Genomic DNA, 56322 nt, shown 5'->3' with positions numbered 1-56322 from the left:
CGTGCCCGCAGACTCATTGCGTAACTCCTCGTTCCGACTTGCCGGTTGAGCCGTTGGTGAGGCAGTGGCGCGAGCGCCGTGGGGTCAGGTGCGGGGCATCGTGGAGCTGCGTTCGGCCGTACCCCAGAGATTGACGCCCGGCAGGATGTCGGGCACCTTGACGCGGGCGGTGCAGGTGACCGCGTCGAGGGAGGAGGACCCGTCGGTGAAGCGGGCCCGTTCGGCCGTCCAGTCACTCATCGCGGCCCTGCCCGCCTGCCCGTCGCAGCCGCCCGACGACATGCTGCCCGAGCGCGCCGCCGCGCGGGCGCCGGTCCCCGCCTGGTTGGCGGCGTACGCGGCGAGGCCCGCCTGGATCGCGAGGAGACCGACCAGGAGCAGCAGGGGGATGAAGCCCAGGTACTCGATGGCGACCTGGCCCCGGTCACGGCGCGGGGTGGCGCTCGTGCCGGCCGCCGGGCCGGGTGTGTGCGTGCGCTTGCTCATCGCTCAGCCCTCCACCGGGAACGCGGCGTTGCCTTCGACGCGGAACGGCCAGTCGAGTACGCCGGGCACCAGGACCGGCACCTGCAGCTGGACCTCGGCCGAGTACATGCCCGACCTGGTGCGGCACTTCGTCTGCTTCATCGAGTCCCGCCAGGCCTTCGGCAGGTGCTCCTTGGCCGCGGCCCGGCATTCCTGTGCCCGCGGGCCCTCCGTTATGGCCCCCTGGTGCGCCGCCTTGTCCGCCGAGTTCCCCGCCAGGGAGAACGTGTAGCCGATCAGCGCGCACTGCCAGAGCGCGATCATCAGCAGGATGATCAGCGGTGTGACGCCCAGGAACTCGATCGCGGTCTGGCCGCGGTCGCGCCCACGGCCGAACAGCCGGCCGTGCATCCGGCCCCGCGTCCGCCCACGCGTCGGGCCCCGGCGCGCGGAAGGCTCACCGTGGCGCCTTCCCCGTATCTCCACGTCTGTCGTCTCGGTAACTGCCATTGGTCAACTTGCCCCCTTGGTCGTCGCCCGGTTCCGGCCGTCGCCGTCGCGTCCGCCCAGGCGCGGGCGTCCGATCGAGCCCCGGTCGTTCTTGGACTTTCCGCCGTTCTTCGCGGTGCTCCTGGCGCCGTTCTTCTCGGCCTTGTCCGGAACCTTCACGATGCCGAGCTCACCCGCAAGGGCCCAGAGGGCCTGTTTGACGGTGCTCTTGGGGTCCAGTTCGTGCAGCCGGCCCGCGTCGACGACGCTCTGGAGCTCCTTGAAGTTCGCGGGAACGGCCGTGTTCGCCGTCCGGGTCCCGGTGATCTTCTCGATCAGCTGCGGCTGGATCTCGGTGCTGCGGACGAACCGGTTGACCACGGTGATCGTCTCCTCCGGCTTGCGGATCTGGAGCCGGTCCCACATGCGTACGAGGCGCTTGGCGCCGCGCACCGCGATCACGTCCGGGGTGGTGACCAGCAGCGCCGCGTCGGCCATCTCGATGGCCGCGGCACCGGCGCCGTGGAGCTGACTGCCGCAGTCGATGACGACGATCTCGTAGCGCGAGCGCAGCGCGCTGACGATCTGGCGGGCGGACCGGTCGCTGACGTCCTCGCCGCGCTCGCCGTCGCCCGGTGCCAGCACGACGGCGAGGCCGGAGTCATGGCTGTACACGACGTCGGACAGGACGCGCGGTGTGATGTCGGTGATGGCCGACAGGTCGACGATGGAACGCCGGAACTGCACATCGAGGTACGAGCCGATGTCACCGGCCTGGAGGTCCATGTCGACCAGGGCGACGGTGAGTCCGGACGCCTGGGCCGCCAGGGCGAGTTGTACGGCGGTGACGGTGGTGCCGACCCCGCCCTTCGCGCCGCTGACCGTGACGACCGTACCGCCGGGGCCGGTGAGGACGTCCGCTCCGGTGCTCAGGTGACGGCGGACACCGACGGACCACTGGGCGGCGGACTGGACCCGGTTGACCAGTTCCTCGTAGCTCAGGGGAAGGGTGACGACGCCTCGGGCGCCCGACTCCATCGCGGACGCGAACAGGCCCGGTGTGACGTCGGCGGTGATGAGCACGACCCCGATGGCGGGGAAGCGCAGGGAGACCTCGCGGATCAGTTCCAGTGCCGGCACCGGGCCGATCCGCTCATGGACCAGTACGACCTCGGGCAGTTCGTCGAGGGACTCGCCCGCGAGACGGGCGAGCATGTCGATGAGCTGCGTCGAGTCTCCGACCGGAGCCGCCGGCTCCGCGTCGGGGAGCTGGCTGAGCAGGGTGGTGACCGATCTGGCCGCGTCGGCGTCACCTACGGCCGGGAGGATCCTGGTGGTCATCCGCTCCTCACTTGTCCTTGTCGAGCGTGTAGGTCCGGTCACCGGGACGGATCGTGCCGTCGCTGCCGGGGGCGACGAGCGCGAGGCGTACGTGCTCCGCGAACGACTCGGCGTAGGCGATGCGCTGGGTGTCGAGCGTGTTGAGCGCGAAGGTGATCGGGACGGCTTCGGTGCCCAGGTTCGTCTTGGCGTCGCGGCCCGGCTCCAGCGCGGTGAGCTTGCCGACGTCCAGCACCTTGGCGTTGGAGACGATGACCTTCGACTGGGAGGGGTCGCCGTCGCGCTCACCGGCGAAGGTGGCGTAGATGTTGACCGTCGCACCCGAGGTGATCTTGCCCGCGACGCCCGTCGCGGCGTCGATCATGATGGCGATCTCCTGCTCCCCGGGCCGCAGTGCGGGGCGCTTCTGCATCATGTCGGACTGCAGCAGCGAGCCCTTGCGCAGCTCCGTGACCGCGATCTTGCCGTTGACCTCGGACACATCGGTCACGGCGTTGGACGAGAGCCAGCGTTTGGGCATCTTGACCTTCTCGAACTGTGCGCCGGACAGCGCGGTGTAGGGCGCCACGTCTGTCTTGACCTGGTACGCCGTGACCTCCGGCCCGACCTTCGAGTTGACGTCACTGATCACCGAGAGCACACCGGCGAAGGCACCGAAGGCACACAGGACCGACAGGAGCAGGAGTATCACGCCGCGGCGCTGGCGGGAGTTCATTGGCCGGACAACCTCGTTCGATTCGGATGCGTGGGGCAGCGGACAGAGAGAGATGCGCGGGGTCCGTGGGGGGACGTGCGGCTACCGGGCGCCCGGTGGTGCGGGCGTCCCCTGGTTCAGGACACCCGTGGGGTGCGTTCGGTTCTCGGCGGAGTGGAGCGGCGAGGAGCAGAAGCCGCAGCGGTCCCCGATGAGCTCCATTCCGCACCAGTGGCAGCTCTCCCGCCTTACGGAGGAGACCAGCTGGTAGATAACCGAGATGTCCGGGAGGTAGGAGACGAATTCCACCATCTTTCCGGTACCCCACCAGCGCGGGGACCCGGAAGGCAGGGGGCATTCCTTGATGGCCTGGACCTTCCACGCGGGGGCCAGGGTTTCCCGTACCCAGTCGGAGGTCGACTGTCCCTTCGCGATCAGCAGATGTGTTTCGAACTCCGGCCCCGGCAGGTCGGTGGTGGGCCCGGCCTTGACGAGCCGCGGGTCGGGCCCCGCGAGTACGGCGAACTGCGAGCCGGGCACCCACGACTTGGCGTGCGTCCTGAGGCTGACGGGCACCCGGTCGAGCCTGGCCACCGAGTTCAGCAGGGCGCCCGCGTGGATGTAGTGGGCGAGCAGCCGGGCGGCCGACGCGACCACTCCGGGGCTGAAGTCGCAGATGGACAACTGGCGCAGCTGCCTGACCAGTACGGCCACGCCCAGCGGTGGCAGGTCCACCTTGAGGAGGGCGATGCGGTCGCTCTCCAGCACGGATCGGACGGCGTGCAGCCGGCGCTCGTGGGCCGTGCTGATCCCCGTCGGGTAGACCGCGATCACATAGCCGTGCTGCTCCAGGAGGAGGTGCATGTCGCCGATCGCGAGGTCCAGGGTCTGGGCCTCGGGAGCCTGCAGCAAGGCAGCGGTCGGTGTCTGCTGATCGGTCGGCGGTAGCACCAGATCAGCGCTGGTCACTGCTATTGCGGTCGGCACGCTCTTCCCCGTTCGGCTCCGGCCGTCGTCGTCGTGACTCCGGCCGCAATCGCTCCTGCCCCGTGCTGCTTTCCCCGCACTTTAGCCACTTCTCAGCAGGTAGAGAACAGATAGTGGGGTGCAGTACAGCAACAGTCGGCACACGTGTTCGCATCATCCCCTGCGCGAAAGGGGACGAATACAATACTGGTCAACTTCTGTACCACCCCCCAGGGTTACCGGCGCCGTCGAGGTTTGAACTCGGGAAAATATATCCACGCACGTCAGAAGGCATCTTGGACACCCTTCCGCGCAACTACCGGAAATCCACTCCGTAACGGTCCGACCGCCTCGGCCGAGTCACCCGCGCGAGTGCATCCGAGCTTCCCGAAGCGGCTTCGCCACCTCTGATCGGCCCCTGCCCGGCCTATCCGCGCGCATCCGTTCCGCCAGAGGTCTTGACAACCTGATTGGTCTGGACCAGTTTATCGGCCAACGGTGGCCACCGTTCCCCGCCAGCACCCCCAACTCCCCCACCGGAGGCAGCAAGTGGAACGCTCCGCAGCCAGCAGACACAGAAGACGTCGTCCCCGGTTCCTCCTCGGCGGAGCCGTCGCCGTGCTCGCCGCCGGGGCCCTGACCGCCACCGGACTCGTCGGCAACGCGTCGGCGGCCGATGTCAACGTCGCCAAGAACGCCGGTTTCGAGTCCGGTCTCGCCAACTGGACCTGTTCCGGCGGCAGCGGTGCCAATGTCTCCTCCCCCGTGCACGGCGGCACGTCCGCGCTCAAGGCCACCCCGGCCGGCCACGACAACGCCAGGTGCACGCAGACCGTGGCCGTGAAGCCCGGCTCCACCTACTCGCTCAGCTCCTGGGTGCAGGGCGGTTACGCCTACCTCGGAGCGAGCGGGACGGGCACGACGGACGTCTCCACCTGGACGCCGGGCTCGGGCAGCTGGACGCAGCTGCGGACCGGCTTCACCACGGGCCCGTCCACCACCTCCGTGACCGTCTACACCCACGGCTGGTACGGCCAGGCGCCCTACTTCGCGGACGACGTCCAGGTGACCGGCCCCGACGGCGGCGGCGGTACGGACCCCGAACCGACGGTCCCCGCCACCCCCGCCGGTCTGACCGTCGGCACGACGACGTCCTCCTCCGTGGCCCTGTCCTGGAACGCGGTCCCCGGCGCCACCGGTTACACCGTCTACCGGGGCGGCACGAAGGCGACCACCTCCACCGGCACCTCCGCCACGGTCACCGGGCTGGCCGCCGACACCGCGTACCAGTTCTCCGTGAGCGCCACCAACGCGGCCGGTGAGTCCGTCAGGTCCGCCACGGTCAACGGGCGTACGGCCAAGGCCGACGACCCGGGCCCCGGCCCGGTGACCTCGGTGCCCAAGCACGCGGTGACCGGCTACTGGCAGAACTTCAACAACGGCGCGGCCGTCCAGAAGCTCAGCGACGTACCGGCGAACTACGACATCATCGCCGTCTCCTTCGCGGACGCCACGGCCACGCCCGGTGCCGTCACCTTCAACCTGGACTCGGCGGGCCTGAACGGCTACACCGTGGCCCAGTTCAAGGCCGACATCAAGGCCAAGCAGACCGCCGGGAAGAACGTCATCATCTCCATCGGCGGTGAGAAGGGGACCGTCGTGGTGAACAGCGACGCCTCCGCCGCCGCGTTCGCCGACTCGGTGTACGCGCTCATCCGGGAGTACGGCTTCAACGGGGTGGACATCGACCTCGAGAACGGCCTCAACTCCACGTACATGACGAAGGCGCTGCGCTCCCTGTCGTCGAAGGCGGGCGGGCCCCGGTCTCGTCATCACGATGGCTCCGCAGACCATCGACATGCAGTCGACGTCGGGTGAGTACTTCAGGACGGCGCTCAACATCAAGGACATCCTGACCGTCGTCAACATGCAGTACTACAACAGCGGCTCGATGCTGGGCTGCGACGGCAAGGTCTACTCGCAGGGCTCGGTGGACTTCCTCACCGCGCTGGCCTGCATCCAGCTGGAGGGCGGCCTCGCCCCGTCCCAGGTCGGACTCGGTGTCCCCGCCTCCACCCGCGGTGCGGGCAGCGGCTACGTCGCCCCGTCCGTCGTGAACGCGGCCCTGGACTGCCTGGCCAGGGGCACCAACTGCGGCTCGTTCAAGCCCTCCAGGACCTACCCGGACCTGCGTGGTGCGATGACCTGGTCGACGAACTGGGACGCCACGGCCGGCAACGCCTGGTCGAACGCGGTCGGACCGCACGTCCACGGACTGCCGTAGCCCCAGACCCCGGCCCCGAGGCCCCGCAGCGCCGCCGCTCCCCCGGCGGCGCTGCGGGCGTCCGCGCACCGTGGAGCGGACCGCGGCAGGCACAGGGAGCCGGCGCCCCGACAACGCCCGGAACAGGCCCTGTCGGCGCCCGGACCGGGGCGCGTGAGGGGCCGGCGGGCTGGAAGAATCCCGGCATGACATCGATCCGTGCACTGCTGGTGGGGATCAACGACTACCTGCCCGGCGTGGCTCCCCCGCTGGGCGGCTGTGTCAACGACATCGGTGACGTACGCGCCCTGCTGGCGGGGTACACGACCGGGTCGACCCCGTCGGCCGTCCATGTGCTGCTGGACCGGGCGGCGACCGCCGCGGCGGTCGAGGACGGCATCCGGCACCGGCTGGGCGCGGCGGGTCCCGGTGACACCGCCCTGCTCTGGTTCTCCGGGCACGGCACCGAGACGCGGGCGCACGGCGCCGACCTGCTGATCGAGGCCACGGGCCGCAGTCAGGCCCTGCTCTGCGCGGACGGCCCGCTGACCGACAAGCGGCTGCGGGTCCTGCTCGACGAGGTGGCGGCCCGTGGCGCGCGGGTGGTGGCCGTCCTCGACTGCTGTTTCTCCGGTGGGGCGACACGCGATCCGGTGTTCACGGAGAGGTTCGCGCCCACGTCCGACGACCGGCCGCCGCTGCCGCCCGCCCCGCCCCGTGACGCCGCCCCGGTGGAGGCCGCCGGGACCCCGGCCACCGGGAGCGTCCTGCTGCTGGCCGCGTGCCGGCTGGACCAGCGGGCGTACGAGACGCACTTCGAGGGCCGCAGGCAGGGGGTGTTCACCCGTGCGGTGCTCGACGCGGTGCGGGCGGCCGGGCCGGGCATCACCTACCGGGAGGTGCTCGCCGCCGCCGACGCCCTGGTGCGGTGTTCGGGGGCCCATCAGCAGCCGGTCCTCCTCCCCGCCGCGCCCGGCGGTACGGCCGACTCGCCCTTCCTGTCGGGCGACACCGGCCGGCTCCCGGCCGGTGAACATCTGCTGCGGCAGGGGACGGAGGGCTGGGAGGTGGACTGCGGGGCGGGCCACGGGCTGCCCGAGGGCGACCGGCCCCCGGGCTTCCCGGCCACGGAGTTCACCGTGGTGGGCGAGGAGGAGGCCGACCGGAACGTCGCCGTCCGTACGGTGTTGCCGGACCGCTCCCTGGTCGATCCCCTGGACTGGGCTCCCGCACCGGGCCGCGTCTACCCCGTGGCACTCGGCGCGCTGAGCCTGCCCGCCGCCACGTTCGCCCTCCCGACCGCCGCCGGTGCGGAGGCCGGACCCGTGGAGGCCATCGCCCGGGCGCTCGCCACAGCCGGGCCGAACGGCGGCCCCTCCCCGCTCCTGCGCCGGGTTTCCGACGCCCGGCAGGCCGGTGATCTGCACTTCCGTGTGGAGGTACGCGGCGGCGCGGCCCACGTCCTGCGCCGTGACGGCAGCCCGTTCGTCACCCCGCTGCGGCTGGCGGGGTCCCAGGACGCGCGGCGGATCGCCGACTGCCTGACCCATCTGACGCGCTGGCACCGGCTGAGGGACCTGCCACCGCGCCCGTCGCCGCTCGACGGGCTGGTGCGGGTCGAGATCGCCCCGTGGGGCGCCTGGGACGGAACGCCGCTCACGCCGGACGGCAGCGGCGAGATCGTGTGCGCCTACGGCCCGGGGGCGGACGGCCCCCGCCCGCCGCTCCTGTCCGTGCGACTCCACAACCGTTCGGCGGACCGGCCGCTGTGGTGCGTGCTGCTGGACCTGACCGACGGTTACGCGGTCAACTCTGCGCTGTACCCCGGGCACTTCATCGGCCCCGGGCGCACCGGGCACGCGCTGGACGGGCAGCCGGTGCCGTTCTCCCTGCCCCGGGACCGCCCGCCGGTCCCGGGTGCGCAGGCTCGGGACTGGCTGAAGCTCGTCGTCGCCGAACGCGAGCTCAGCACCGTGCCGTTCCACCTCCCGGAGTGGCACCCGGCCCCGTCCGGGGCGCGGGCGGTCTCCACGCCCGACGACGGTGTCCTGCGCTTCTCGCCTCCACGGCGGTGGACGTCCACCCGGGATCTCGGCAGGCCCACCGAACGGGCGTACGGCCGGTGGACGACGCGTACGATCCCGCTGCGCACCGTCGTACCGAGGGCCTGACCGGCCGCTACCTGCCCAGGTGGAGGAATCCCGCCCACGCGCTCAGGTCGGCCGGATCCACCCGTGCGGCGAGCGCCGCCTGGGCGGGGGGAAATCCGTCGGGCAGGTCCTGGCCCCGTCCCAGCATCCACAGCTGCGCCCGCCGCAACGCCCCCGCGGGGGAATCCCGTTCGTGGCGCAGGTAGTGGTGGGCCAGGAGCATCAGCACGGAGGTCGCCCCGTCCGGCACCGGCCACAGCGAGCCGAACACGGAGCGGGCACCCGCCACCAGGAACGCCGTGGCCAGGGTGAACGCCTCGTTGTGCCCGTGTCCCGACACATGGCTGCGGCAGGCGGCCAGGACCACGAGGGCCGGGCCGCTGTGCTCCGCCTCGCCCAGGGCCTCGGACAGCTGCTCCGCGTACAGTCCGCCGCCGTGCAGGGCCAGCCCCGCCGTGTGCCGGGTCCGCTCCGCGACCGAGGCGTGGCAGGCCAGGTGCAGTACGCCGTCGGCGCTGCCGCCGCCCCGGAGCCAGGCCAGCACCTCCGCCGGGGTGCCGGCGCCGTCCGCCGCACCGCTCGCCCGCCGCCCCAGGAACCGCCCGTGCGGGTAGTACGTGCGGTGCACGACGTCCGCCTCCTCCCCCGCGTACCGCAGGTCACCCGTGGGGTCACCGACGACGAGGGCACCGGCGGTCCGCGGGGCGGCGGGCCGGGCGGCGACCTCGCAGAGCAGCCGTGCGGAGGCGGTGTACGAGAAGTCGACGTCCTGCAGGGCGTACCGGCGGCCCCGGGCACCCTCCCGGTAGGCGGCGTGCCAGGGGACGAGCCCGAGGCGGCCCATCGGTACGAGGACGAGCCGGGGGACGCGGCGCGAGCGGCCGGACGGGGCGAACTCCTCCAGCAGCGGGCGCACGGCCGCGGTCCACGCCCAGCCGCACAACCGGTCCAGCGCGGCGCGCAGGCCGGGTCCGGCCGCCGGTGCCCCGGTCTGCGGGGCCGGGCCCAGGTCCCGGCCGGCGCCGGGGGCCGGGTCGTAGTCCTTCAGCGGGCCCGCCTGCTCGCCGAGTGCCGGGAGCGGCAGGGCGCGCACCTCGCCCGCGGCGGTGACGACGACGGCCGCGCCGCCGCCGTCCTCGGACCGCGGCACGAGGTAGACCAGCGCGTCCCGGCCGAGGGCGCGGAGCGCGCCGGCGACGGCGGCGGTGTCCGGCGGGTCCAGGAGCTGGTCCTGGGGTGTGTCCGTCCGCGCGCGTAGCGCGGTGAGGACGCGGCGGCGCAGCGCGCTGGGGACGCCGCCCTCTCCGCCGCCCCCGCTGAACAGTCCGGCCGGTTCCGGGTCGGCGCGGGCCGCCCGCCACTCGTCGGCGAGGGCTCCGAGCCCGGCGCGGGCCAGCCGCTGGGGGACGGTGCCGGAGGTGACGGCGGCGTGCAGGGTGAGGCCGCGGCAGGCCTCCAGTGCCTGGACCGCGGAGGCCGGATCGCCGTCCCGCAGTGCCCAGGCGGCGACTTCGAGCGCCTCCTCGGTCGCCCGGCCCACGGCCAGCGCCGCATGTTCCGTACCCGACTGGAGGAGTGCGGACCACGCGTATCCGCGCAGGCCGTCCAGGCCGAGGCTCAGGGAGGTCCGCAGGTCGCGGGCTGCCCTCCCGGGCCTGCGGACCGCCCGCTCCCGGTAGGCGCGGGCGAGGGCCTGGGCGGCCGCCGCGTACAGGTGGTGTTCGGGGCCCCCGCAGGTTCGTACGGTCTGTTCCAGCAGGGTGATCGCCTGTGTCAGGTGCTCCTCGCGCGGGCCGGGGGCGGTGAGTGCGCAGGCCAGGGTCCAGTGGCCGGCGCCCAGCATCCCGGTGTACCTGAGGTGGTCCTCGCCGCCCGGTCCGCACAGCTCGGCGGCCTCCTCGATCAGTTCCATGGCGTCGGCCACCGCGGCGGTGTCCTCGTCCCGGCAGGCGGCTCCGAACCGGGCCGCGCCGTTGCTGCCCAGGACCCAGGCCCGGTGTCCGCGGTCGAACGGCAGGGCGGCGCGGCGCAGTTCCTCGGCGGTCGGGGCGCCGGACAGCACGAGCGGCGGTATTCCGAGAAGCTGGGCCAGCGCCTCCCGCCCCATGTGCATCGTGGCCAGACCCGTCCACAGCTCGGCCCTCGCCGGGTCGTCCGGTTCCAGCTCCGCGTGGATGGCCGCCACCCGGTACACGCACCGGTCCAGCACCGCGAGGTCCTGGCGCTGGGTGGCGGCCCGCGCCTCCATGTACAGCTGTTGCGCCTCGGCCAGCAGGAGCATGTAGGCGGGCACGGACGCGTCGTCGCGCAGCCTGTCGTGGATGACGCGCATGGCGTCGAGCTCGTCCGATCCGCCCTCCGTCTGCGCGCGGTACATCCGGGCGGCCAGTGCGGCCATGTCCAGGCCGTAGCCGTAGCCTTCCTCCCCGTCGGCGGGAACGCCGAGATCCAGGTGGGCCATCACCCGGTCCATGCCGGGCCCCTTGCCCCGGACCTCGCAGCGCAGCAGCGCCCAGCCCACCAGTGCGTTGGCCCGCCGCTGCCAGGCCGGATCGTCCTGATCCGTCCGCAGCATGGCCTCCATCAGGGCGTCCCGCTGCTCGTCGGTACCGGTGTCCGCCCCGGGGTCGACGACCAGTGCCATGGCCAGCAGGTTCGCCGCGTACTCCGCGCGCGCCCGGCTGCCCTCCTCCATCCGGGTCCATCGCGCGTACAGCAGGTCGAAGTCGGCGTCCCGGCGGTCCCTGGCGGTGGCGCCGGAGATGGTGCCGGGCAGGTCGGGGTCCGCGCATCCCGGGTCCGGGTGGAACCGGCCGTTCTCGATGTTCTCCACCAGTGCGGTCCACAGCGCGCCGACGGCCTCGCTGTCCAGGGGCGGGAGGGAGGGCTCGTCGTCCGGCTCCAGCAGCCCCCGCTCCTCCAGGACGGTCCTGGCCCATCCCCGCATCACCGTCGCCCCGTCGGCCAGTTCGGCCTGCTCGGGCTTCTCCGCCAGGGCAAGTCCGGCGAGCCGGCCGACCTCCCTGGCCCGCTGCGGGTCCTGGTCCGCGTAGTAACGGCTCTGCTGGTACGCGGCCATCAGCACGAGTGTGTTGACGACCGGGCCGTCGCGCTCCGGCTCCCACAGCCGCACGGCCCGGCGCAGCATGGCGATGGCCCGGTCCTGGCCCTCGCCGTCGGAGCGGCGGCCCGACCACTCGTAGACGACGCGGGCGAACGCGTTCAGGAAGACGGGGTCGAGCAGGTCCTCCGCACCGGGCTCGGCGAGCAGCCGGTCGACGGCCCGCGCGGCGGCCTCGCCACGGGCGTGGTCCATCCAGGTCGACCAGACGGCGGCGTGGACGTAGGCCAGCCGGATCTCCGCGTCCCTCGACCAGGGCTGTTCCCCGTGACCGCATGCCCGGATCTCGGCGAGGGCGCCCTCGAAGGCGTCTCCGGCCTCCTCCCACGGGGCGCGGTCCCCGGAGCCGTGGGCCCGCACGAGCAGCGCGAGGCCCATCGAGTACCGGGTGTAGGGGAGATCGCTGGTGGGCGGGGCCATGTCCAGCACCGCCCGGTAGTGGGTGGCGGCCAGCCGCGCCGACTCGGCGTCGCCGGTCAGCAGGCTGCGCTGGAAGTGCAGGTAGCCCTGGGCCTCGTGGAGTCCGGACAGGGTGCCCGGATCGCCGTCCGGGTGGGCGGCCAGGTCCGTCGCCAGGGCCGCCGCCCCGGTGTGCAGCCGCAGGGCCTCGTCCAGCAGCGGCAGCCGGTCGGCCGCGCTCCCGCCCTCGCTCGCCAGGTAGGAGAGCTTCGCGAGATCGGCCGACAGCACGTGGGCGACCAGGCGGGTGTCGTCCCTCTCGCCGTCGTCGTCGGCCGCCGCCAGCCCGCGCAGGCCCTCGTCCAGCAGGTGGCGCGCGTGACGCAGCAGCCGGTCGGAGGGGGCGGTCTCGTACTGGACGCAGCGCAGGTGCGCGAACATGACGTGCCGTACGGCCCAGTCGTCGCCCGTGCCGGGGTCGGCGAACATCTCCTCGAACCCGTCCACGGCCGAACGGAGTTCCTGGTGGTCGCCGGTCTCGCAGAAGTTCCGGTAGGCGGTCTCGGCGGCCGTCGTGGTGTCCTCGTGCATGCGTGGCCTCCTGCGCTCAGCGGGGTCCGTCGGGTGGGGGCAGCTGGACGCGGTAGGGCTGCAGCACCCCGTTGAGCCATTCCGTGCCGTCGGGCGTGCCGAGGTCCAGGGTGTTGTCGGCCTCCGGTCCGAGCACGTCGGGCGGGCACCGGTCGCCGAAGAGGACGACGGTGCGGTCGCCCGGCTCCCGTTTCGAGGACCAGACCATTCCCTGGGCCCATGGACCGGTGTGCCGGCGGATCCAGTGCGCCCAGTCGCGGGTGTAGGCGTACTCCTGGGCCTCCGTGTGGACCAGCCAGGTGTCCTGGTGGACGGCGGCGAGGTCCTGGGCGGTCATCAGGGAGACGAGGGTGACGTCGGACCTCAGCCGCAGGGTGGAGAGCGACCGGCCCTCGACCGCGATGCGCGGGAGGAGCCGTGGGCCGCCCGCCGGGTCGAAGGGGAGCCCGCGCAGCAGTGTCTCGCAGACGGCTGCCGCCGCGCCCAGGCCCGCGTAGAGGTAGTCGTACCCGTCGCACGGGGTGGCGTCGAACCGGCCGCCCCCGTAGAGGCAGTGTGCGGGGTGCGGGTTGAAGGCCACGGGGGCGCGGTGGGTGGCGTGCACCCGGTACAGCGGGGTGCCGGCCGGGAGTCCGGCCTTGGTGGGTACCCCCTGCATGCCGGTGGGCGGGCGGTAGTTCGGCACGGCTACTCCTGATCCGTCAGTGATCCGGCGGTCTCGGGCAGCCGGGCCTCGTCCGGCGTGCCGACGAGGCTCGCGGGGCTGACGCCGAGCCAGGCGTTCGGGGAGAGCCACCAGTCCGCGGCGCCCCACGGGTCGCGGTCGGCGGCCAGCACCGCGTTGACGTCCGTCACGACGGGCCGGGGCCGGGCGGCCGCGGTGAACTGGAAGCCCGGCAGCTGTACGGCGCCGCCCCTTCCGGCCAGCCGGATCAGCCCGGCCGCGTCCGGGTCGGTGCCCGCCCGCCGCAGGGTGCCGGGGTCCAGGGCCGGGGCGGCCAGCAGCCGCCCGCGTACGGGGCCGAGCAGCGGGCCGACCATGCGGTGGCCGTCCAGCAGCAGCACCGCCAGGTCCTCGGTGCTGAAACCCTGGTGGGTGGCGTGCTGCGCGCCGGCTCCCGGGGGTGGCGCCGTCAGGGTGAAGCGGCCCTGCGGGTCGTCGCCGAACTCGTCGGGCAGGCCGCGCGCGAGCAGTTCCGCGGCGGCGTACGCGGCCCGGTGGCGGCGGTGCTCCTCGGGCTGTTCGCCCCGGGGCCCGTCGCGGACCTCGCCGAGCAGCGCGGCCAGCCGCTCCAGCGACCCGGGGCCGAGCCGGCCGGCGATCGTCCCCCAGCGGCCGGCCGCCGCGGCGAGTACTGCGTACGGATCCACTGGCGCCCCCTGTTCGCGGATACGGCTTCCGGCGGGTGCGGGGGGTGCGCCGTGCCGCCCACCATGTCACCGGCGCTCCCCCTGCCACAAGCCGTTCGCCCTCTCCCATTGGACACGTCGCGCGGGTCGCGGTCAGGGCGATTCCGGGCCGGTTACCGGCGGGGCGCCCCGCGCCCCGCCGGTGGCTCTCGTCACCAGGGCAGTTCACGCACCTGCTGGACGCACAGCACGACGAACAGCAGCCCGGCGGATGCCAGCATGCCGTTGCTGAGCCAGCCGTTGCGCCATTGACTCGGTGTGCGGGAGGAGTTGAGCAGCCAGAGCAGGGTCAGGGCGAGGAAGGGCATGAAGAACGCGCCGAGCACCCCGTATCCGATGACCAGGCCGAAGGGCTCGTCCAGCCAGAGCAGGGTCATCGGCGGGAAGGTCAGCCAGAGCAGGTAGGCGCGGAAGGGAAGGGACCGCTGCTGCCGGCCGACCGCCGCGCCTCCGGCCTTCTCGGGGTCCTCGCCGCGGCGGCCGGCCCGGGTCCGTTCGACGAAGTCGGCGAACATCAGGCTCACGCCGTGCCACACGCCGATGAGCGAGGAGAACGAGGTGGCGAAGAAGCCGACCAGGAACAGCTTCGCGGTGCCCGCCCCGAAGCGGTCCTCCAGGACCTGGCCGAGATCGATCAGTCCCCGGTCGCCCTTCGTCAGCGCGATCTGCGAGGCGTGCAGCAGCTCGGCGCCGACGATCAGCATGGCGACGACGAAGACACCGGTGGTGAGGTAGGCGGCCCGGTTGTCGAGGCGCATCACCTTCATCCAGGAGGAGTCGCTCCAGCCCTTGGCGTTGACCCAGTACCCGTAGGCCGCCATGGTGATGGTTCCGCCGACTCCGCCGATCAGGCCGAGCGTGTAGATCAGCGAGCCGTCGGGGAGTACCGGCAGGAGTCCCGCGAAGGAGGCGCCGACGTCCGGCACGACGCGGATCGCGACGTAGACCACGACGACGAACATCACGCCGATCAGGACCGTCATGACCTTCTCGAAGACGGCGTACTGGTTGAACCAGACGAAGACGAGGCCGACGAGACCGGTGATGATCGCCCAGGTCTTCAGCCCCGGGCCGTCGGGGAAGAGCGCCACGATGGGCAGGGCGCTGGAGGACATGGCCGTCGCGCCGTACACGAAGCCCCAGATGACGACGTAGACCGCGAAGTAGCCGGTGGTCCATCCGCCGATGCTGCGCCAGCCGTCGAAGAGGGTGCGGCCCGTCGCGAGGTGCCAGCGGCCGACCGCCTCGGCGAGGGAGATCTTGACGAGGCAGCCGATGACGGCGGCCCACATGAGGGTGTAGCCGAATTTGCTTCCCGCGATGAGTGTCGCGACCAGGTCCCCGGCACCGACGCCGGTCGCGGCGACGACGATGCCGGGTCCGATGTACTTCCAACTGGACTTGCGCGGCCCGGAGCCCGTCTCCCCGGTTCCTGTCCGTCCTGCCCCGGATCCTGACTCTGTGGTTCCGCTTGTCTCCACCATGCCGATCAACGAAGCGCAAAGTGGGCCGCCGGACAAGGGGGCGCGCACGTCCTGCTCCCGGCCGTACCGGCGGAAGCGGACGAAAGAGGCTAGATCACCAGGCTGAGGGCCGCCGCGACGACGAACCCGGCCACCGAGAGGACCGTTTCGAGGACCGTCCAGGACTTCAGGGTGTCGCGCTCCGAGATGCCGAAGTACTTCGAGACCATCCAGAAGCCGCCGTCGTTGACGTGCGAGGCGAAGATCGACCCCGCCGAGATCGCCATGATGATCAGCGCGAGGTGGGGCTGCGACATGCCCTGGCCCTCGACCAGCGGGACGACGATGCCGGCGGTGGTGACGATCGCGACCGTCGCCGAGCCCTGCGCGACGCGCAGCACCACGGAGATCAGCCAGGCGAGCAGGATGACCGGCAGGCCGACGTCGTTGAAGGTGTCGGCGAGCGCGTCCGCGATGCCGCTGCCCTTGAGCACGGCTCCGAAGATCCCGCCCGCGCCGACGACCAGCAGGATGTTGCCGACCGGCTTCAGGGAGGACGTGGAGACGGATTCGAGGGACTTGCGGGACCAGCCGCGCCGGATGCCCAGCAGGTAGTACGCCAGGAGCAGGGCGATGGTCAGGGCGACGAACGGGTTGCCGAAGAACTCGATGACGGAGCGCGGGGTGGAGGGGTCCAGCGCGATGGAGGAGAACGTCGCGGCGAGGATCAGCGCCAGCGGCGTACCGATGATCGCGAGTACGGTGCCGAGCGCGACGGGCTTCTCACGCGGGGGACTCCGCTCGCGCGCTGTTCGGCGGCGACGGCTTCCTTGGCCTCCGCGGCGGCCTCGACCATGTCCTGCGGGACCTCGACGAAGAGGCGCCTGCCGATCCAGGCGGCGTAGGCCCAGGCGGCGAGGACGGACGGGATGCCGACGACGGCGCCCATCAGGATGACCCAGCCGAGCGAGACGTCGAAGAGTCCGGCGGCGGCGACCGGTCCGGGGTGCGGCGGCAGGAACGCGTGGGTCATCGAGAGGCCCGCGAGCAGCGGCATCGCGTACAGCAGAATCGATTTTCCGGAGCGCTTGGCGGCGGCGTAGACGATCGGCGCGAGGACGAAGATGCCGACGTCGAAGAAGACCGGGATACCGAAGATCAGGCCGGTGAGGCCCATGGCGAGCGGGGCGCGCTTCTCACCGAAGAGGTTCAGGAGGCGGGTGCTCAGCACCTCGGCGCCGCCGGAGACCTCCAGGATCGCACCGAGCATGGTGCCGAGGCCGATGATGATCGCGACATGGCCGAGGATGCCGCCCATGCCGGATTCGATGACGGACACGGCGGCGGACTTCTGGACCGTGCCGAAGAGTTCGGTGACGGAGAGACCGGCACCCAGGCCGACGGCTATGGAGACGGCGAGCAGCGCGACGAACGGCTGCAGCCTGACCTTGATGATCAGGAGGAGGAGCAGCGCGATACCGAGGGCGGCGACGGTCAGCAGACCCGCGGTGCCGTCGATCAGGAGGAGCAGTCCACCGGTGTGCGGTGGTGTCTCGGCCGGCGCCGGTGAGGCAGCGAGCAGCATGTTCGGTCAACTCCGGTGGGTGGCGGGGTCCTTCGGGCAGGGCGGAGCGCGGCACGGCGCTCCCGTGCGACGGGGACGGGGCGCCGGGCCGTGATGCGGGGTGGGGCGGTGGGGGAAGCGGGTCAGCCGAGGACCGCGAGGGCGTCGATCTCGATGAGCAGTCCCGCGGGGAGGCCGACGTAGACCGTCGTACGGGCGGAGGCGGGCGCCTTGAGGCCCTGCTCCTCGAAGTACGCGTTGTAGATCGCGTTCATCTCGGCGAAGTGGTCGACGTCGGTGAGGTAGACGCGCGTCATCATCACGTCGTCCCAGCTCGCGCCGCCCTCCTCCAGGATCGCCTTGACGTTGGCGAAGGTCTGCAGGGTCTGCTCGCGCAGCGTCGGACCGGCCGGGGTCGGGGCCTGGCCCTCCACGGCGGGGAGGAAGCCGACCTGTCCGGCGACCTGGAGGATGTTCCCCTTCCTCACGCCGTGCGAGAACTTGGCGGGCGGGGTGGTGTGGGTGCTGGGGGTGAGAGCGGTCTTCTCGGTCATGACGGTTCAGGCTTTCTTGACGGGGGTGGTGCCGGAGTACTCCCGGCTGATGGTGTCGGCGGTGCGGCGCACCAGCGGGAGCAGGGTGAGGAGTTCCTCGGCCGTGACGACCACGTTCGGCGCGGACACCGACATGGCGGCGACGACCCGGCCGTCGGCGCCCCGGACGGGCGCGCCGACGCAGTTGATGGACTCCTCGTGGCCGCCGAGGTCGGTGGCCCAGCCCTGTTCGCGTACGACGGCGAGTTCCCTGAGGAACGCGCCGGCGTTCGGGATCGAACGGGGCGTGTACATGGGGTAGTCGAGCCGTTCGGCGATCGCGCGCCGTTCCGGCTCGGTGAGGTCGGCGAGGAGCAGTTTGGCGACCGCTGCGACGGTGATCGCGACGGGTTTCCCGATCCGCGAGTACATCCGTACCGGGTAGCGGCTCTCGACCTTGTCGATGTAGAGGACCTCGTCGTCCTCGTACACCGCGAGGTGGATGGTGTGCCCGCACTGTTCGTTGAGCTCGACGAGGTGGGAGTGGGCGATCTCGCGCACGTCGAGGTTCTCGACCGCTTCCTGCGCGAGCGCGAAGAGCCGGGCGCCGAGGCGGTAGCGCTGGTCCTGCTGGCGGTAGACGAGTCCGTGCTCGTGGAGGGTGCGGAGCAGGCGCAGTGCCGTGGACTTGTGGACGCCGAGCCGCTCGGCGACCTGGCCGAGGTCGGCGGGGCCCTGGGCGAGCAGCGGCAGGATGCTGAGCGCGCGGTCGACGGTCTGGCTCATGTGACTCGTACCTCCTCGTTCGCCCCTTCGGCTGCTGTCCAGCCGGGGCCGAGACGAAGTGTGCCCCAGGCCGCGTCGTCCAGGGCCGCGAGGCGGTCGGCGTACGCGCGGGCCGGGGGGTCGGTGAGGTCGCCGGGGACGGTGAGGACGGCGGCGGCCATCAGGTGGCCGTGCCGGGCCCGGTCGCGTACGGGGAGGTCACGCAGGGTGGCGGAGAGGAATCCCGCGGCGAAGGCGTCCCCGGCACCGACGGCGGCGACGACGTCGACGCGGAGGGCGGGGACGGTGGTGACGACGTCGACGCGGAGGGCGGGGACGGTGGTGACGGTGTCGACGCGGAGGGCGGGGACGGTGGTGACGACGTGGGCGTCGGTGACGCCTTCGCCGCGCGAGAACACCGTCGCCCCCTCCGCGCCCCGCTTCACGACCAGCACCGCCGGCTCCGGCAGCGCCGCGCGGATCGCCTCGGCCCCGCGCACGCCCCACGCCTCCTCCGCCTCGTCCTCGCCGACGAAGACGAGGTCGCAGCGGCGGGCGAGGCCGAGCAGGACGTCGCCCGCGTCACCGTTCCGCCACAGGCCGGGGCGGTGGTTGACGTCGAAGGAGATCAGCGGGCGGCCGTCGCGCGGGGCGGTGAGGTCGTGGAGGAGCGCCAGGCAGTCGGCGGAGAGCGCGGCGGTGATGCCGGACAGGTGGAGGACGCGTGTGGAGAGGAGGTCCTCGTACGGGACGTTGTCCGGGGACATCGCGGAGGCGGCGGATCCCGCCCGGTAGTACGCCACCTCGTGGGTGTCGGTGGCCCGGTCCGCGGCCGTGCGGAAGTAGACGCCGGTGGGACGTTCGGGGTCGCGGCGCACGGCGGAGGTGTCGACCCCGTAGCCGGCGATCGTGTCGACGAGGTGGTCGCCGAAGCCGTCGGCTCCGACCCGGCCGACCCACTTCGCCCGGTGCCCGCCCGCGGCGAGCGCGCAGGCGACGTTGGACTCGGCTCCGCCGATCCCGCGGCCGAAGGTGGGGACGTCGGCGAGGCGGCCCGGCCGCGAGGGCAGGAACGTCACCATGGACTCACCGAGGCAGACGACGTCCGCGTCCGCGGTGGCTGTCCTGGCTGCGGGTCCGGGCACTCTGGGCTCCTCGTGGTCGGGCGTCGGCGCCGGTGCTCACCATTGACCCGGCGTCGGCTCGGATGTTAGACAGCCTCAAGCGATATGCGCAATGAGCGTTGCAGACAATGCAACGCATCGTGTTCCCGAGGAGGATCCCTTGGCCGCCCAGCAGTCCGCCGAACAGTCCGTGACGGCCCTCGCCGGTGAAGTGGTCGACCACCGCTTCAAGGCGCTGCCGCCCGACGCGGAGGGGCTGACCGTCGGCGCCCTGGCGGCCGAGCGCCGCAACCTCTTCACGGGCGGCTTCACCACCCCCGTGCTGGCCCTGTCCGCCGAATCCGTTGAGGCCAACCTCGCCCTGCTGGAGACGTACGCGGAGCGGCACGGCCTGGCCTTCGCGCCGCACGGCAAGACGTCGATGTCCCCGCAGCTCTTCGCCCGCCAGCTGGAACACGGCGCGTGGGGCATCACCGCGGCCGTCCCCCACCAGGCGCGGGTCTACCGGGCGTACGGCATCCGGCGGATCTTCCTGGCCAACGAGGTCGTCGACGCGGTCGCGCTGCGCTGGCTGGCGGGTGAGCTGGACGCCGACCCGGACTTCACGTTCGTCTGTTACGTCGACTCCGTGCGCGGCGTCGAACTGATGGACGAGGCGCTGCGCGCGGCGGGCGCCTCCCGCCCCGTCGACGTGGTCGTGGAACTGGGCGCCGGCGAGGGCGCGCGCACAGGCGCCCGCACGGAGGCGGACTGCGCGGCTGTCGCCGACGCGGTGGCCGCGGCGCCCACCCTGCGCCTGGTGGGCGTCGCCGGTTACGAGGGCGAGGTGCCGGACGCCTCCCCCGAACGCGTACGGGAGTGGCTGCGCCGCCTCGTCGCGCTGGCCGCCGGATTCGACGCGTCCGGCCGCTTCTCCGCGCTGGCCGACGGCGAGGAGATCCTGATCAGCGCGGGCGGCAGCGCGTGGTTCGACGCGGTGGCCGACGTGTTCGCGGAGATTCCCGGCCTCTCCCGGCCCGTATGCAAGTTGCTGCGCTCCGGGGCGTACGTCTCGCACGACGACGGCCACTACCTGCGCATCACCCCGTTCAACCGGGTCCCGGAGGAGGGCGCCCTGCGGCCCGCCTTCCGGCTCTGGGCACAGGTCGTCTCACGCCCCTCCGGCGAGCAGGCGTTCCTCAACGCGGGCAAGCGGGACGCGGCCTACGACCTCGACCTCCCGCGGGCGCAGGTCGTACGGTCCGGCCGCGACGGCTCCGAGCGGGCCGCCACCGGTATCACGGTCACGGGTCTGTCCGACCAGCACACCTGGGTGCGGACGGAGGCGGGAGCCGAGCTGGAGGTGGGTGACTGGGTCGGGATGGGCCTCTCGCATCCCTGCACGTCGTTCGACAAGTGGCAGCTGATTCCGCTGGCGCAGGCGGACGGCACCGTCACGGACTACCTCCGCACGTTCTTCTGATCCCTACGGGGTGCTTTCCCCCCACCCCGCCCTCGCCCGTAACCGGGGCTCCGCCCCGGACCCCGCTCCTCAATCGCCGGAGGGGCTCGAATTCCGCCGCGTCCGGCACATCACACCTGCCCGGCGGCGCCAACCGAGCCCGGCCGGCGATTGAGGACAAGCGCCCGGAGGGCGTGCGGGTCCGGGGCGGAGCCCCGGTCACGCGCGCCCGGAGGGCGTGCGGGTCCGGGGCGGAGCCCCGGTCACGGGAACGGGCGGGGCGGGGAGGGAACCACCCTTGAAAGGCGAGCCACACCATGGACCTGGTCATCCGCAACGCGACCGTCATCGACGGCACCGGCACCCCCGCCTACAGGGCCGACGTCGGCGTCGACGACGGCCGGATCACCGAGATACGCGGCGAGGGCGACGGCCCCCGCCCCACCGCCCCCCGCACCCTGGACGCAGACGGCCTCGCGCTCTCCCCCGGCTTCGTCGACATGCACGCCCACAGCGACCTGGCCCTGCTCCGCGACCCCGACCACAGCGCGAAGGCCGCCCAGGGCGTCACCCTGGAGGTCCTCGGCCAGGACGGCCTGTCGTACGCCCCCGCAGACGACCGCACCCTCGCCGAGGTCCGCCGCTCCATCGCCGGCTGGAACGGCGACGGCGGCGACATCGACTTCGACTGGCGCACCGTCGGCGGCTACCTGGACCGCCTCGACCGCAATTTCGGCGGCCAGGGCATCGCCGTCAACGCCGCCTACCTCATCCCGCAGGGCACCGTCCGGATGCTCGCCGTCGGCTGGGACGACCGCCCGGCCACCGCCGCCGAGCTGACCCGGATGAGGGAACTAGTCGCGCAGGGCATGGCCGAGGGCGCCGTGGGCATGTCCTCGGGCCTGACGTACACCCCGGGGATGTACGCGAACGACTCCGAACTCACCGAGCTGTGCCGGGTGGTGGCGGAACACGGCGGGTACTACTGCCCGCACCACCGCTCGTACGGCGCGGGGGCGCTGGCCGCGTACGAGGAGATGGTGCGGCTCACCCGCGACGCCGGCTGCGCCCTCCATCTGGCCCACGCCACCATGAACTTCGGTGTGAACAAGGGGAAGGCGCCGGACCTCCTCGCACTCCTGGACGACGCCCTCGCGGCCGGCGCCGACATCTCCCTCGACACCTATCCGTACACCCCGGGCTGCACGACCCTCGTCGCGATGCTGCCGAGCTGGGTGAGCGAGGGCGGGCCCGAGTCGGTCATGACCCGGCTCGCGGACGGGGCGACGGCGGAGCGGATCCGCCACCACCTGGAGGTCCTGGGATCCGACGGCTGCCACGGCGTCCCGATCGAGTGGGACACCATCGAGATCTCGGGCGTCGGCACACCGGAGCTGGCCGCGTACGTCGGCCGTACGGTCGCCGAGTCCGCCCGGCTGCGCGGCGAGGCCCCCTGGGTGACCGCCCGCCGGCTGCTCGTCGAGGACCGGCTCGGCACGACGATCCTCCAGCACGTCGGCCACGAGGAGAACGTCCGGCAGATCATGCGTCACCGCGTGCACACCGGCGGCAGCGACGGCATCCTCCAGGGCGACAAGCCGCACCCGCGCGCGTACGGCACGTTTCCGCAGTACCTCGGCCGGTACGTGCGGGAGTTGGGCATCCTCTCCCTGGAGGAGTGCGTCGCCCACCTCACGTCCCGCCCGGCCGCCCGTCTGCGCCTGCCGGACCGGGGCCTGGTCCGCGAGGGCTACCGCGCGGACCTGGTCCTCTTCGACCCGGACACGGTGGCGGCCGGGTCGACGTTCGACGAGCCGCGCACCCTGCCGGTGGGCATCCCGCACGTCCTGATCGACGGCCGCTTCGTCATCGAGGACGGAAAGCGGACCTCCGTCCTGGCGGGCCGGGCGGTGCGGGGCGCGGGCCGCCGGGCCCGGATCTGACCGGGCGCCCCGCCCCCACGGCTACGGCTACGGCTACGGCTACGGCTACGGCTACGGCTTGGGCAGCGTGCAGCCGGCCCGGTTCAGGTCGATCTGGTTGCCCGCGCCGATGCACGGCACGATGCCGTAGGTCTGCTGGGCGTAGTTGATGCCCTGGCGGACGGTCACGGTGCCGTTCTCGTCCACCTCGCACGGGTTGTTGTCCGTGCACCGCTGCCCGTCCTCGTTCCCGGTGTTGTTGACGGCGACGACCTTGCCCGTCGCGTCGTTGATCACCGGGGATCCGGACGTGCCGCCGATCGTCCGGCAGGCGGAGGTGTAGCGGACCGAGTCCTTCCAGGTCCAGGCCCCCTCCTTGAGACGGTACGCGAACCCGTCGACGGCGCAGCTGTAGGTGCGCTTCCAGTACCCGGAGGCGACCGTGACGGCGGTGCCCCGTGTCGGGCGCGCGGCGTCGAGTTCCAGGGCCTTGATGCCGTAGGAGCTCTCGATCTGGGCGTAGGTGCGGGTGAGTTGGTAGAGCGAGACGTCGGTGTCCGTCATCGTCCCGTACGCGATCTTGCCGGCCCGCAGGGTGCCGACCCCGTTGCCCGCCGCGTTCAGCAGGGTGAAGCTGCGGGTCGAGGACCGGTTGAGCAGGACCTCGCCGGGGCCGGGGAAGCCGGTCTCCAGGCAGTGGCCGTTGGACAGGACGAGGGCCGGGTCGCCGGGCAGCGACGAGGGCGCCCGGACGACCGAGCCGGAACAGTTGCTGAGCGCGACCGTGCCGGCGAAGGTGACCGCCTGGGCGCGGACTCCGGTCGCGTCCGGGCTCGTGGCCGCGGCAGCGGGTGCGACGCCCGCCCCGAGGAACAGGACGGAAAGAAGTGCGCCGACGAGAGGCTTGTTCATGTGGGGGTCCCCTCCAGATGCGTCTGTCACCGGAGTTCCTCCGGTTTTGACATGCGCATGCTGACGTATGGAAGAGATCTCCGACAAGGGGCGAAATCAAGCCGCCGTACGGATCGGCGCACGGACGGATCGGCGCGCGGACGGTCCTCAGCCGGACGCGGCCGTGTCAGGCAGGACGTTCTCCCGTCCCCACGCGCCCAGGGGCTCCAGCGCGTCGTTGAGCGCCAGGCCCCGCTTCGTCAGTGAGTACTCCACGCGGGGCGGCACCTCGGCGTGCTCCTCGCGGTGCACGATGCCGTCCCCCTCCAGCTCGCGCAGATGCGACGCGAGCACCTTCTCGGTGACCCCGGGCACCTGCCTGCGGAGCTCACCGAAGCGGAGCGTCCGCTCGTTCAGCGCCCAGAGGATCAGCACCTTCCACTTCCCTCCGATCACGTCCATCGCCGCGTCGATCCCGCAGACGTACGAACCCGGCCGCCGAACGGTCCCCATGCCTGTGCCTCCCAGCTGGTCACTCACCCCAGCGTAACCACCCACTTCCAGGTGGGTACTTGATCGCCCCGCGGCGGGCGACGAGGCTCGTGTCCATGTCCGACAACACCGCGCGGGACTCCGCGTACAAGGAACCCGTCATCCTCCTCGGGCTCGGTGCCATGGGCGCCGCGCTCGCCGACGCCTGGCTCACCGCCGGGCACCCGCTCACCGTGTGGAACCGCGATCCCCGACGCGCCGAGCCGTTCGCCGCCCGGGGCGCGACCGTGGCGGCCACGGCCGCCGAGGCGGTGGCCTCCGGCCGGCTCGTGGTGCTCTGCCTGCTCGACGACGACTCCGTGGACGAGGCCCTGACCGGGGCCGACCTGACGGACAGGGACCTGGTCAACCTCACCACCGGCACCCCCCTCCGGGCGCGGGACCGCGCCACCTGGGCACAGGCGCGTGGCGCCCGGTTCCTGGACGGCGGGATCATGGCGGTGCCGCCGATGATCGGCACACCGGAATCCGGTGGGTACGTGTTCTACAGCGGCTCGGCCGCCTCGTTCGAGGACCACCGGCACACCCTGGCCGTACCCGCGGGCACCCGTTACGTCGGGGAGGACCCCGGCTTCGCCGCCCTGCACGACGTGGCGCTGCTCAGCGCGATGTACGGGGCGTTCTCCGGCATCGCCCACGCCTTCGCGCTCATCCGCCGCGAGGCCGTCGACCCCGAGAAATTCGCGCCGCTCCTCGTGGACTGGCTCACCGCCATGGTCCCGGCCGCGCACACCACCGCCGAGCGGCTGAACAGCGGCGACCACACGTCGGGGGTGGTCTCCGGCCTGGCCATGCAGGTCGCGGGCAGCGCCACGCTGGTGCGGACGGCCGAGGACCAGGGCGTCAGCACCGCGCTGCTGTCTCCGTACCTGAACCTGATGGAACGACTGCTGCGGGAAGGGGGACACGACGAGGAGGACACGGCACGCGTGATCGACCTGCTCGTCGGCTGAGCCCGGCACACCCCCGCGCGGGCAGGCCGGCGCCGCGCCGGGTGGCGACGCCCTACGCCGTCGCGGCCTCCCGTGCGTACGTCGCCGCCTGGAGGAGGGACAGGCCCGGCTCCGCCTGGCGGAGCGCCTTGATCGCGGCCACGGAGTCGGCCGGCCCCTCGTGCCCGGCCACCGCGAGCCGCTGCCGCACCCATCGGGCGCGCAGCTCCGCGTCCGTGACCGAGCCGGCCTCGGCGACGAGCGCGAGGGCCCGTTCCAGGCCGGGGCGCTCGGTGGCGGGCGCCCCGTCGAGCGCCTCGCGCAGCAGCTCGGTGATCTCCCGCGCGTCACGCAGCACGAGCACGGCCGTGTCCCGCTTCATCCGCTTCCCGAATCCGGTCATGCGGGAAGACTGCCCCGGATCCCTTGGCCCGTACAGCATTTGAGGAACATCTGAGCGGTCTGCGTAGGGTCGGGGCATGACACTCGACCTCGACGCCTACTTCGCCCGTATCGGCTGGTCCGGGGAGCGCCGTCCCACCGTGGAGGTGCTGCGGTCCGTGCACCGCGCCCACATGCTGGGCATCCCGTTCGAGAATCTGGAACCCGTCCTGGACGGCGCCCCCTCCCTCGCACTCCCCGATCTGGAGGCCAAGCTGGTCCTAGGCGGGCGCGGCGGCTACTGCTACGAGCACAACACCCTCCTCGCGGCGGCCCTGACCCGGCTCGGCTTCCGCGTCACCCTGCTGGCCGCCCGGGTGGTGCTGGGCGCCGCGCCCGGCGACATCAGGCCGCGTACGCACATGCTGCTGAAGGTGGAGGCACAGGACGACCCCGGGTCGTTCCTGGCCGACGTCGGTTTCGGTTCGAGCGGCGCGCTCCTGGAGCCGATCCCGCTCGTCGTGGACGCCGAACTGCTCGACACCCCGCGCCGTCACCGCCTGGTGCACGCCCCGCACGACGGACCGCTGGAGATGTGGGAGCTGCAGACGGAGAAGGGCGGCGTCTGGGAGCCGCAGTACGAGTTCACGCTGGAGCCGTTCGAGGCCCCCGACTACGACGTCATCAACTGGTACATCGCGACGAACCCCCGCTCTCCCTTCCGGCAGGCGGTGTACGCCCAGCGCACCCTGCCGGGCCTGCACCGGGCCCTGTCCGGCCGCACCCTCGTGGAGACGGCCGACGACGGCACGGTCACCGAGCGGGAGCTGAGCGGCCCCGCCGAGGTGCTGCGCGTGCTGGCCGACGATTTCGGCGTACGGCTCCCGGAGGGGACCGTACTGCCCGGATGAGCCCCGGGACCGGGTCACCGGACCCCGGAACCGCCGGCCCGGTGCGGGGCCGCGTGGCGCATCTCACCCGGTCCGGTGGGTCACGCCCGCATTCCAAGCCGGGCCGCCGCCCCGACCGCCCGTTCCCACGGTGGGCGGCCGGGGCCGCATGGCGATGGAAGCCCCGACGGGCCGGTGTACGGACCCGTTGGGAGCAAGCGGCGCGGAAACCGGGCGCACCGCGCGAAACGCGGCCGTAAGCTCGCGGACATGCAGGTCATCCAGTCCACCAAGCTCTCCGGCGTCTGTTACGAAATCCGCGGCCCCGTGCTGGAGGAGGCCATGCGGCTGGAAGCCGCGGGGCATCGCATCCTCAAGCTCAACACGGGCAACCCGGCCGCATTCGGCTTCGAGTGCCCGCCCGAGATTCTCGAGGACATCCTGCGCAACCTCTCGGGGGCGCACGGCTACGGCGACGCGAAGGGCCTGCTGTCCGCGCGCCGGGCGGTGATGCAGCACTACCAGACCAAGGGCATCGACCTCGACGTCGAGGACGTCTACCTGGGCAACGGCGTCTCCGAGCTGATCCAGATGTCGATGCAGGCGCTGCTCGACGACGGCGACGAGGTGCTCGTGCCCGCGCCGGACTATCCGCTGTGGACGGCCTCGGTGTCGCTGGCCGGCGGTACGGCCGTGCACTACCGGTGCGACGAGCAGGCCGACTGGATGCCCGACCTCGCCGACATCGAGCGGAAGATCACCGACCGCACCAAGGCGATGGTGATCATCAACCCGAACAACCCGACGGGCGCCGTCTACGACGACGAGATGCTGCGCGGGCTGACGGAGATCGCCCGGCGCCACAGCCTGGTCGTCTGCTCCGACGAGATCTACGACCGGATCCTGTACGACGGTGCGACCCACACGCCCACCGCGGCGATCGCCCCCGACCTGATGGTGCTCACCTTCAACGGCCTCTCCAAGAACTACCGGATCGCGGGCTACCGCTCCGGCTGGATGGCGGTCTGCGGCCCGAAGGCGCACGCCACCTCGTACATCGAGGGTCTGACGATCCTGGCGAACATGCGGCTGTGCGCGAACATGCCCGCGCAGCACGCGGTGGCCACCGCGCTCGGCGGCCGGCAGTCGATCAACGAACTGGTGCTGCCGGGCGGGCGGATCCTGGAACAGCGGGACATCGCGTACGACCTGCTGACGCAGATCCCCGGGGTGACCTGCGTGAAGCCGAAGGGGGCGCTGTACCTCTTCCCGAAGCTCGACCCCAAGGTCTTCAAGATCAAGGACGACCGGCAGATGGTGCTCGACCTGCTGCGCGCCGAGAAGATCATGGTCGTGCAGGGCACGGGCTTCAACTGGCCGGAACCCGATCACTTCCGGGTGGTCACCCTGCCGCCGGCCAAGGACCTGACCGACGCCGTGACCCGCATCGGGAAGTTCCTGGACGGTTACAGCCAGCCGTGACGCCGTACCCACCGGTAATCCTTCCGGACTCCTGACAACTTTAGACTGGATCCAGGTTAGGATGGCCGCACTGCAACGCCAGGAGGCCCTCCATGTACGAGCCGATCCGCACCAAATCGGTCCACACACCGGCCGACGACGCCGGCTTCCCGCACCGCACCCGTGAGGAGGAGCTGGACATCCAGCTCGCCGGACACCTCTCCGCCCTCCTCGCGGTCACCGACGAGCTGGGCCTCGGCACCGCAGGCGACCGCATCGCGGCGCAGGTGGCCCGCCTCCGCGGCGCACCGCCGGCCCGGCACGCCGGGCTGACCGACGCGCCCGTGGCCGCGCTCCACCGTCGCGCCCACGCCCTCGCGGGCCGGGTCCTGGTGGTGGCCGCGTCCCGTGCCGACACGGCCGTCGCGATCCTCGCCGCCGAGGCGATGGACGCGCACACCGCGGCACTCGCGCCGCGCACCGCGACCGCGCTGGCCGGCGCCCACTGACGGCCCCGGTCCGCGGGCCGCGAAGGCGCGCGGACCGGGTGCCACGCCCCTGAGGGGCCGCCTCCCGTTGCGTACTGGGATCGCTCCTTCACCTGCCGTCCACCCGGCCATGCCTGGAATGTGTAATTCCGCGAGCAGTCTGCCTGCGTGAGACGCATCGTGGGAATCGTCCTGGCGGTGCTGCTGATCGGCGGAGTGGCAGCAGCCGTCGTAGCAGGCCGCGACAAGGACACAGGCACGGCAACGAAGACCGTGCGCGGAGTGATCGGGTCGGAGAAGGCCGAGTTCTTCGCCGACCCCGATGTGGTGAGGGCCCTCGCCGCCGAGGGACTCACCGTGAAGACGGAGACGTCCGGCTCCTGGGCCATGGACCGAAGTCCGCTCAAGGGGTACGACTTCGCCTTCCCCAGCTCGAAGGCCCCGGCCGACGAACTGCGGAACACCAACCGGACGGACGGCGCCCCGCTGCGGCCGTTCTACTCGCCACTCGTCGTCGTCGCCCACCGCAACGCGGCACAGGTGCTGGCGGCCAACGGGCTGGCCACGCTGAACGACGGGACCGCGGGGAAGCCGGCCACGAGCGGGAAACTGCTCATGGAGCCCTACCTCGACGCCGCCGCGGACGACAGGACCTGGCAGCAGCTCAAGGGCACCGCCCCGCACGCCGAGCTCCGCGGCACGGTGTTCGTCAACAGCACCGATCCCGTCTCCTCCAACTCCGGGGCCCTGTTCCTCGCCGCGGCCAGCTATGTCGCCGACGGCGGCCGGGTCGCCTCCGACGACGCGGCGATCGCCCGCACCGCACCGCTGATGAAGAAGCTCGTCCAGGTGCAGGGCAGCCAGCAGACCAGCAGCGACGCCCCCTTCCGCGACTTCGTCAGCGGGGTCGGCAATCCACTGGTGCTCGTCTACGAGTCGCAGGTCGCCTCCCTGCTGCTGCGGAAGCAGGAGACCGGGGACCTCGTCGTCCTCTACCCGGACACGACCGTCTCCAGCGACCACACCGTCGTCCCGCTCACCGAGCCGGGCCGCGAGCTCGGCGAACTGCTCTCCACCGATCCGCGCCTGCGCGAACTGGCCGTACGCCACGGCTTCCGCCCCCAGGGCGCGGCGGCCGAGTTCACCGCGGCGACCGCACCGCACACCGCCTTCATCGACCAGCGGCTGACCGGGGTCCGCCAGGCGCCCGTGCCCACCGCCGAGGTGCTGCGCGCGATGGCCCGCCGGACCCAGAGCTGATGAACGCTCACGCCTCCCAGGAGACCGCCCCATGAACCCAGCCGAGCCGCACCCGCTCACCCCACCGGACGCGGCCGCCCCGCAGCTCGTCCTCACCCCGCCCGAGCCCGTCGCCCCCGTCCGCGCGGAGCAGGCCGCCGGCCTCGTGCCCGTGGACGACGCGGTGCGTACGGAGATGACGCGCCGCGCCACCGAGTACGTCGCCGGACTCGCCGGACTGGACGCCCGCTCACCGGAGTTCACCACCCGGATCGGCGAGATCACCGCGCTCGGGCAGGGTGACATCCGCGCCGCCGCCCAGCAGTCCAACCGGATGCTGGACCGCACCGTCCGCTCGCTCGCCGCCGGCGCGTCCGGCGACGGGGACGCGCAGACCCGGGTCGGCTCCTCGCTCGTCGAGCTCCGCCGCACCGTCGAGGACCTCGACCCGCGCGACACCCCGGTCAAGGGCGCCCGCCGCCTGCTGTCCAGACTGCCCGGCGGCAACCGGCTGCGCGACCACGTCGCCAAGTACGCCTCGTCCCAGTCCACCCTCAACCGGATCGTGGGTTCCCTGCGCGCCGGCCAGGACGATCTGCGCCGCGACAACGCCGCCCTGCACACCGAACGCGCCAGGCTCTGGGAGACCATGGGCAAGCTCCAGGAGTACGTGGTCCTCACCGACGCCCTGGACGGCGCCGTGGAGCAGCGCATCGCCGAGACGGAGGCGACCGCCCCGGACCGGGCCGACGCGATGCGGGCCGATGTCCTCTTCCCCGTACGGCAGAAGCACCAGGACCTGCTGACCCAGCTCGCCGTCTGCGCGCAGGGGTACCTGGCGATGGACGTCGTGCGGCGCAACAACGAGGAGCTCATCAAGGGCGTCGACCGGGCCGCGACCACCACGGTGTCCGCCCTGCGGATCGCCGTGATGCTGGCCTCGGCGCTGGAGAGCCAGCGCAAGGTCACCGAGCAGGTGCGGGTGCTGCGTTCCACGACGGAGGACCTGATCCGCGGCAACGCGGAGATGCTCGCCACGCAGAGCGGTGACGTCCAGCGGATCGCCGCCGACCCGGCGGTGGGTGCCGAGACGCTGCGCACGGCGTTCCAGCAGATCTACCGGACGCTCGACGCGATCGACACGTACAAGGTGCAGGCGACCGAGTCGATGGCCGCCACTGTGGAGTCGCTGACCTCCGAGCTCCAGCAGGCGAGCACCTATCTGGAGCGCAGCCGGACCGCGGGGGCACTCGACGGCGGTGGCCTCGGATGAGCGCCACGCCCCGGGCCCGTCGCGGCCTGACCCGGCTGGGCCGCAGAGTGACGCGGGCCCTGGCCTCGCTGCTGGCCGCCGCCGTGCTCGTACCCGTCGCCGCCTGCTCCGCGGACTCCGCGGGAGGCGGCGGGGAGGAGGACACGGCGCCGCGCCCCGGCACCGTGCGCGTCCTGGCCTCCAGTGAACTCGCCGACATGGAACCGCTGCTGGAACAGGCGAGGAAGGCGACCGGTATCACCGTGCGGCCCACCTGGACCGGCACGATCGACGCCGTCGCGCAGATCACCTCCGGGCAGGCGGAGAAGGCGTACGACGCGGTGTGGCTCTCCTCCAACGACTACCTGCGGCTGCACCCGGACGCTGCCGGGCGTCTCGGCTCGGAGACCCCGCTGATGGCCTCGCCGGTCGCGATCGGTGTGCGGCCGCAGACGGTCGAGCGGCTGGGCTGGAAGCCGGAGCAGGTCACCTGGGCGCAGGTGCACCGGGCGGTCACCGAAGGCGGTCTGACGTACGGGATGACGGACCCGGTGCGTTCCAACTCCGGTTTCTCCGCGCTGATCTCGGTCGCCTCGGCACTGTCCGGGGCGCAGGCCGCGCTCACCGACGCGGATGTGCGCAGGGCGGGTCCGAAGCTGAAGGAGTTCTTCGCGGGGCAGCGGCTGACCTCCGGCTCCTCGGGCTGGCTGGCCACCGCGTACGCCCGGCGCGGCAACGTCGACGCGCTGATCAACTACGAGTCGGTGCTGCACTCGTTGAACCGGGACAGCGGCACCGGTCTCACCGTGATCCGTCCGCGCGACGGTGTGGTCACCGCCGACTACCCGCTGAGCCTCCTCTCCGGCGCGTCGCCGGACGCCAAGGACTCCGTGCGCGCCCTGACGACGTATCTGCGGACGCCCGCCGTCCAGCGGCGGATGACCGCGGACACCTTCCGCAGGCCGGTCGTCGCCTCCGTGGCCGCCGCCTCGCCGCTGGCCGCCGGGCAGCGCCGCGAACTGCCGTTCCCCGGTACGCGTTCGGTCGCCGACGGCCTGCTGTCCGGCTACGAGAACAAGCTCCGCCGGCCCTCGCGGACCGTGTACGTCCTGGACACCTCGGGTTCCATGGAGGGCGACCGGCTGCGGCGGCTGAAGGACGCGCTCGACGGACTGACCGCCGACTTCCGGGAGCGCGAGGAGGTCACGCTGCTGCCGTTCGGCTCGTCGGTGAAGCGGGCCACCACGCACACGGTCGACCCGGCACGCCCCGAGGAGGGCCTGAAGGCGATCAGGGCGGACGCGGCCTCGCTGACCGCGAGCGGTGACACCGCCATCTATTCGAGCCTCGCCGACGCCTACGACCGGATCGGCACGGACACCGGATCCGCGTTCACCTCGATCGTCCTGATGACGGACGGCCAGAACACGACGGGTGACACGGCGGCCGAGTTCACCGCGTTCTACCGGGGACTTCCGGCGGCCCGGCAGGTCACCCCGGTCTTCCCCGTCGTGTTCGGCGACTCGGACCGCTCCGAGCTCGACCGGATCGCGGAGCTGACCGGCGGACGGCTCTTCGACGCGACGAAGGCCGAGGGGCCTGGGTCCCTGGACGGCGCGTTCGAGGAGATCCGTGGCTACCAGTAGTCTTCCCGGCCGGGCGCTGGCCTACCTGGAGTCGGCCAAGAACCTCACGGGCAGTGCCTGCGGACTGGCCGGGCTCGCGCTCACCTTCACGGGGCTCGCGGGCGCGTACTGGCCGGTCGTGATCGCCGGGCTGTACGGCGCGGGGGCGCTGATCGCCCCGCCCCGGCGCCCGCCGGCCCCGGAGTTCCCGGACGCGTCGTCCCGGCTGGAGTCGCTGCGGGCGGACTTCGTGACCCTGCGGGAGTACCTGGCGGAGGTGGACCTGCCGCCGGGGGCGGCGGGCCGGCTGGTCGAGCTGACGGACCTGCTGGACGGGCTGCTGGCCCCCGGATGGGTCTCGGAGGCGCTGGCCACCGACCCGGAGGGGGTCCACGTCCTGGCGCGCGCCGTCCACCAGGACATCCCGGAGTCGGTCGACACCTTCGTACGCACCCGGTGGTGGACCCGCGTCGCCCCGGGCAGCGAGCCGCCGGAGCGGCATCTGGAACGCCAGCTGGACCTCCTGCACCGGGAGGCGGAGGGGCTGGCCACCGGGTTGCGCGAGGCGGAGGCCCGCCGCCAGCAGACGCACACCCGGTATCTGGAGGACCGGGGCCTGTGACCGCGGCCCGCGGGAGCGGGCGAAGAGGTCGGCCCCCGGAGCCTTGAGGGGGCTCCGGGGGCCAGGGGCGCGTGTTCGTGCACGTTCCCCACCGCGGCGGGCCGCTGACCCCACAGGTCAGGGCGGATGTCGGGAGGCCCGGCCGCGGGGATCGGGAAGGGGATCAGCCCAGGCGCCGGACCAGCGCGCGGTACTCGTCCCACAGCTCCTTCGGCGTGTGGTCACCGAAGGTGTTGAGGTGCTCGGGGATCAGGGCGGCCTCCTCGCGCCAGATCTCCTTGTCGACCTTGAGCAGGAAGTCCAGGTCCGAATCGGAGAGTTCGAGGCCCTCGGTGTCCAGGGCGCCCTTGGCCGGCAGGATCCCGATGGGCGTCTCGACGCCCTCGGCCCTGCCCTCCAGGCGCTCGACGATCCACTTGAGGACGCGGCTGTTCTCACCGAAGCCGGGCCAGACGAACTTGCCCGCGTCGTTCTTGCGGAACCAGTTGACGTAGTAGATCTTCGGGAGCCTCGACTGGTCCGGCTTGTCGGCGCCGACCTTGATCCAGTGGTTCATGTAGTCGCCCATGTTGTAGCCGCAGAACGGCAGCATGGCGAACGGGTCGCGGCGCAGCTCGCCGACCTTGCCCTCGGCGGCGGCGGTCTTCTCGGAGGCCACGTTGGCTCCGAGGAAGACACCGTGCTGCCAGGTGAAGGACTCGGTGACCAGCGGTACGGCGGAGGCGCGGCGGCCGCCGAAGAGGATCGCCGAGATCGGCACGCCCTTCGGGTCCTCCCACTCCGGCGCGATGATCGGGCACTGGCCGGCCGGGACGGTGAAGCGGGCGTTGGGGTGGGCGGCGGGCGTGCCGGACTCGGGGGTCCAGTCGTTGCCCTTCCAGTCCGTGAGGTGCGCGGGAGGCTCCTCGGTCATGCCCTCCCACCACACGTCGCCGTCGTCGGTGAGCGCGACGTTGGTGAAGACGGAGTTGCCCCACATGGTCTTCATGGCGTTGGCGTTGGTGTGCTCGCCGGTGCCGGGCGCGACGCCGAAGAAGCCCGCCTCGGGGTTGATCGCGTACAGCTGGCCGTCCTCGCCGAACCGCATCCAGGCGATGTCGTCGCCGATGGTCTCGACGGTCCAGCCGGGGATGGTGGGCTCCAGCATGGCGAGGTTGGTCTTGCCGCAGGCGCTCGGGAAGGCGGCGGCGATGTACTTGACGGCCTCGCTCCCCCCGCGCGGCGGCGTGAGCTTGAGGATCAGCATGTGCTCGGCGAGCCAGCCCTCGTCACGGGCCATGACGGAGGCGATGCGCAGGGCGTAGCACTTCTTGCCGAGCAGGGCGTTGCCGCCGTAGCCGGAGCCGTAGGACCAGATCTCGCGGTCCTCGGGGAAGTGCGAGATGTACTTGGTGGAGTTGCACGGCCACGGGACGTCCTGCTCGCCCTCGGCGAGGGGGGCGCCCAGCGTGTGGACGGCCTTGACGAAGAAGCCGTCGGTGCCGAGCTCGTCGAGGACGGCCTTGCCCATGCGCGTCATGGTGCGCATCGAGACGGCGACGTACGCGGAGTCGGTGATCTCGACGCCGATCGCGGAGAGCGGCGAGCCGAGGGGGCCCATGCAGAACGGGACGACGTACATCGTGCGGCCGCGCATGGAGCCGCGGAAGACGCCGTTCTCACCGGTGGAGCTGTCCCCCGTGAAGACGGCCCGCATCTCGGCGGGTGCCTTCCAGTGGTTCGTGGGGCCCGCGTCCTCCTCCTTCTCGGAGCAGATGAAGGTGCGGTCCTCGACACGGGCGACGTCGCTCGGGTCGGACGCCGCGTAGAACGAGTTCGGACGCTTGACCGGGTCGAGCCTGGTGAAGGTGCCCTTGGCGACGAGCTCCTCGCACAGGCGCTCGTACTCGGCTTCCGAGCCGTCGCACCAGACCACACGGTCCGGCTCGGTGAGGGCTGCGATCTCGTCCACCCAGGAGACGAGCTCCTGGTGGTTGGTGGGAACAGTGGGGGGAGCCGCGATGTCGCGCGCCACGATCGCTCCTTGTCGAGGGTGTCTGTTTACAGGTGCCCCGTGGGGGCTGCGACCCGGATGCTGACCCCTTCGTCTTCCCCTGGCGCTCATCCGGTGCCGACCGCACTCATTTGATCATCCGACGGTCGCGCCCATATGTCCAGAGGGCCGCACACGTGAGCATCGCCACTCGAAGCGGTTACCTACGGAAGCGTAGGTAGCATGGCGTCCATGACTTCTGCCGCCACGTCCGGACCTGTCGAACTCGACGACCCTGTCCCCGTGAAACCGCGGATGCGCGGTTGGCTGCACGCCGGGATGTTCCCCGCGGTGCTGATCGCCGGAGTCGTCCTCGTCGCCCTGGCGGACAGCACCCGGGCACGCGTCGCCTGCGCCGTCTACGTACTCAGCGCCTGCCTGCTCTTCGGCGTGAGCGCGGTCTACCACCGCGGGACCTGGGGCCCGGTCGGCGAAGCCGTGCTGCGCAGGCTCGACCACGCCAACATCTTCCTGATCATCGCGGGCACGTACACCCCGCTGACCATGCTCCTGCTGCCCGAGTCCACCGGGCAGCCGCTCATGTGGGCGGTCTGGGGTGCCGCGGCGGCCGGCATCGCCTTCCGGGTGTTCTGGGTCGGGGCGCCCCGCTGGCTCTACACCCCGTGCTACATCGCCATGGGCTGGGCCGCGGTGTTCTTCCTGCCGGACTTCATGCGCGCCGGGGGTATCGCGGTGCTCGTCCTCGTCGTCGTCGGCGGGCTGCTCTACAGCGCGGGCGGTGTCATCTACGGCATCAAGCGGCCGAACCCGTCACCGCGCTGGTTCGGCTTCCACGAGGTGTTCCACTCGCTGACCCTCGCGGCGTTCATCGTGCACTACGTCGGCATCTCGCTGGTGGCCTACCAGCACAGCTGAGCGGCCCGGCACAGCTGAACCCCGGACGGCCGGGCCCGCACGGGCCCGGCCGTCCGGCGGGTGTACAGGCCGTCCTTACGGGCCCGTCAGCCGCCCAGCTTCCCGGCGAGCTCCCCCGCGTCCGTCGTCGGCGCGTCGCACACGAAGTGCCGGCAGACGTACGCGGTCGGCGCCCCGCCCACCTCCGGCCGGTCCACCAGCAGCGGGAACTCCGATCCGGCGTCCGGGCCCGCACCCGCGGCGACCACCGCGCCGGGTGCCCGCCCCAGCAGCGCCGTCCGGTGCAGCTCCCCGCCGACCGGTCCGGCCACCGCCACCTCGCGCGGCCCGTCCAGCAGCGCCTCGGCGACCGCGAGCCCCCAGCCGATGAACCGGGGAGCCTTCGGGCCGAGCGCCTGCACCACCCCGAGCGCCCCCTCGGCCGCCGTGCGGTGCGCTTCCGAGCCGGTGTGCGCGGCGTACGAGAGCAGGGCGCCCGCGGCCGCGGTCCAGCCGGCCGGGGTGGCGCTGTCCGTGGGGTCCTGCGGGCGGCGGATCAGCTGTTCCGCGTCGTCGGCGGTGTCGAACAGCTGCCCGTTCTCGCCGGTGAACCGTTCCAGCACGATGTCGAGCAGGAAGCCGGCGAACTCCAGCCAGACGCCCTCGCCCGTCACGGAGGCCAGCGCCAGGAAGCCTTCGGCGACATCGCCGTAGTCCTCCAGGACTCCGGCGTTGTCGCCCGCGCGGCCGTCCTTCGAGGTGCGGCAGAGGCGGGCGACGTCACCCATGTGGACCCGTACGAGCAGGTCGGCGGCCTCGGTGGCCCGCTCGACCAGGTCCGGCCGGCCGAAGTACGCGCCGGTCTCGGCGAGTGCGGCGACGGCCAGCCCGTTCCAGGCGGCCACGATCTTGTCGTCGCGCTCCGGCCGCACCCGCATCTCGCGCGCCGCCAGCAGCCGGGCCCGCACATCGGCGACCCGCGCCTCGTCCACCGGGCCCGTGCCCGTGAGCCGGAGGACGGAGGAACCCTCCTCGAAGGTGCCTTCCTCCGTCACCCCGAAGTGCTCGGCGGCGAACGCGGCGTCCTCCTCGCCCAGCACCTCGCGCAGCTGCGCGGGCGTCCAGACGTAGTACGCGCCCTCGACGTGCCTGCCGTCCGCGTCCTCGCTGTCGGCGTCCAGCGCGGAGGCGAATCCGCCCTCCGCTGTCCGCAGCTCGCGCACCAGGAAGTCGGCCGTCTCCAGCGCCACCCGCCGGGCCAGGTCCGAGCCCGTGGCCCGCCACAGGTGGGCGTAGACGCGGCACAGCAGCGCGTTGTCGTAGAGCATCTTCTCGAAGTGCGGGACGATCCACTCCCGGTCCACCGAGTAGCGCGCGAACCCGCCGCCCAGCTGGTCGTAGATCCCGCCGCGCGCCATCGCCGCGCAGGTGTCGGCGGCCATCTGCAGGGCGCCCTCGGCCCCCGTACGGGCATGGTGGCGCAGCAGGAACTCGATGACCATGGACGGCGGGAACTTGGGCGCCCCGCCGAATCCGCCGTGCTTCTCGTCGTACTCCCGGGTCAGCCGCAGCAGCGCCTGCGCCAGCTCCTCACCGCCGGGCACGCCCTCCCCGCCGTGGGTCAGGGAGCGGCCCGCGAGGTCCCGGACGATGCGCCCGGCCACCTCCGCGACCTCCTCGCGCCGGTCGGACCAGGCGGCCACGACGCCTTCGAGGACCTGGCGGAAGGAGGGCATGCCGTGGCGGGACTCGGGCGGGAAGTACGTCCCGAAGTAGAAGGGTTCGGCGTCGGCGGTGAGGAAGACGGTCATCGGCCAGCCGCCCTGGCCGGTCGCGGCCTGGACGGCCTCCATGTAGACGGCGTCGACGTCGGGCCGCTCCTCGCGGTCGACCTTCACCGGCACGAAGTGCGCGTTCAGGTACGCCGCGACCTCCGCGTCCTCGAACGACTCGTGGGCCATCACATGGCACCAGTGGCAGCTTGCGTACCCGACGCTGAGCAGCACCGGGACGCCGCGCCGTCGGGCCTCCGCGAACGCCTCGGGTGACCACGGCCACCAGTCGACGGGGTTGTCGGCATGCTGAAGCAGGTACGGCGAGGTCGTGCCACCCAAGCGATTCACAGCGATCACCCTACTCACGCCGCGCCCGGCAGCCCGGCACATCATGCCTCGACCGTGGGAAACGCCCCGTCGTCGGTGCCCTGACAGCACCGGACCGTACGCTGGTCCCAGCGGCGCCGGGCCTGTCGAGGCTCCTCGTACCCACGTCCTCGACCCCGCCACCAAGGCTTACGGGGACGGCGAGATGTTCACCGGCGTGATCGAGGCCGCCGCACCCTTCTCCGTCACCGTGGACCTGGGAACCATCTGATCCGGCTGCCGCGGCACACCGACACGCGGCGCACACGGCATCGTTCCCCCGCCGGTCCACCGCCTCGCTCTCTCGCGCCGGAGCTCCGTTCGCAGGACACTGGGTGGTCATGACAGCCGATCCGGCCGAAGTCGCGGAAACCTGGGGGGACGTATGCGGGACAGTCATCGCGCGGAAGCCGAACGGCTGTTGGTACGGGCCGTGGAGGAGGAAGCGCGGCGCACGGGCGGGCGGACGGACTCCGGCGCGCTGATGGCGCGTGCGCGGGGCGCGCTGGACTCCATGGCGGCGGGTGCGGCCGAGGAATACGCCGCGTACACGCAGGCGCTCGACGCGGCGCCGGCCGGGCAGAAGCCGCTGTCGGAGCGGTTCAGCCGGGCCGCGCTGGGAACGCCGCTGCTGGTGACGGGAGTCGCGTCCGCCGCCGCCTTCGGCGCGGACCTCGCGCTCGGTACGACGACCGGGCTGGCCCTCGGTGCGGGCGCCGTCGTCGCCGTCGCGGGGGCGACGACGACGGTCGCCCGGGCGACCGTGTCGCACTGGCCCGCCGCCCATCGCAGGGCGGGCGCGCTCGGTCAGCCCGGCGGCGCCGAACAGCTGCGCCTGCAGTGGCTGACGGCGCTGGAGGTACGGGGCATCCGCCCGTTCCTCGACCAGCAGCGCATGCTGACCGCCTCCACGCGCACACCGAAGAAGACCACCGCCTCCGTGGTGCCGCAGCTGCGCGGCGGGGACCGCAGCGCGGCGGCCCGCACCCGTTCACTCCTCGAACAGTCCTTCGGCCATCTGCCCGCTGCCGACGGCCCGTTCGTGGGGCGCCGGAGTGAACTGGCGCAGATAGCCCAGTGGGTGCACGCCGCCCGCGCCGCCACGGAGACGAAGCCCACCGTCGTCGTGCTGCACGGAGCGCCGGGCTCCGGGCGCACCGCGCTCGCCGTGCGGGCGGCACACGCGCTCAAGGACCAGTTCCGCGGTGCCTGTGTGGTCGATCTGCGCGGCGACGTGGCCGGGGAGGCGCCGCTGCCGACCCGGGACGCCCTGCTGCACCTCCTGAACCGGCTGGGCGCACCGCGCGAACAGCTCCTCTTCCGCGAGAGGTCCTCCGCCGAACAGCAGGTGCGCCGCCTGGGCGAGCACTATCACCAGCACCTCACGGGCACCCCCGTCACGATCGTCCTCGACGACGCCACCGACGCCGCCCAGGTCCGCACCCTCCTCCCCGAACGCTCCGACAGCCTGGTCCTCGTCACGGCCCGCGAGCCGCTCGACCTGCCCGCCGACATCCCGGCCCGGGTACACCTGCTGCCGGTCGGCGGGCTGGACGCGGCGGGCGCCGAGGAGCTGCTGCGCGAGTCGGCGGAGGAGGAGGGGGACGGGCCGTACGACTACCCGTCCACCGACACCGTCGTCGAGCTGTGCGGCGGGCTGCCGCTCGCCCTGCGCGTCGCGGGCTCCTCCCTCGGTGTGCGCACCCGTGGCGAGCTCGCGGCCGGCCTCGGCGCGTACGGCCCGGTCCCGCCCGTCGACCGGGCCCTGTGGCTGCGCTACACCGACCAGTCCGAGCAGGCCCGGCGGCTGCTGCGCCGGCTCGCCCTGGCGGGTCGCGCCAGCCTGGGCGCCGCGGCTGCCGCGTCCCTGCTGTCCACCGACGAGCAGGAGGCCGGCCGACTGCTGGCCACCCTGTCCCGGGCCGGGCTCCTCACCCATGTGCGGGGTTCGCGCTACCGGCTGCACGACCTCGTACGGGCCTTCGCCCTGGCCCGCCTGCTCGACGAGGAGGACGCGGCGGACCGTGCCGCCGCGCAGGAGCGCCTCGTCCGGAACTACGCGGAGCTCGCCGACGCGGTGATCCGCATGGTGGACGGCAAGATGTCCACGCGCGCCGGCCGGTTCGGCTCGCACGGCTTCAGCTCGCTGGACGCCGCGCTGCGCTGGCTGGACGACGAGTCGAGCTTCATCACGTCGGCGCTGCGGCACGCGGAGGGTGTCGATCGGCGGACCGTGCTCCATCTGCTGGGCGCGCTGTGCGACTACTGCCTGCTGCGCGGCGACCTCTACCGGCTCGGTGAGATCAGCGAGCTGACGCAGGCCTTCGACCAGGGGCTGCTGGAGCGGTCGGTCCAGTGGCGTACGGGCATCGCGGCCCGTCAGCTCGGCGAGCTCGACAAGGCCCGCACCACGCTGTCCTCCGTCGTCGGCCTGTACCGCGAGGCGCAGAACGACGCGGGGGCCGCTCTCGCCCTCTGCTCGCTCGGCATCACCCTGCACCATCAGGGCAATCTCACGGAGGCCTCGGCGCGGCTGCGGGAGGCGCTGGACCTGCAGGCCTCCCCGGAGCAGGCCGAGGACCGGGCCTGGTCCCTGCACGCCCTGGCCGCCGTGGAGCGTGACCGGGCCTATCCGGCCGAGGCCCTGGCCCTGCTCGACACCGCCCTCGCCCTGCACCGGGAGGGCGAGTCGCTGCACGGCGAGGCCTGGACGCACTTCCAGCTCGGCCAGGTCTGCCTGCGCCTCGGCGAGGTCGCCCGGGCCGAGGAGGAGCTGTCCACCGCCCTGGACCTGTACGGCCGCACCCGCGACGGGCGCGGGGAGGCCTGGGCCCTGACCCAGCTGGCCCGTGCCCGGCTGGGTGACGGCGACCCCGCGCCCGCGGTGGAGGGGCTGCGCGAGGCCCTGGTCCGGCACCAGGACAACGAGGACGCCCGGGGCGAGGCGTGGACGCGCTACTACCTGGGGCAGGCGCTGGAGGAGGACGGCGACACCGACCAGGCCGTACGGGAGCTGGAGCGGGCCCGCACGATGTTCTCCCGGATGCGGGACGTGTACGGGCTGGCGTGCGCCCGGCACCACTCGGGGCGGGTCACCCGCGACCAGCGGGCGGCCCGGACGGGGAACCTCCGCAACTCCGGCTTCGCCCGGCAGCTCCTCGCCGACGCCCGCGCCGACTTCCGGCGGATCGGGGTGCCCCACGGGGAGGCCTGGACCTGCCTGGAGCTGGCCCTGGTCGACGGCGGCAACAACCGTACGGCGCAGGCCCTGGAGCTGTGCGACGAGGCGGTCCGCCTGTTCGCCTCGTACGGGGACGCCCGGGGCGGGGACTGGGCCGCGTTCCTGCGGTGCACGCTGCTGCCGTACGCCTCACCGGGCGGCATCGAGGTCGGTACGGCGGTGGCCCAGCAGGAGCTCGCGGACCTGCTCCTGGCCGCCCATCCGATGCGGGACGGCAAGCTGGAGGACTGCGCGGAGGCGTTCCGGGTGGTCCTGAACCGCGGGGTGGACCTGGAGGACGGCTGGCAGGCCTGGCGCCGGGGCATGACCCCGTCCCGGCACGCCCGCGAGGTCATGGGCGTGCCGGTGGGGGCCCGGCCGTAGGCGGGCGCGGGCCCTGGGTCCCGGTTCCGGGGCGGGCGGAGGAGCTATTCCCTGCCCGCCTCGGCCGGCGCCTTCCGCTCCGCACCGGACGGGTCCGGGGCCTCCTCGAAGTCGACCTTGCCCATGTGGCGGTTCATCGACTTCATCAGGAACCACACCCCCACGGCGAGCGCCGCGAAGACGAGGAAGCCGAGAACGCCGGGCGTCACCTTGTTCTCGTCGAGCTCCGCGGCGGCGAGCGGAACGAACTGCGTCAGTGCCTGGGTCGCGTACATATCAGGCATTGTCGCGGATGCCCGCGAAGAGGTCGCTCTCGGGGAGGGAGGTGTCGACCAGGGACTTGGCCAGCTCGTACTCCTCGGTCGGCCAGACCTCCCGCTGGACGTCCATCGGAACCCGGAACCAGCCGCCGTCCGGGTCGATCTGCGTGGCGTGCGCGATGAGCGCCTTGTCGCGGATCTCGAAGAACTCGTCGCACGGGACGTGCGTGGTCAGCGTGCGTTCGGCGCGCTCGAACTCCTTCCAGCGCTCCAGCCACTCGCCGTACGGGGACTCCAGTCCGCGCGCGAGCAGCGCCTCGTGGAGCGCGACGGTGCGCGGCTTGTTGAAGCCCTGGTTGTAGTAGAGCTTCCGCGGCTGCCAGGCCGGCCCGAACTCGTCCTCGGGGAACCTCTCGGTGTCCGCCGCGCCGTCGAAGGCGATCATCGAGATGGTGTGCGTCTTGATGTGGTCGGGGTGCGGGTAGCCGCCGTTCTCGTCGTAGGTGGTGATCACCTGCGGCCGGAACGCGCGGATCTTCGCGACGAGGCGCCCCGCCGCCGTCTCGTCGTCCTCCAGTGCGAAGCAGCCCTCGGGCAGCGGCGGCAGCGGGTCGCCCTCGGGCAGACCCGAGTCGACGAAGCCGAGCCACTCCTGCTTGATGCCCAGGATCTCCCGGGCCTCGTCCATCTCCTTCTTGCGCACCTCGTGGATGTGCTCCTCGATGTACGCGTCGCCCTGGAGCTTCGGGTTGAGGATGGATCCGCGTTCGCCCCCTGTGCAGGTGACGACCAGGACGTCCACCCCCTCGGACACGTACTTGGCCATGGTGGCCGCGCCCTTGCTCGACTCGTCGTCGGGGTGGGCGTGAACGGCCATCAGTCTCAGCTGCTCGGTCAAGACTCGGTCCTCAGTGATTGGTCGCGATGGTCGGCTTCTATAGTGACTGAACCGGGGGGTGGAAAATTCCGTCGTCCCCGGCACGGGAGGAACGATCATGGCAGCGGTACGCGAGGCCTTGCCCGAGGGGCGCTACGGCCGGTCCGAGGACGAGCGCGCGGACCGCAAGCTGAAGATCATCGGTGCGGTGCTGGGTGTGGGTCTCCTCGGCGTCGTCGGCTGGTTCGGTTACGACTACGTCGCCGGCCAGGACGTGAGCGGCGAGCTCATCAAGTCCAAGATCGTGTCCGACGACCGGGCCGAGGTGCACCTGGAGGTGCGCAAGGAACGGGACGCCGACGGGTACTGCACGGTCCGCGCCCTGAACGAGGACGGCGCCGAGGTGGCCCGGGGGGACTTCCGGTTCGACGAGGACGCCGCACGGGTCGACAAGGTCGTCTCCCTGCGCACGACGTCCCGGGCCACCGCCGTCGAGCTGATGGTCTGCACCGCCGGCTGACGGCGTACGCCCCGGGCTCCCGGCCGCACCGCAGGGCGCGCGCCGCGCCTGATGCGCACGCCCTGGCGCTGACCAGGCGATACGCCGGTGTGACGGTTTACCTTCTCCCCCTTTTCGCGGGGAATTGTTAGGCTCGTGGTTTCGCCCACCCGTGGCAGCACATGCTTGGGGTAGGGCGATGCTTTGTATTCCCAGTACCGACGAGGAGCACCCTGTGACCCAGACCAGCGAAAACGTCACCTGGCTCACGCAGGAGGCGTACAACCAGCTCAAGGCTGAGCTGGCACGCCTCACTGGTCCCGCGCGCTCGGAGATCACCGTCAAGATCGCGGCCGCTCGCGAGGAGGGTGACCTCAAGGAGAACGGCGGGTATCACGCGGCCAAGGAGGAGCAGGGCAAGATGGAGCTCCGGGTGCGTCAGCTCACCCAGCTCCTGGAGCACGCGAAGGTCGGCGAGGCACCCGCCGACGACGGCGTGGTGGAGCCCGGCATGGTCGTCACGATCGCCTTCGACGGCGACCCGGACGACACCCTCACCTTCCTGCTCGCCTCCCGCGAGTACGCGAGCGGTGACATCGAGACCTACTCCCCGCAGTCCCCGCTCGGCGTGGGCGTGAACGGCAAGCGGATGGGCGACGACGCCGAGTACGAGCTGCCGAACGGCAAGAAGGCGACGGTGAAGATCCTCACGGCCAAGCCCTACACGGGCTGACGCCACCGGTCCTGAGCGTTGGGAAGTTGCGGACGCAGATTTGCCCGAATCACAGGCATTTCTGCACCCGTAACTTCCCAACGAGCCCCAGCGTCAGGCTGTGGCTGAGCGGTAGCGGCGGACTGCCAGGGTGCGGAAGACCACGATGATCAGGACCGACCAGATCACCGAGGCGAGGATCGGGTGCCGCATCGGCCAGGCGTCCGGGGTGACGAAGCCCGGCGGCAGGTTGCCGAACAGCTCGCGGCAGGCCTGCACCGTGGCACTGAAGGGGTTCCACTCCGCGATGTGACGCAGCACGGTCGGCATCTGGTTGGCGTCCACGAAGGCGTTCGAGATGAACGTCAGCGGGAAGAGCCAGATCAGCCCGCCGGACGTGGCCGCCTCCGGTGTCCGCACGACGAGTCCGATCAGCGCGCCGATCCAGGAGAACGCGTACCCGAGCAGGAGCAGCAGCAGGAAGCCGAGCAGCACCTTGCCGAGGTTCTCGTGGGTCCGCCAGCCGATGATCAGTGCGACCCCGGCGAGGACGACGAGGGTGAGCGCGGTCTGCACGAGGTCGGCGAGGGTACGTCCGGTGAGGACGGCGCCCCGGGCCATCGGCAGTGACCTGAAGCGGTCGATCAGCCCCTTGTGCATGTCGTCCGCGATGCCCGCCCCGGCACCCGCGGTGGCGAAGGTGACGGTCTGGGCGAAGATCCCGGCCATCAGGAACTCTTTGTAGTCGGTCGACGAGATCGTGCTGCCGACCTTGATGGAACCGCCGAAGACGTAGGTGAACAGCACCACGAACATGATCGGCTGGATCAGCCCGAAGATGACCATCTCCGGGATGCGGGCCATGCGGATCAGGTTGCGCCGGGCGACGACGAGGGAGTCGGCGACCGACTGGCCGATACCGGTGCGGTGGCTCCGCGGCAGCAGTTCCGCGGTGTCCGTGGTGGCGGTCACTTCCCGTCCTCCTTCGGATTCTGTGCGGCGCGGGTCGATCCGCCCTCCCCGTTGGCCCTCTCCAGCTCGGCGGCATGGCCGGTGAGCGAGATGAAGACGTCGTCGAGGGTGGGGCGGCGCAGGCCGATGTCGTCGATCTCCACACCGTGACCGTCGAGGTCGCGGATGACCTCGGCGAGAAGTTTGGCCCCGCCGGTGACCGGGACGGTCAGCTTGCGGGTGTGCTCGGCGAGGGAGATCTCGCCCTTGCCGTAGGTGGCGAGTACCGCGCGGGCCGGTTCGATCTGGTCCGGCTGGTGCACGACCACCTCTACGCGCTCCCCGCCCGTGCGGGCCTTGAGCTGGTCGGAGGTGCCCCGCGCGATGACCTTGCCGTGGTCGATCACGCAGATGTCATGGGCGAGGTGGTCGGCCTCCTCCAGGTACTGAGTGGTCAGCAGGAGCGTCGTACCGCCCGCGACGAGCTCCTGGATGACCTCCCACAGCTGCTGCCGGTTGCGCGGGTCGAGTCCCGTGGTGGGCTCGTCCATGAACATCACCGGCGGGGAGACGACGAGCGCCGCCGCCAGGTCGAGGCGGCGGCGCATGCCCCCGGAGTACGTCTTCGCGGTGCGGTCCGCCGCGTCGGAGAGGTTGAACCTCTCCAGCAGCTGCACCGCCCGTTTCTTCGCGTCGCGCGCGCTCATCTGGTAGAGCTGACCGACCATCTGCAGGTTCTCGCGGCCGGTCAGATACTCGTCGACCGCGGCGAACTGGCCGGAGAGACCGATCGAGCGGCGGACCTCGTTGGGATGCTTCAGTACGTCGATGCCCGCCACGACAGCCCGTCCGCTGTCCGGCTGGAGCAGGGTGGTCAGCACGCGTACGGCGGTCGTCTTGCCTGCCCCGTTGGGCCCCAGCAGGCCCAGAACGGTGCCCTTTGGTACGTCGAGATCGACGCCGTCCAGTGCTCGTACCTCACCGAAGGTCTTCACCAGGCCTTCGGCATAAATGGCGCCTGGCATACGGGATTCCCCCAGTTGCTTTCGGGTGACTTCCTGAGCCGATCCTAGGTTTCCCGGCGCTCCCCCGCCGGGAGGACAGGACGGCCCGGCGCTGCACGCTATGGCGATATGCCACGGCCCACAACCGGATTTGCGCGTCAGCCCATGACCAGGTAACCCGCGTCCCGCAGTGCGCCCGCGACCTCCTCACAGTGCTCCGGCCCCTTGGTCTCCAGGTGCAGTTCCACTTCGGCCTCGGTGAGCCCCAGCCGCGGATCGGTCCGTACGTGACTGACGTCGAGGACGTTCGCGTCGGCCACGGACAGGGTGGCCAGGAGCGCGGCCAGCGCCCCGGGACGGTCGGTGAGCCGCAGTCGCAGACTGAGGTAGCGGCCGGCCGCGGCCATGCCGTGCGTGAGGATGCGCTGCATCAGCAGGGGGTCGACGTTGCCGCCCGAGAGCACGGCCACGACCGGCCCGCGGAACGCCTTCGGGTCGCTGAGCAGCGCCGCGACCGGGCTCGCCCCGGCCGGCTCGACGACCAGCTTCGCCCGTTCCAGGCAGAGGAGCAGCGCACTGGAGAGCTCGTCCTCGGTGACCGTGCGGACCTCGTCGACCAGCTCCTGGACCAGCCGGAACGGGATGTCGCCGGGGCGGCCCACCTTGATGCCGTCGGCCATGGTCTGCACCGAGTCGAGGGCCACGGGATGCCCGGCGGCCAGTGACGGCGGGTAGCCGGCCGCGCCCGCCGCCTGGACGCCGACGATCCTGACGTCGGGGCGCAGGGCCTTCACCGCGACGGCGATCCCGGCGGCGAGTCCGCCGCCTCCGATGCCGACGACGATCGTGCGGACCTCCGGGCACTGTTCGAGGATCTCCAGGCCCACGGTGCCCTGGCCGGCGATGACGTCGGGGTGGTCGAAGGGGTGGATGAAGACGGCCCCGGTCTCCTCGGCGTACTCCTGGGCGGCGGCGAGCGTCTCGTCCACGACATGGCCGTGCATCCGGACCTCGGCCCCGTACTCACGGGTCGCGGCCACCTTCGGCAGGGGGGCGCCGACCGGCATGAAGACCGTCGAACGTACGCCGAGCAGGGAGGAGGCGAGTGCGACACCCTGCGCATGGTTTCCGGCACTCGCGGCCACCACGCCCGCCGCCCGTTCGACGGGGCTGAGACCGGCGATCCGTACGTACGCCCCGCGCAGTTTGAACGAGCCGGTGCGCTGGAGGTTCTCGCACTTGAAGTGGACGGGTGCGCCGACGAGGGCGGTCAGATGACGGCTGCCCTCCATCCCCGTCGTCCTGGCCACCCCGGACAGCATCTTCTGCGCCCCCCGGATGTCGTCGAGGATCAGCGGCGGAAAAGGGCCGGACGTACGGAAGGTCATGACAGCAAGTCTTGCAGCTCGGACCGCCACGGGCCGTCGCATCTCATGGTGGCCTGCGGTGGTGTCCACAGGTTTGTGCAGCGCTGGTACGCGTTGCCCCGTAGCCGCGTACTCTGTCCCCCACCCATCCGACACCGCACGAAGAGAGCCCCCGGCCATGCCCCCTCAGGACATGACGACTGCCGCGTCTCCTTCCGGGGGCGCCGCCCCCGGACACCCGGGAACGGACCACCTCCTCGACGCGCTCCAGCACCAGGTGGCCGTCTTCGCCCGCCGCGCCGAGCAGACCCGCCTCGGGGGTGTCGGCCAGGTCCGCAATTCCATGGACCGGGCCGCCTATCTGCTGCTCAACCGGCTCGACCTGGAAGGCCCGATGGGCGTGAAGGCACTGGCCGCGGGCATGGGGATCGACTCCTCGACCGTGACCCGGCAGGTCGCGCCGCTCGTCGACACCGGTCTGGTCAAGCGCACCTCGCACCCGGAGGACGGGCGGGCGGTCGTCCTGCAGCTGTCGCCGCGCGGCCAGGCCCGTCTGGAGGAGGTCCGTGCCTCGCGGCGCGAGCTGATGTCCCAGGTGACCGACGACTGGAGCGAGGAGGAGCGCGACACGTTCTGCTCCCTGCTCACCCGGTTCAACGCGTCGCTGGCCGCCCGGCAGGCCGCGTACCAGCCGGCGCACGACAGCTGACCGCCGCCGTGGCCCCGGGCACCCGGCCTGCGCCGCGGTGCCGGGCACGGTCCGAAGGGTGACGGCCGCCCGGCCCGAAACGTGCCGGGCACGGTCCGAACCGTGACGGACGGCCTCTTGACCCGGGTGCACCATCGGGTCTCCGATGAGGTCCATGCGACAGCGGCACGCGGCGGAGGGGCGCCGCGCCCAGGAGTTCGAGGCCTTCGTGGCGGGCGCGGCCGGGCGGCTGCTGCACACCGCCACCCTCCTCACCTGCGAACCCCCCGCCCCTCCGGGGTCGAACGTCCGCGCCCGGCAGTTGCTGACCGCCGCCCTCGCGCGTACGTACGCCCACTGGGACCGGCTGCGCGGCGAGGACCCGTACGACCGCACCCGTCAGGACCTCGTGCTCCGCTTCGCGCACGGCACCCGGCGCGGTCATCGGCCGCGCGGCGGGCTGCTGGACGGGCTGACCCCGCGGGAACGCCTGGTCCTGGTGCTGCGCCTGTACGAGGAGATGGCGCCGGAGCAGACCGCGGCGCTGCTGGGGCTGCCCGTGGACCGGGTGCGGGTCATCTGCTCCCGGGCCGTCGCCACGATGCGTTCGGGTGCGCGGCCGTGAACCGCGCGGACGCCGACGACACCCCCGACCACCGGGCGGACCAGGTCCGCCGGATGCTGCGGGGCGCGCACCCGCCGGTCCCGGCCGATCTGGCCCTGCGGGCGGCGGAGCGCGGGGCACGGCTGCTGCGCCGCCGCCGGGTGGGGCACCGGCTGGCGGTCTGCCTGCTGTGGGCGGTGGTGGCCGCGTTCGTGGTGTGGGCGGGGACGGCCGAGCCGTGGACGACGCCGCCCGCCTCGACGACCTCCCCGGACGGCTGGTGACGGCGGAAGCCCGCGGATCTACCCTGGAGGGGACGGCACGGACGAGCCGAGGAGGCCGTCATGACACGGAAGATCGCGGACTGCCGGAACTATCCGAGCGTCTCGAACTGCTCCCTCGCCATCACCGGCGAGGAGGACGAAGTCGTACGGGCCGCCGCCGAGCACGCCGTCTCGGTCCATGAGCACACGGACAGCCCCGAGCTGCGCGAGCAGATCCGGGCGTCGCTGGAGGACGAGAAGGCCGCTGTCTGACGGCGGGTCGCGCCGTCCGTCGGCCGTACACGGCCGTTCACCCCGGGGGCCGTACGCACAGCCGCGGCACAGCCGTCGCTCGGACTCCGCCCACGTGGCCGCACCAGCGTCCGGCCCATGTACGAGAACGGTGTGAGCAGGCGGAAGGTCCTGGTGGTGGGTGGGCGCGGCGGGGATGACCCTCGCCGGGTGAGGGAGTCCGGAGGGAGTCCGGACATGAGCGTGCCGTCGGCCGGTGCGTCGGCTTCGGCGTCCTCGACCGGATCTGCTGACGGCCGCGGGGCGCGCACGCCCGCGGCGGCCGGGGGCCTCCCGGCCGCCGCGGGGACGCGGGTGCTAGCCGAGCGCCTGCGTCAGGTCGGCCAGCAGGTCGTCGGCGTTCTCGATGCCGACGGACAGCCGCACCAGGTCGGCCGGCACCTCAAGCGGGGAGCCCGCGGCGGACGCGTGCGTCATCCGGCCCGGGTGCTCCAGCAGCGACTCGACACCGCCGAGCGACTCACCGAGCGTGAACAGCCTGGCGCGGTTGCAGACCTCGACCGCCGCCTCCTCGCCGCCCGCGACACGGAAGGACACCATCCCGCCGAACGCCTTCATCTGCTTCGCGGCGATCTCGTGCCCGGGGTGCTCCGGAAGCCCCGGGTACAGGACCTGGGTCACCTTGGGGTGGCGGGTCAGCAGGTCGGCGACCTTGGTGGCGTTCTCGTCGTGCCGGTCCATGCGGACCGCGAGCGTCTTGATGCCGCGCAGCACCAGCCAGGCGTCGAACGGCCCGGCGACGGCGCCCATCGCGTTCTGGTGGTAGGCCAGTTCCTCCGCCAGCTCCGGGTCGCCGGTGACGAGCGCGCCGCCGACGACGTCCGAGTGGCCGCCCATGTACTTGGTGGTGGAGTGCACGACGACGTCCGCGCCGAGCGAGAGCGGCTGCTGGAGGTAGGGGCTGGCGAAGGTGTTGTCGACGACGAGACGCGCGCCCGCCTGCCGTGCCACCCCGGCGACGGCCGCGATGTCCGTGATGCCGAGCAGCGGGTTCGACGGGGTCTCAACCCAGATCGCCCTGGTGCGGGGGCGGATCGCCGCCCGTACCGCGGACACGTCCGAGGTGTCGGCCACCGAGAACTCCACGCCCCAGCGCGAGGCCACCTTCGCGAACAGCCGGAACGTGCCGCCGTAGGCGTCGTTCGGGATGACCACGTGGTCGCCCGGCGTCAGCAGCGTACGCAGGAGGCAGTCCTCCGCGGCGAGGCCGGACGCGAAGGCCAGTCCGCGGCTGCCGCCCTCCAAAGCCGCCAGGTTCTCCTCCAGGGCGGTACGGGTCGGGTTGGCGCTGCGGCTGTACTCGTAGCCGCCGCGCAGTCCGCCGACACCGTCCTGCTTGTACGTGGACACCTGGTAGATCGGCGGGACCACTGCGCCGGTGAGGGGATCCGCCGTGTTGCCGGCGTGGATCGCGAGGGTCTCGAAGCTGTGATGGTCGCTCATGGGCCCCGAGCGTAGTTCGTCCCGAGGGCGCTTACGGGCCACTCCGCGGTCCGGGGACAATGGACCGCATGGAGATTCTGTGGTTCCTGCTCGCGCTGTGCATGCTCGCCGCGGTCGCCGGCCCGATCATGCTGCGCCGTCGTGGTGGCATCCGCCAGGTCGCGCCCGGTTCCCCCGACGCCGCCGACCCCGACACGTACGGCTTCGTACGCCAGGAGGAGCTGGACGTCCGGATGCCGGGACCCGACCAGGACCTCATCGACGTCCTCGCCGTCGTGCAGGGCACCCAGGAGTGGCGGGCCGCCTCCCAGCTCCTGGCCGGCACGCCCAAGGAGAGCGAGACCCGGTGGCAGCGGGTGCAGGCCTTCGCCGGGGCGGCCTCCCTGGAGCTGGCGCAGCGGCCGGGCGAGGGCGGGGCGTGGCTGCGGAGGTGGCGGGCCGAGGCCCCGAAGGACGCGGGCGCCGCGGCGGTGCACGCGGAGTTCCTGGTGCAGCAGGCGTGGCGGACCGGCACCGTGGGCACCGACGACTTCCGGATCATCCTGGAGGAGGCGCGTACGGTGTGCGGCGAGGCCGCCCTGCTGGCGCCGGGCGACCCGGTCCCGTACGTCGTGGAACTGGCCGTCGCCCGTGGACTGGGCTACTCCCACGAGCAGTTCGACCAGCTCTGGGTGAAGATCATCGACCGTGCGCCGGCGCACATGGGCGCGCACATCGCCGCCCTGCACTTCTGGTGCGAGAAGTGGCACGGTTCCCGTGAGGAGGCCGACCGGTTCGCGACGGCTGCCGCGGCCCGCGCCCCGCAGGGCTCGCTGCTCGCGGCGCTGCCGCTGTTCGCGGTGTACGAGCATCTGCCCGAGGTCAATCTGGTGCAGGGCTTCTACGAGGGCCTCGTGGTGACGAGGGCCGTCGAGGGCGCGATGTTCGCGGTGCACGCGGCCCGTGCCGACGACCCGGTGCTCGCTCATGTGCGGCACCTGCTGGTCCTCTTCCTCGTCCGCATGGAGCGCTGGTCGGAGGCGGTGCACCAGCTCGTCCACATCGACGGTCACGTGGGCGCGCTGCCCTGGACGCAAAATTCGGATCCGGCCGCCGAGTACACGGTGTACCGGGCGCTGGCCGTGGCCGGGTACGAGGCGAACGGCGGCAGCCCGGCGACGCTGCCGCGGTAGCCGCCGACGGGTGAGGGGGCGCCGGAATCCACGGCGCCCCCTTCGCGTTGTACGGATCGAACACCGACCTCCGGAGGAGCCCCCGCATGTTCCTGAACCACCGCACCCCGCAGCTCCCCACCCCCGAGGAGGCCCTGCGCGGGCGTCCCGTCCCCGAATTCACCGTTCCGTCCCGGCACACGGTCCTCGGTAACCCGCTGACCGGCCCGTACCCGCAGGGGCTGGAGGTCGCCGACTTCGCGCTGGGCTGTTTCTGGGGTGCCGAGCGCAAGTTCTGGCAGACGGAGGGCGTGTGGACGACCCTCGTCGGCTACCAGGGCGGCTACACCGAGAATCCCTCGTACGAGGAGGCCTGCTCGGGTCTGACGGGTCACACAGAGGCGGTCCGGGTGGTCTTCGACCCGACGGTCGTCAGCTACGCGGAGCTCCTGAAGCTCTTCTGGGAGTCCCACAACCCGACCCAGGGCTTCCGCCAGGGCAACGACGTGGGCACGCAGTACCGCTCGGCGATCTACACGCACTCCCCCGAGCAGGCGGAGGGCGCGGCCGCGTCCCGCGAGGCGTACCAGCGGGTCCTGACCGGTTCGGGTTTCCGCGAGATCACCACGGAGATCCTCCCGGCCGAGGGGCGCACCTTCTGGCCCGCCGAGGCGTACCACCAGCAGTACCTGGACAAGAACCCCGACGGCTACTGCGGCATCGGCGGCACGGGCGCCACCCTGGAGTTCCCGTCGGAGACGAACTGGGGCCGGGCCTGCCCCACGGGCATCGCCCCGGCGCCGACCGCCGGCGACTGACCCCGCGCTGCCGGCGGCCGGTTCCCACCTTCCTGGATCCCCCTGCCGGGATCGAGGCCCCGTGCCTCCGGCCCCGTGGCCCCGCGGCGCTCTGCCTGCGGCGAATCTGCGGTGGGCAGAGATTGCGGACATGGCGGCCCTCCCGGGCCAAGAGTGGAGTGAGCGCGGCCGCACCGGCCGCACCCACCACCGGGAGGTCCGATGTCGCCCCACCCCGCCGCCCCGCCACGCGCCGCCGACGAGGACACACCGTCGACGCGGTTCGACGACCACCTCGCCGCGCAGCTCCTCGCCCAGCGGATCGTCTTCCTGGGCACCCAGGTGGACGAGGTCTCCGCGAACCGGGTCTGCGCGCAGTTGCTGCTGCTGTCCGCCGAGGACCCGCGCACCGACATCAGCCTCTACATCAACAGTCCGGGTGGGTCCGTGACGGCCGGGCTGGCCATCTACGACACGATGCAGCTCGTCCCGAACGACGTCTCCACCCTCGCGATGGGGTTCGCCGCGTCCATGGGGCAGTTCCTGCTCACCGTCGGGACGCCGGGCAAGCGGTTCGCCCTGCCGAACGCGCGGATCATGATGCACCAGCCGTCGGCCGGCATCGGCGGCACCGCCTCCGACATCGCGATCCAGGCCGAGAACCTCGAGTTCACGAAGCAGGCCGTCGAGCGGATCACGGCGGCGCACACCGGGCAGTCCGCGGAGACGGTCTCCCGGGACGGCGACCGGGACCGGTGGTTCACGGCCGGGCAGGCGAAGGCGTACGGCATGGTCGACCACGTCGTCGAGTCGCTCGACGACGTGCGCCCGGCCGGTTCGCGGCGACGGATGGGGATCTGACATGAGCCAGTACACGATCCCGAGCGTCGTCGAGCGCACCCCGCTGGGAGAACGCTCCTACGACGTCTTCAGCCGTCTCCTGTCGGAGCGGATCATCTTCATCGGTACGGAGATCGACGACGGGGTCGCCAACGTCGTCATCGCCCAGCTGCTCCACCTGGAGTCGTCGAGCCCGGGGACCGAGATCGCGATCTACCTCAACTCCCCGGGAGGCTCGTTCACCTCACTGATGGCGATCTACGACACGATGACCTTCGTCTCGGCTCCGATCGCGACGTACTGCGTGGGGCAGGCGGCCTCGACCGCGGCGGTGCTCCTGGCCGGCGGCGATCAGGGACGGCGGTTCGTCCTGGAGCACTCGCGGGTGCTGCTGGGACAGCCGGCCAGCGGCGGGCAGCAGGGCACGGTCTCCGACCTCCGGCTGCACGCCAGGGAGATGCTGCGGATCCGCTCGCAGGTCGAGGAGGTCCTGGCCCGGCACACGCCGCACGACCCGGCGACCCTGCGGGCGGACACCGACAGGGACAGGATCTTCACGGCGCGGGACGCGGTGGCGTACGGCCTCGCGGACGAGGTCCTCAGCCGCCGCGTCCTGGCCACCGCCTGACCCGGTGTCAGGCGGCCAGCCGCACCTCGCCCAGGGAGGCACGGGCCGGGGACATGCGGGCCGGGGAGGTCCGGGAGGCCGCGGTGCCGCGGCGGCCGAGCTCCCCCTGGGCCAGGGACAGCACGTCGGCCAGTCCGAGGCCCAGCGAACGGGCGGCTGCCGCGAGGACCTCGGAGGAGGCCTCCTTGCGGCCGCGCTCGATCTCGGATAGGTACGGCATCGAGATCCGGGCGTCCTCGGCCACGTCCTTGAGCGTCCGCTCCTGGGCGAGCCGCTCGCGGCGCAGCACGTCCCCGACGACGTCCCGCCAGAGCGGCTCTCTGGGGGCGGGCGCGGGGCCCGGTGCCGGGGTGGGGACGGGACGCAGGGGGATGACGCGGGCTCGGTTCTGCGCGTGGCTGCTCATCTCCCCAGCCTAGGAGCACCGCGCCCGGCACGGGAGGTGCAGGCGTTCCGCGCCGGGCGGATCTGCTGTCGGCTAATCCGGGAGTCGGTCCCTAACCCGGGTGCCGCGCACCGGGTCCGGGCCGGATCCCCGGGTCAGCGGCCGATGTTCGCCTGCGGGCCCGCGTACCGCTTGAGCAGGAGGGGGACGTCCGCGGCCGGGTCCAGGGTGTGGCCGTAGTGGTCGGACGGCTTGAAGGTCGTCCCGTTGGTCGGCTTCACCCTCGGTGGGGGCAACACCGCCGCCTCGGCGGCGCAGGTGCTCACCGACGACGCCGCGTGGGACAACGCCGGGCTGGGCTTCAACGACGAGGGCAACTCCGGCGCCATCCGGCTCACCCGCAACACGGCCTTCCGTAACGGTACCGGCTTCTGTCCGGCCGACGCGGCCTCCGTCCTGACCGCCGACGCCGCCGTGGGCAACGCCGAAGGGCCGAAGCCCGTGCTCGCGGACTCCGCGCGGTCCGTGGGCAACACCTGGGACGGCGGGGCGTCGGCCCGTCGATGTCCAGCACCACCGATCCGGCCACGGCGGAGTCGCCCCGCACCGCCGACGCCGCCCTGCCCCGGACCGTGTTCCTCGCCCCTGACGGGCAGGTGCCCGGAGCGCGCATGGCCACGGCGGGCTGAGGACGGGTTCCCGGGTACGCCGGACGTGGCTCGCTGCGCTTCCGCACAGACGGTCGACAGTACGGAGTTCGACCTGGCCTGCACGACCACCGGCAAGATGACAAATCCCTGGCGTGACCTGGGAAGACGCCGACTGCCCGGCCTCAGGGAAACTTCAGGGCGCGGGCTCCCCCGGCGGGGGCGAGGGATCTGTGTGACGCTGGATGTCGGGCCCGCCGGATACGCACGGTCTGCGTCTCGGCGCCTGCGCTCCCGGTCGGGTCGGCCTTCGTCGGCCGACCATGAAACCGGTCTAGCCCACAGCCCTACCGGAGGAGACGTCCCATGAGCATCGCTCGCATCCGCCGCTCCGTCCTCGCGGCGTCAGCTGCGGCGGTCTTTCCCGTCGCACTGGGAATCGCCGCGCCGACAGCTTCCGCCGACAGCGGCTCACAGCCGTTCGGGCCGGGTTGTTCGTCCCTGCCGACGGAGGGCGAAGGCAGCCCAGCCGGCATGGCAGACGACCCCGTGGCCACCGCGGCCGGCAACAACTCCGAGCTGTCGACGCTTGCCGCCGCGGTAAAGGCTGCCGATCTGGGCGACAGCCTGAACGACTCCAAGGACATCACAGTGTTCGCGCCGACCAATGCGGCGTTCGAGAAGATCCCGAAGGCGGATCTCGACGCCCTGTTGGCCGACAAGGACCAGCTGACCAAGGTCCTCACCTACCACGTGGTGGATCAGAAGATCACTCAGAACCAGCTCGCGAAGGGAGACTTCAAGACCTTGCAAGGCAGCAACCTCACCACCTCCGGCTCGGGCGACAACTTCAAGGTCAACGACTCCGCGAACATCGTCTGCGGCGGCATCCCGACCGCGAACGCTACGGTCGAGCTCATCGACACCGTCCTGATGCCCAAGTAGCGAACCTGGGCCAACACAGGCAACGTCGCGGCTCGACGGCGACCAGCACACGAGACCCAGGCCCGATACTCCCGCCCATGCTCCACGCGGTCCCAACTGCGGCACGGAGCACATCGCAGGGGACTCAGGGGTTCGGGAAGCGGGCCCCCGGCGCGGTCTTCCCCCGCCCCCGCGCCCCGCCCCCCCCGGTGTGCCCGCCCACCCCGCCCCCGACGGGCACGATCGACACCGGGTCGAAGCCGAGCAGGCGTACGGGGCCGGCGACCTCGTCGTCCCCCAGGGC

51 protein-coding genes and 3 pseudogenes (1 of these 54 only partly in view) are annotated in these 56322 nt (G+C 72.2%); 27 read left to right on the top strand and 27 right to left on the bottom strand.

Translation table 11 applies throughout. The annotated features are described in order from the left end of the window. The 6 genes from ACFWVP_RS27405 to ACFWVP_RS27380 form a co-directional block, all read right to left on the bottom strand. Positions 1 to 17, bottom strand: partial view of a CpaF family protein gene (locus tag ACFWVP_RS27405; RefSeq protein WP_384500581.1) — the beginning only. The gene continues 1321 nt to the left of window position 1, outside the view; 17 of the gene's 1338 nt are visible here — the first part of the coding sequence; it begins with the start codon at positions 15 to 17; the stop codon falls past the left edge of the window. Positions 18 to 84: 67 nt separating this feature from the next. Continuing rightward, on the bottom strand, positions 85 to 486 hold the full coding sequence (locus tag ACFWVP_RS27400; protein ID WP_384500579.1) for a TadE/TadG family type IV pilus assembly protein: 402 nt from the start codon (positions 484 to 486) through the stop codon (positions 85 to 87). A 3-nt stretch (positions 487 to 489) separates the two neighbouring features. Then, positions 490 to 876 carry a TadE family protein gene (locus tag ACFWVP_RS27395; RefSeq protein ID WP_384500577.1) on the bottom strand — a complete coding sequence of 129 codons (387 nt, stop codon included), beginning with the start codon at positions 874 to 876 and terminating at the stop codon, positions 490 to 492. A gap of 102 nt (positions 877 to 978) precedes the next feature. Then, positions 979 to 2295 (bottom strand): CpaE family protein, encoded by a 1317-nt coding sequence (locus ACFWVP_RS27390; RefSeq protein ID WP_384500576.1) that lies wholly within the window; start codon positions 2293 to 2295, stop codon positions 979 to 981. Positions 2296 to 2302: 7 nt separating this feature from the next. Next, on the bottom strand, positions 2303 to 3010 hold the full coding sequence (gene cpaB, locus ACFWVP_RS27385; protein ID WP_384500574.1) for a Flp pilus assembly protein CpaB: 708 nt from the start codon (positions 3008 to 3010) through the stop codon (positions 2303 to 2305). 81 nt (positions 3011 to 3091) lie between these two features. After that, positions 3092 to 3958, bottom strand: coding sequence for a hypothetical protein (locus tag ACFWVP_RS27380; protein ID WP_384500572.1), 867 nt, complete (start codon positions 3956 to 3958; stop codon positions 3092 to 3094). 546 nt (positions 3959 to 4504) lie between these two features. Here ACFWVP_RS27380 and ACFWVP_RS27375 point away from each other — a divergent pair. Together ACFWVP_RS27375 and ACFWVP_RS27370 are read left to right on the top strand one after the other, a co-directional pair. Beyond that, a pseudogene (locus ACFWVP_RS27375) lies at positions 4505 to 6239 on the top strand (chitinase). A gap of 185 nt (positions 6240 to 6424) precedes the next feature. After that, positions 6425 to 8389, top strand: coding sequence for a caspase domain-containing protein (locus ACFWVP_RS27370; protein WP_384500571.1), 1965 nt, complete (start codon positions 6425 to 6427; stop codon positions 8387 to 8389). 7 nt (positions 8390 to 8396) lie between these two features. Here ACFWVP_RS27370 and ACFWVP_RS27365 read toward each other — a convergent pair whose 3' ends face one another. From ACFWVP_RS27365 to ACFWVP_RS27330, 8 genes and pseudogenes are all read right to left on the bottom strand, one after another. Beyond that, positions 8397 to 12479 (bottom strand): CHAT domain-containing protein, encoded by a 4083-nt coding sequence (locus tag ACFWVP_RS27365; protein WP_384500570.1) that lies wholly within the window; start codon positions 12477 to 12479, stop codon positions 8397 to 8399. A gap of 16 nt (positions 12480 to 12495) precedes the next feature. Further along, the gene (locus tag ACFWVP_RS27360; protein ID WP_384500569.1) at positions 12496 to 13164 is read right to left on the bottom strand and encodes an RES domain-containing protein; all 669 of its coding nucleotides are present in this window, start codon (positions 13162 to 13164) and stop codon (positions 12496 to 12498) included. A 2-nt stretch (positions 13165 to 13166) separates the two neighbouring features. Continuing rightward, positions 13167 to 13850: a hypothetical protein gene (locus tag ACFWVP_RS27355; RefSeq protein WP_384500567.1), complete on the bottom strand. Its 684-nt coding sequence runs from the start codon at positions 13848 to 13850 to the stop codon at positions 13167 to 13169. A gap of 191 nt (positions 13851 to 14041) precedes the next feature. Continuing rightward, the gene (locus ACFWVP_RS27350) at positions 14042 to 15373 is read right to left on the bottom strand and encodes an Nramp family divalent metal transporter (RefSeq protein ID WP_384500565.1); all 1332 of its coding nucleotides are present in this window, start codon (positions 15371 to 15373) and stop codon (positions 14042 to 14044) included. Positions 15374 to 15462: 89 nt separating this feature from the next. Then, positions 15463 to 16937: pseudogene (locus ACFWVP_RS27345) on the bottom strand (GntP family permease). Between the two features lie 122 nt (positions 16938 to 17059). Then, a complete protein-coding gene (locus ACFWVP_RS27340; protein ID WP_384500564.1) occupies positions 17060 to 17470 on the bottom strand; it encodes a RidA family protein in 411 nt (136 codons plus the stop codon). Positions 17471 to 17476: 6 nt separating this feature from the next. Then, complete coding sequence (locus ACFWVP_RS27335; RefSeq protein ID WP_384500562.1) at positions 17477 to 18235, bottom strand: IclR family transcriptional regulator; 759 nt, start codon at positions 18233 to 18235, stop codon at positions 17477 to 17479. After that, positions 18232 to 19359, bottom strand: coding sequence for a sugar kinase (locus ACFWVP_RS27330; RefSeq protein ID WP_384500560.1), 1128 nt, complete (start codon positions 19357 to 19359; stop codon positions 18232 to 18234). The genes ACFWVP_RS27335 and ACFWVP_RS27330 overlap by 4 nt, the downstream gene beginning before the upstream one ends. A 91-nt stretch (positions 19360 to 19450) precedes the next feature. Between ACFWVP_RS27330 and ACFWVP_RS27325 the strand changes: the two genes are divergently transcribed. Together ACFWVP_RS27325 and ACFWVP_RS27320 are read left to right on the top strand one after the other, a co-directional pair. Beyond that, a complete protein-coding gene (locus tag ACFWVP_RS27325) occupies positions 19451 to 20800 on the top strand; it encodes an alanine racemase (protein WP_384500558.1) in 1350 nt (449 codons plus the stop codon). A 296-nt stretch (positions 20801 to 21096) separates the two neighbouring features. Next, the gene (locus ACFWVP_RS27320; RefSeq protein ID WP_384500557.1) at positions 21097 to 22722 is read left to right on the top strand and encodes an amidohydrolase family protein; all 1626 of its coding nucleotides are present in this window, start codon (positions 21097 to 21099) and stop codon (positions 22720 to 22722) included. 51 nt (positions 22723 to 22773) lie between these two features. On the opposite strand, the gene ACFWVP_RS27315 is transcribed toward ACFWVP_RS27320, so the two are convergent. Together ACFWVP_RS27315 and ACFWVP_RS27310 are read right to left on the bottom strand one after the other, a co-directional pair. Then, a complete protein-coding gene (locus tag ACFWVP_RS27315; RefSeq protein WP_384500555.1) occupies positions 22774 to 23613 on the bottom strand; it encodes a serine protease in 840 nt (279 codons plus the stop codon). A gap of 147 nt (positions 23614 to 23760) precedes the next feature. Beyond that, entirely contained in the window at positions 23761 to 24105 is a 345-nt protein-coding gene (locus ACFWVP_RS27310) for a winged helix-turn-helix transcriptional regulator (protein ID WP_384500554.1), read from the bottom strand. Between the two features lie 95 nt (positions 24106 to 24200). Here ACFWVP_RS27310 and ACFWVP_RS27305 point away from each other — a divergent pair, with 95 nt between their 5' ends. Further along, entirely contained in the window at positions 24201 to 25097 is an 897-nt protein-coding gene (locus tag ACFWVP_RS27305; RefSeq protein ID WP_384500552.1) for an NAD(P)-dependent oxidoreductase, read from the top strand. A 52-nt stretch (positions 25098 to 25149) separates the two neighbouring features. Here ACFWVP_RS27305 and ACFWVP_RS27300 read toward each other — a convergent pair whose 3' ends face one another. After that, a complete protein-coding gene (locus ACFWVP_RS27300; RefSeq protein WP_384500550.1) occupies positions 25150 to 25479 on the bottom strand; it encodes a hypothetical protein in 330 nt (109 codons plus the stop codon). 76 nt (positions 25480 to 25555) lie between these two features. Here ACFWVP_RS27300 and ACFWVP_RS27295 point away from each other — a divergent pair, with 76 nt between their 5' ends. The 7 genes from ACFWVP_RS27295 (at position 25556) to ACFWVP_RS27265 (ending at position 33034) form a co-directional block, all read left to right on the top strand. Continuing rightward, positions 25556 to 26368: an arylamine N-acetyltransferase gene (locus ACFWVP_RS27295; RefSeq protein ID WP_384500549.1), complete on the top strand. Its 813-nt coding sequence runs from the start codon at positions 25556 to 25558 to the stop codon at positions 26366 to 26368. A 249-nt stretch (positions 26369 to 26617) separates the two neighbouring features. Further along, positions 26618 to 27829 carry a pyridoxal phosphate-dependent aminotransferase gene (locus ACFWVP_RS27290; RefSeq protein ID WP_384500547.1) on the top strand — a complete coding sequence of 404 codons (1212 nt, stop codon included), beginning with the start codon at positions 26618 to 26620 and terminating at the stop codon, positions 27827 to 27829. Between the two features lie 92 nt (positions 27830 to 27921). After that, the gene (locus tag ACFWVP_RS27285) at positions 27922 to 28317 is read left to right on the top strand and encodes a hypothetical protein (protein WP_384500545.1); all 396 of its coding nucleotides are present in this window, start codon (positions 27922 to 27924) and stop codon (positions 28315 to 28317) included. Positions 28318 to 28476: 159 nt separating this feature from the next. Then, a complete protein-coding gene (locus ACFWVP_RS27280) occupies positions 28477 to 29556 on the top strand; it encodes a hypothetical protein (protein ID WP_384500637.1) in 1080 nt (359 codons plus the stop codon). A 31-nt stretch (positions 29557 to 29587) separates the two neighbouring features. After that, positions 29588 to 30808, top strand: a complete 1221-nt coding sequence (locus ACFWVP_RS27275) for a toxic anion resistance protein (RefSeq protein ID WP_384500544.1) — start codon at positions 29588 to 29590, stop codon at positions 30806 to 30808. Then, complete coding sequence (locus ACFWVP_RS27270; protein ID WP_384500542.1) at positions 30805 to 32433, top strand: substrate-binding domain-containing protein; 1629 nt, start codon at positions 30805 to 30807, stop codon at positions 32431 to 32433. The genes ACFWVP_RS27275 and ACFWVP_RS27270 overlap by 4 nt, the downstream gene beginning before the upstream one ends. After that, positions 32420 to 33034 (top strand): hypothetical protein, encoded by a 615-nt coding sequence (locus tag ACFWVP_RS27265; RefSeq protein WP_384500540.1) that lies wholly within the window; start codon positions 32420 to 32422, stop codon positions 33032 to 33034. Before ACFWVP_RS27270 ends, ACFWVP_RS27265 begins: the two co-directional genes overlap by 14 nt. Positions 33035 to 33197: 163 nt before the next feature. Here ACFWVP_RS27265 and ACFWVP_RS27260 read toward each other — a convergent pair whose 3' ends face one another. Then, positions 33198 to 35048 (bottom strand): phosphoenolpyruvate carboxykinase (GTP), encoded by a 1851-nt coding sequence (locus tag ACFWVP_RS27260; RefSeq protein WP_384500539.1) that lies wholly within the window; start codon positions 35046 to 35048, stop codon positions 33198 to 33200. A gap of 210 nt (positions 35049 to 35258) precedes the next feature. Between ACFWVP_RS27260 and ACFWVP_RS27255 the strand changes: the two genes are divergently transcribed. After that, positions 35259 to 35942 (top strand): hemolysin III family protein, encoded by a 684-nt coding sequence (locus tag ACFWVP_RS27255; protein WP_384500537.1) that lies wholly within the window; start codon positions 35259 to 35261, stop codon positions 35940 to 35942. Positions 35943 to 36028: 86 nt separating this feature from the next. On the opposite strand, the gene ACFWVP_RS27250 is transcribed toward ACFWVP_RS27255, so the two are convergent. Beyond that, the gene (locus tag ACFWVP_RS27250; protein WP_384500635.1) at positions 36029 to 38086 is read right to left on the bottom strand and encodes a thioredoxin domain-containing protein; all 2058 of its coding nucleotides are present in this window, start codon (positions 38084 to 38086) and stop codon (positions 36029 to 36031) included. Positions 38087 to 38183: 97 nt separating this feature from the next. Here ACFWVP_RS27250 and ACFWVP_RS27245 point away from each other — a divergent pair. Then, a pseudogene (locus ACFWVP_RS27245) lies at positions 38184 to 38294 on the top strand (Uma2 family endonuclease); the annotation flags it as partial. A 153-nt stretch (positions 38295 to 38447) separates the two neighbouring features. Continuing rightward, on the top strand, positions 38448 to 41666 hold the full coding sequence (locus ACFWVP_RS27240; protein WP_384500536.1) for a tetratricopeptide repeat protein: 3219 nt from the start codon (positions 38448 to 38450) through the stop codon (positions 41664 to 41666). A gap of 44 nt (positions 41667 to 41710) precedes the next feature. Here ACFWVP_RS27240 and ACFWVP_RS27235 read toward each other — a convergent pair whose 3' ends face one another. After that, a complete protein-coding gene (locus tag ACFWVP_RS27235) occupies positions 41711 to 41941 on the bottom strand; it encodes a hypothetical protein (RefSeq protein ID WP_384500535.1) in 231 nt (76 codons plus the stop codon). A gap of 1 nt (position 41942) precedes the next feature. Beyond that, positions 41943 to 42824, bottom strand: coding sequence for a mycothiol conjugate amidase Mca (mca, locus tag ACFWVP_RS27230; protein WP_384500534.1), 882 nt, complete (start codon positions 42822 to 42824; stop codon positions 41943 to 41945). A 97-nt stretch (positions 42825 to 42921) separates the two neighbouring features. Between mca and ACFWVP_RS27225 the strand changes: the two genes are divergently transcribed. Further along, the gene (locus ACFWVP_RS27225; RefSeq protein ID WP_384500533.1) at positions 42922 to 43323 is read left to right on the top strand and encodes a DUF4307 domain-containing protein; all 402 of its coding nucleotides are present in this window, start codon (positions 42922 to 42924) and stop codon (positions 43321 to 43323) included. A 214-nt stretch (positions 43324 to 43537) separates the two neighbouring features. Further along, positions 43538 to 44035, top strand: coding sequence for a transcription elongation factor GreA (gene greA, locus ACFWVP_RS27220; protein WP_384500532.1), 498 nt, complete (start codon positions 43538 to 43540; stop codon positions 44033 to 44035). Positions 44036 to 44128: 93 nt separating this feature from the next. On the opposite strand, the gene ACFWVP_RS27215 is transcribed toward greA, so the two are convergent. The 3 genes from ACFWVP_RS27215 to ilvA all read right to left on the bottom strand — a co-directional run bounded on the left by ACFWVP_RS27215 (position 44129) and on the right by ilvA (position 47357). Next, the gene (locus tag ACFWVP_RS27215) at positions 44129 to 44986 is read right to left on the bottom strand and encodes an ABC transporter permease (RefSeq protein WP_384500530.1); all 858 of its coding nucleotides are present in this window, start codon (positions 44984 to 44986) and stop codon (positions 44129 to 44131) included. Further along, a complete protein-coding gene (locus ACFWVP_RS27210; protein ID WP_384500529.1) occupies positions 44983 to 45990 on the bottom strand; it encodes an ATP-binding cassette domain-containing protein in 1008 nt (335 codons plus the stop codon). Before ACFWVP_RS27210 ends, ACFWVP_RS27215 begins: the two co-directional genes overlap by 4 nt. Positions 45991 to 46127: 137 nt before the next feature. Continuing rightward, on the bottom strand, positions 46128 to 47357 hold the full coding sequence (gene ilvA, locus ACFWVP_RS27205; RefSeq protein WP_384500527.1) for a threonine ammonia-lyase: 1230 nt from the start codon (positions 47355 to 47357) through the stop codon (positions 46128 to 46130). Between the two features lie 157 nt (positions 47358 to 47514). On the opposite strand from ilvA, the gene ACFWVP_RS27200 reads away from it, so the two are divergent. From ACFWVP_RS27200 to ACFWVP_RS27185, 4 genes are all read left to right on the top strand, one after another. After that, a complete protein-coding gene (locus ACFWVP_RS27200; protein WP_384500525.1) occupies positions 47515 to 48045 on the top strand; it encodes a MarR family winged helix-turn-helix transcriptional regulator in 531 nt (176 codons plus the stop codon). Between the two features lie 154 nt (positions 48046 to 48199). Continuing rightward, on the top strand, positions 48200 to 48649 hold the full coding sequence (locus ACFWVP_RS27195) for a sigma factor-like helix-turn-helix DNA-binding protein (protein WP_384500523.1): 450 nt from the start codon (positions 48200 to 48202) through the stop codon (positions 48647 to 48649). Beyond that, positions 48646 to 48912: a hypothetical protein gene (locus ACFWVP_RS27190; protein ID WP_384500521.1), complete on the top strand. Its 267-nt coding sequence runs from the start codon at positions 48646 to 48648 to the stop codon at positions 48910 to 48912. The genes ACFWVP_RS27195 and ACFWVP_RS27190 overlap by 4 nt, the downstream gene beginning before the upstream one ends. A 60-nt stretch (positions 48913 to 48972) precedes the next feature. Beyond that, positions 48973 to 49164, top strand: coding sequence for a DUF1059 domain-containing protein (locus tag ACFWVP_RS27185; protein WP_384500519.1), 192 nt, complete (start codon positions 48973 to 48975; stop codon positions 49162 to 49164). Positions 49165 to 49500: 336 nt separating this feature from the next. Here the strand turns inward: ACFWVP_RS27185 and ACFWVP_RS27180 are convergent, their stop codons facing one another. After that, complete coding sequence (locus ACFWVP_RS27180) at positions 49501 to 50646, bottom strand: cystathionine gamma-synthase (protein WP_384500517.1); 1146 nt, start codon at positions 50644 to 50646, stop codon at positions 49501 to 49503. Positions 50647 to 50714: 68 nt separating this feature from the next. Here ACFWVP_RS27180 and ACFWVP_RS27175 point away from each other — a divergent pair, with 68 nt between their 5' ends. From ACFWVP_RS27175 to ACFWVP_RS27160, 4 genes are all read left to right on the top strand, one after another. Further along, positions 50715 to 51818: a hypothetical protein gene (locus ACFWVP_RS27175; RefSeq protein WP_384500516.1), complete on the top strand. Its 1104-nt coding sequence runs from the start codon at positions 50715 to 50717 to the stop codon at positions 51816 to 51818. 86 nt (positions 51819 to 51904) lie between these two features. Then, on the top strand, positions 51905 to 52615 hold the full coding sequence (gene msrA, locus ACFWVP_RS27170; protein ID WP_384500514.1) for a peptide-methionine (S)-S-oxide reductase MsrA: 711 nt from the start codon (positions 51905 to 51907) through the stop codon (positions 52613 to 52615). Between the two features lie 201 nt (positions 52616 to 52816). Beyond that, complete coding sequence (locus tag ACFWVP_RS27165; protein ID WP_384500512.1) at positions 52817 to 53455, top strand: ATP-dependent Clp protease proteolytic subunit; 639 nt, start codon at positions 52817 to 52819, stop codon at positions 53453 to 53455. 1 nt (position 53456) lies between these two features. Beyond that, positions 53457 to 54062 carry a ClpP family protease gene (locus ACFWVP_RS27160; protein ID WP_384500511.1) on the top strand — a complete coding sequence of 202 codons (606 nt, stop codon included), beginning with the start codon at positions 53457 to 53459 and terminating at the stop codon, positions 54060 to 54062. A gap of 7 nt (positions 54063 to 54069) precedes the next feature. On the opposite strand, the gene ACFWVP_RS27155 is transcribed toward ACFWVP_RS27160, so the two are convergent. Continuing rightward, complete coding sequence (locus ACFWVP_RS27155; RefSeq protein ID WP_384500509.1) at positions 54070 to 54468, bottom strand: helix-turn-helix domain-containing protein; 399 nt, start codon at positions 54466 to 54468, stop codon at positions 54070 to 54072. Between the two features lie 134 nt (positions 54469 to 54602). Next, the gene (locus ACFWVP_RS27150; protein ID WP_384500507.1) at positions 54603 to 54773 is read right to left on the bottom strand and encodes a hypothetical protein; all 171 of its coding nucleotides are present in this window, start codon (positions 54771 to 54773) and stop codon (positions 54603 to 54605) included. 237 nt (positions 54774 to 55010) lie between these two features. Here ACFWVP_RS27150 and ACFWVP_RS27145 point away from each other — a divergent pair, with 237 nt between their 5' ends. Continuing rightward, complete coding sequence (locus ACFWVP_RS27145) at positions 55011 to 55136, top strand: hypothetical protein (RefSeq protein ID WP_384500505.1); 126 nt, start codon at positions 55011 to 55013, stop codon at positions 55134 to 55136. A 324-nt stretch (positions 55137 to 55460) separates the two neighbouring features. After that, complete coding sequence (locus ACFWVP_RS27140) at positions 55461 to 56039, top strand: fasciclin domain-containing protein (protein WP_384500504.1); 579 nt, start codon at positions 55461 to 55463, stop codon at positions 56037 to 56039. The last annotated feature ends 283 nt before the right edge of the window (positions 56040 to 56322 follow it).

The organism is Streptomyces sp. NPDC058637 (assembly GCF_042717325.1).
GTDB lineage: Bacteria > Actinomycetota > Actinomycetes > Streptomycetales > Streptomycetaceae > Streptomyces.
The sequence above is the reverse complement of the archived record's forward strand: the minus strand, read 5'-3'. Positions and strand labels throughout refer to the sequence as shown.

Bases quoted from the DNA above. Each gene is read 5' to 3' on its own strand.
- ACFWVP_RS27240 (WP_384500536.1), top strand. From the start codon at position 38,448: ATGCGGGACAGTCATCGCGCGGAAGCCGAACGGCTGTTGGTACGGGCC.
- ACFWVP_RS27300 (WP_384500550.1), bottom strand. From the start codon at position 25,479: ATGACCGGATTCGGGAAGCGGATGAAGCGGGACACGGCCGTGCTCGTG.
- ACFWVP_RS27200 (WP_384500525.1), top strand. From the start codon at position 47,515: ATGCCCCCTCAGGACATGACGACTGCCGCGTCTCCTTCCGGGGGCGCC.
- ACFWVP_RS27310 (WP_384500554.1), bottom strand. From the start codon at position 24,105: ATGGGGACCGTTCGGCGGCCGGGTTCGTACGTCTGCGGGATCGACGCG.
- ACFWVP_RS27250 (WP_384500635.1), bottom strand. From the start codon at position 38,086: ATGTGCCGGGCTGCCGGGCGCGGCGTGAGTAGGGTGATCGCTGTGAAT.
- ACFWVP_RS27370 (WP_384500571.1), top strand. From the start codon at position 6,425: ATGACATCGATCCGTGCACTGCTGGTGGGGATCAACGACTACCTGCCC.
- ACFWVP_RS27180 (WP_384500517.1), bottom strand. From the start codon at position 50,646: ATGAGCGACCATCACAGCTTCGAGACCCTCGCGATCCACGCCGGCAAC.
- ACFWVP_RS27155 (WP_384500509.1), bottom strand. From the start codon at position 54,468: ATGAGCAGCCACGCGCAGAACCGAGCCCGCGTCATCCCCCTGCGTCCC.
- ilvA (WP_384500527.1), bottom strand. From the start codon at position 47,357: ATGACCTTCCGTACGTCCGGCCCTTTTCCGCCGCTGATCCTCGACGAC.
- ACFWVP_RS27305 (WP_384500552.1), top strand. From the start codon at position 24,201: ATGTCCGACAACACCGCGCGGGACTCCGCGTACAAGGAACCCGTCATC.
- ACFWVP_RS27185 (WP_384500519.1), top strand. From the start codon at position 48,973: ATGACACGGAAGATCGCGGACTGCCGGAACTATCCGAGCGTCTCGAAC.
- ACFWVP_RS27145 (WP_384500505.1), top strand. From the start codon at position 55,011: ATGTCCAGCACCACCGATCCGGCCACGGCGGAGTCGCCCCGCACCGCC.
- ACFWVP_RS27195 (WP_384500523.1), top strand. From the start codon at position 48,200: ATGCGACAGCGGCACGCGGCGGAGGGGCGCCGCGCCCAGGAGTTCGAG.
- ACFWVP_RS27140 (WP_384500504.1), top strand. From the start codon at position 55,461: ATGAGCATCGCTCGCATCCGCCGCTCCGTCCTCGCGGCGTCAGCTGCG.
- ACFWVP_RS27270 (WP_384500542.1), top strand. From the start codon at position 30,805: ATGAGCGCCACGCCCCGGGCCCGTCGCGGCCTGACCCGGCTGGGCCGC.
- ACFWVP_RS27235 (WP_384500535.1), bottom strand. From the start codon at position 41,941: ATGTACGCGACCCAGGCACTGACGCAGTTCGTTCCGCTCGCCGCCGCG.
- ACFWVP_RS27160 (WP_384500511.1), top strand. From the start codon at position 53,457: ATGAGCCAGTACACGATCCCGAGCGTCGTCGAGCGCACCCCGCTGGGA.
- ACFWVP_RS27225 (WP_384500533.1), top strand. From the start codon at position 42,922: ATGGCAGCGGTACGCGAGGCCTTGCCCGAGGGGCGCTACGGCCGGTCC.
- ACFWVP_RS27390 (WP_384500576.1), bottom strand. From the start codon at position 2,295: ATGACCACCAGGATCCTCCCGGCCGTAGGTGACGCCGACGCGGCCAGA.
- ACFWVP_RS27175 (WP_384500516.1), top strand. From the start codon at position 50,715: ATGGAGATTCTGTGGTTCCTGCTCGCGCTGTGCATGCTCGCCGCGGTC.
- ACFWVP_RS27325 (WP_384500558.1), top strand. From the start codon at position 19,451: ATGAGCGTTGCAGACAATGCAACGCATCGTGTTCCCGAGGAGGATCCC.
- ACFWVP_RS27395 (WP_384500577.1), bottom strand. From the start codon at position 876: ATGCACGGCCGGCTGTTCGGCCGTGGGCGCGACCGCGGCCAGACCGCG.
- ACFWVP_RS27295 (WP_384500549.1), top strand. From the start codon at position 25,556: ATGACACTCGACCTCGACGCCTACTTCGCCCGTATCGGCTGGTCCGGG.
- ACFWVP_RS27335 (WP_384500562.1), bottom strand. From the start codon at position 18,235: ATGAGCCAGACCGTCGACCGCGCGCTCAGCATCCTGCCGCTGCTCGCC.
- ACFWVP_RS27400 (WP_384500579.1), bottom strand. From the start codon at position 486: ATGAGCAAGCGCACGCACACACCCGGCCCGGCGGCCGGCACGAGCGCC.
- ACFWVP_RS27165 (WP_384500512.1), top strand. From the start codon at position 52,817: ATGTCGCCCCACCCCGCCGCCCCGCCACGCGCCGCCGACGAGGACACA.
- ACFWVP_RS27255 (WP_384500537.1), top strand. From the start codon at position 35,259: ATGACTTCTGCCGCCACGTCCGGACCTGTCGAACTCGACGACCCTGTC.
- ACFWVP_RS27340 (WP_384500564.1), bottom strand. From the start codon at position 17,470: ATGACCGAGAAGACCGCTCTCACCCCCAGCACCCACACCACCCCGCCC.
- ACFWVP_RS27365 (WP_384500570.1), bottom strand. From the start codon at position 12,479: ATGCACGAGGACACCACGACGGCCGCCGAGACCGCCTACCGGAACTTC.
- msrA (WP_384500514.1), top strand. From the start codon at position 51,905: ATGTTCCTGAACCACCGCACCCCGCAGCTCCCCACCCCCGAGGAGGCC.
- ACFWVP_RS27285 (WP_384500545.1), top strand. From the start codon at position 27,922: ATGTACGAGCCGATCCGCACCAAATCGGTCCACACACCGGCCGACGAC.
- ACFWVP_RS27320 (WP_384500557.1), top strand. From the start codon at position 21,097: ATGGACCTGGTCATCCGCAACGCGACCGTCATCGACGGCACCGGCACC.
- ACFWVP_RS27275 (WP_384500544.1), top strand. From the start codon at position 29,588: ATGAACCCAGCCGAGCCGCACCCGCTCACCCCACCGGACGCGGCCGCC.
- ACFWVP_RS27210 (WP_384500529.1), bottom strand. From the start codon at position 45,990: ATGCCAGGCGCCATTTATGCCGAAGGCCTGGTGAAGACCTTCGGTGAG.
- cpaB (WP_384500574.1), bottom strand. From the start codon at position 3,010: ATGAACTCCCGCCAGCGCCGCGGCGTGATACTCCTGCTCCTGTCGGTC.
- ACFWVP_RS27315 (WP_384500555.1), bottom strand. From the start codon at position 23,613: ATGAACAAGCCTCTCGTCGGCGCACTTCTTTCCGTCCTGTTCCTCGGG.
- ACFWVP_RS27290 (WP_384500547.1), top strand. From the start codon at position 26,618: ATGCAGGTCATCCAGTCCACCAAGCTCTCCGGCGTCTGTTACGAAATC.
- ACFWVP_RS27350 (WP_384500565.1), bottom strand. From the start codon at position 15,373: ATGGTGGAGACAAGCGGAACCACAGAGTCAGGATCCGGGGCAGGACGG.